The organism is Halorubrum xinjiangense (assembly GCF_900102375.1).
Taxonomy (GTDB): domain Archaea; phylum Halobacteriota; class Halobacteria; order Halobacteriales; family Haloferacaceae; genus Halorubrum; species Halorubrum xinjiangense.
The window spans coordinates 56,455-111,750 of the sequence record NZ_FNBO01000012.1 but is presented as its reverse complement, the minus strand read 5'-3'; the positions used below and the strand labels follow the sequence as shown (position 1 = coordinate 111,750).

Annotated in this window: 54 protein-coding genes and 1 tRNA gene (1 of these 55 only partly in view); 12 read left to right on the top strand and 43 right to left on the bottom strand. The window is 69.6% G+C overall.

Features of this window, described 5'->3' with window-relative positions; genetic code table 11:
• Positions 1–333: 333 nt before the first annotated feature.
• Together F3H13_RS13260 and F3H13_RS13255 are read left to right on the top strand one after the other, a co-directional pair.
• Entirely contained in the window at positions 334–1,209 is an 876-nt protein-coding gene (locus F3H13_RS13260; protein WP_149799493.1) for an HpcH/HpaI aldolase/citrate lyase family protein, read from the top strand.
• Between the two features lie 121 nt (positions 1,210–1,330).
• A complete protein-coding gene (locus F3H13_RS13255) occupies positions 1,331–2,584 on the top strand; it encodes a Glu/Leu/Phe/Val family dehydrogenase (RefSeq protein WP_149799492.1) in 1,254 nt (417 codons plus the stop codon).
• Between the two features lie 52 nt (positions 2,585–2,636).
• Here the strand turns inward: F3H13_RS13255 and F3H13_RS13250 are convergent, their stop codons facing one another.
• The 5 genes from F3H13_RS13250 to F3H13_RS13230 form a co-directional block, all read right to left on the bottom strand.
• Positions 2,637–3,350, bottom strand: a complete 714-nt coding sequence (locus tag F3H13_RS13250; RefSeq protein WP_149799491.1) for a diphthine--ammonia ligase — start codon at positions 3,348–3,350, stop codon at positions 2,637–2,639.
• 88 nt (positions 3,351–3,438) lie between these two features.
• Positions 3,439–4,008 (bottom strand): DUF7110 family protein, encoded by a 570-nt coding sequence (locus tag F3H13_RS13245; protein ID WP_149799490.1) that lies wholly within the window; start codon positions 4,006–4,008, stop codon positions 3,439–3,441.
• A gap of 178 nt (positions 4,009–4,186) precedes the next feature.
• Entirely contained in the window at positions 4,187–4,531 is a 345-nt protein-coding gene (locus F3H13_RS13240) for a glutaredoxin family protein (RefSeq protein WP_149799489.1), read from the bottom strand.
• Positions 4,532–5,062: 531 nt separating this feature from the next.
• Positions 5,063–5,698: a transcriptional regulator GfcR gene (gene gfcR / locus F3H13_RS13235; protein ID WP_149799488.1), complete on the bottom strand. Its 636-nt coding sequence runs from the start codon at positions 5,696–5,698 to the stop codon at positions 5,063–5,065.
• Positions 5,685–6,755 (bottom strand): glucose 1-dehydrogenase, encoded by a 1,071-nt coding sequence (locus tag F3H13_RS13230; RefSeq protein ID WP_149799487.1) that lies wholly within the window; start codon positions 6,753–6,755, stop codon positions 5,685–5,687. The genes gfcR and F3H13_RS13230 overlap by 14 nt, the downstream gene beginning before the upstream one ends.
• Before the next feature lie 105 nt (positions 6,756–6,860).
• Between F3H13_RS13230 and F3H13_RS13225 the strand changes: the two genes are divergently transcribed.
• Complete coding sequence (locus tag F3H13_RS13225; RefSeq protein WP_149799486.1) at positions 6,861–7,631, top strand: NRDE family protein; 771 nt, start codon at positions 6,861–6,863, stop codon at positions 7,629–7,631.
• 74 nt (positions 7,632–7,705) lie between these two features.
• Entirely contained in the window at positions 7,706–8,059 is a 354-nt protein-coding gene (locus tag F3H13_RS13220) for a helix-turn-helix transcriptional regulator (protein WP_149799485.1), read from the top strand.
• A 194-nt stretch (positions 8,060–8,253) separates the two neighbouring features.
• Here the strand turns inward: F3H13_RS13220 and F3H13_RS13215 are convergent, their stop codons facing one another.
• From F3H13_RS13215 to F3H13_RS13150, 14 genes are all read right to left on the bottom strand, one after another.
• On the bottom strand, positions 8,254–10,032 hold the full coding sequence (locus F3H13_RS13215) for a Na(+)/H(+) antiporter subunit D (RefSeq protein WP_149799484.1): 1,779 nt from the start codon (positions 10,030–10,032) through the stop codon (positions 8,254–8,256).
• The gene (locus F3H13_RS13210; protein ID WP_149799483.1) at positions 10,029–12,185 is read right to left on the bottom strand and encodes a cation:proton antiporter; all 2,157 of its coding nucleotides are present in this window, start codon (positions 12,183–12,185) and stop codon (positions 10,029–10,031) included. The genes F3H13_RS13215 and F3H13_RS13210 overlap by 4 nt, the downstream gene beginning before the upstream one ends.
• Positions 12,182–13,810 (bottom strand): proton-conducting transporter transmembrane domain-containing protein, encoded by a 1,629-nt coding sequence (locus F3H13_RS13205; protein ID WP_149799482.1) that lies wholly within the window; start codon positions 13,808–13,810, stop codon positions 12,182–12,184. The genes F3H13_RS13210 and F3H13_RS13205 overlap by 4 nt, the downstream gene beginning before the upstream one ends.
• Positions 13,803–14,345: a cation:proton antiporter subunit C gene (locus F3H13_RS13200; RefSeq protein WP_149799481.1), complete on the bottom strand. Its 543-nt coding sequence runs from the start codon at positions 14,343–14,345 to the stop codon at positions 13,803–13,805. Before F3H13_RS13200 ends, F3H13_RS13205 begins: the two co-directional genes overlap by 8 nt.
• Entirely contained in the window at positions 14,345–15,094 is a 750-nt protein-coding gene (locus tag F3H13_RS13195; RefSeq protein WP_149799480.1) for an MnhB domain-containing protein, read from the bottom strand. Before F3H13_RS13195 ends, F3H13_RS13200 begins: the two co-directional genes overlap by 1 nt.
• Positions 15,091–15,681 (bottom strand): DUF4040 domain-containing protein, encoded by a 591-nt coding sequence (locus F3H13_RS13190; RefSeq protein ID WP_149799479.1) that lies wholly within the window; start codon positions 15,679–15,681, stop codon positions 15,091–15,093. Before F3H13_RS13190 ends, F3H13_RS13195 begins: the two co-directional genes overlap by 4 nt.
• Positions 15,678–16,013, bottom strand: coding sequence for a monovalent cation/H(+) antiporter subunit G (gene mnhG, locus F3H13_RS13185; protein WP_007346258.1), 336 nt, complete (start codon positions 16,011–16,013; stop codon positions 15,678–15,680). Before mnhG ends, F3H13_RS13190 begins: the two co-directional genes overlap by 4 nt.
• A complete protein-coding gene (locus F3H13_RS13180) occupies positions 16,010–16,315 on the bottom strand; it encodes a cation:proton antiporter (protein ID WP_004598222.1) in 306 nt (101 codons plus the stop codon). The genes mnhG and F3H13_RS13180 overlap by 4 nt, the downstream gene beginning before the upstream one ends.
• Entirely contained in the window at positions 16,312–17,592 is a 1,281-nt protein-coding gene (locus F3H13_RS13175) for a monovalent cation/H+ antiporter subunit E (RefSeq protein ID WP_149799478.1), read from the bottom strand. Before F3H13_RS13175 ends, F3H13_RS13180 begins: the two co-directional genes overlap by 4 nt.
• Positions 17,593–17,789: 197 nt before the next feature.
• Positions 17,790–18,959 (bottom strand): bifunctional phosphopantothenoylcysteine decarboxylase/phosphopantothenate--cysteine ligase CoaBC, encoded by a 1,170-nt coding sequence (coaBC, locus tag F3H13_RS13170; RefSeq protein ID WP_149799477.1) that lies wholly within the window; start codon positions 18,957–18,959, stop codon positions 17,790–17,792.
• Between the two features lie 149 nt (positions 18,960–19,108).
• Positions 19,109–19,621, bottom strand: a complete 513-nt coding sequence (locus tag F3H13_RS13165) for a hypothetical protein (protein ID WP_223174424.1) — start codon at positions 19,619–19,621, stop codon at positions 19,109–19,111.
• A gap of 274 nt (positions 19,622–19,895) precedes the next feature.
• On the bottom strand, positions 19,896–21,053 hold the full coding sequence (locus F3H13_RS13160) for a DUF63 family protein (RefSeq protein ID WP_149799476.1): 1,158 nt from the start codon (positions 21,051–21,053) through the stop codon (positions 19,896–19,898).
• Positions 21,054–21,103: 50 nt separating this feature from the next.
• Positions 21,104–21,553 carry an Lrp/AsnC family transcriptional regulator gene (locus F3H13_RS13155; RefSeq protein ID WP_149799475.1) on the bottom strand — a complete coding sequence of 150 codons (450 nt, stop codon included), beginning with the start codon at positions 21,551–21,553 and terminating at the stop codon, positions 21,104–21,106.
• A gap of 68 nt (positions 21,554–21,621) precedes the next feature.
• On the bottom strand, positions 21,622–22,386 hold the full coding sequence (locus F3H13_RS13150; protein WP_149799474.1) for a 4-phosphopantoate--beta-alanine ligase: 765 nt from the start codon (positions 22,384–22,386) through the stop codon (positions 21,622–21,624).
• Between the two features lie 226 nt (positions 22,387–22,612).
• Between F3H13_RS13150 and F3H13_RS13145 the strand changes: the two genes are divergently transcribed.
• Complete coding sequence (locus F3H13_RS13145; RefSeq protein ID WP_149799495.1) at positions 22,613–22,849, top strand: hypothetical protein; 237 nt, start codon at positions 22,613–22,615, stop codon at positions 22,847–22,849.
• Between the two features lie 681 nt (positions 22,850–23,530).
• Here F3H13_RS13145 and F3H13_RS13140 read toward each other — a convergent pair.
• Positions 23,531–25,231, bottom strand: coding sequence for an acyl-CoA mutase large subunit family protein (locus tag F3H13_RS13140; RefSeq protein ID WP_149799473.1), 1,701 nt, complete (start codon positions 25,229–25,231; stop codon positions 23,531–23,533).
• 125 nt (positions 25,232–25,356) lie between these two features.
• On the opposite strand from F3H13_RS13140, the gene F3H13_RS13135 reads away from it, so the two are divergent.
• Positions 25,357–25,710, top strand: coding sequence for a hypothetical protein (locus tag F3H13_RS13135; protein ID WP_149799472.1), 354 nt, complete (start codon positions 25,357–25,359; stop codon positions 25,708–25,710).
• Positions 25,711–25,750: 40 nt separating this feature from the next.
• Here F3H13_RS13135 and F3H13_RS13130 read toward each other — a convergent pair whose 3' ends face one another.
• From F3H13_RS13130 to ribH, 17 genes are all read right to left on the bottom strand, one after another.
• Complete coding sequence (locus F3H13_RS13130; protein WP_149799471.1) at positions 25,751–27,445, bottom strand: potassium transporter TrkG; 1,695 nt, start codon at positions 27,443–27,445, stop codon at positions 25,751–25,753.
• A 1-nt stretch (position 27,446) separates the two neighbouring features.
• Entirely contained in the window at positions 27,447–28,130 is a 684-nt protein-coding gene (locus F3H13_RS13125; protein WP_149799470.1) for a potassium channel family protein, read from the bottom strand.
• Positions 28,131–28,198: 68 nt separating this feature from the next.
• Positions 28,199–30,481, bottom strand: coding sequence for an amino acid permease (locus tag F3H13_RS13120; protein ID WP_149799469.1), 2,283 nt, complete (start codon positions 30,479–30,481; stop codon positions 28,199–28,201).
• Positions 30,478–30,918: a universal stress protein gene (locus tag F3H13_RS13115; RefSeq protein WP_149799468.1), complete on the bottom strand. Its 441-nt coding sequence runs from the start codon at positions 30,916–30,918 to the stop codon at positions 30,478–30,480. The genes F3H13_RS13120 and F3H13_RS13115 overlap by 4 nt, the downstream gene beginning before the upstream one ends.
• A 120-nt stretch (positions 30,919–31,038) precedes the next feature.
• Complete coding sequence (locus tag F3H13_RS13110; protein ID WP_149799467.1) at positions 31,039–32,607, bottom strand: TrkH family potassium uptake protein; 1,569 nt, start codon at positions 32,605–32,607, stop codon at positions 31,039–31,041.
• A 106-nt stretch (positions 32,608–32,713) separates the two neighbouring features.
• Positions 32,714–34,216, bottom strand: a complete 1,503-nt coding sequence (locus tag F3H13_RS13105) for a TrkH family potassium uptake protein (protein ID WP_149799466.1) — start codon at positions 34,214–34,216, stop codon at positions 32,714–32,716.
• 7 nt (positions 34,217–34,223) lie between these two features.
• Positions 34,224–35,561 carry a Trk system potassium transporter TrkA gene (gene trkA, locus F3H13_RS13100; RefSeq protein ID WP_149799465.1) on the bottom strand — a complete coding sequence of 446 codons (1,338 nt, stop codon included), beginning with the start codon at positions 35,559–35,561 and terminating at the stop codon, positions 34,224–34,226.
• 88 nt (positions 35,562–35,649) lie between these two features.
• Positions 35,650–36,543 (bottom strand): mechanosensitive ion channel family protein, encoded by an 894-nt coding sequence (locus F3H13_RS13095; RefSeq protein WP_149799464.1) that lies wholly within the window; start codon positions 36,541–36,543, stop codon positions 35,650–35,652.
• Positions 36,543–36,788: a YhbY family RNA-binding protein gene (locus tag F3H13_RS13090; protein WP_149799463.1), complete on the bottom strand. Its 246-nt coding sequence runs from the start codon at positions 36,786–36,788 to the stop codon at positions 36,543–36,545. Before F3H13_RS13090 ends, F3H13_RS13095 begins: the two co-directional genes overlap by 1 nt.
• A 131-nt stretch (positions 36,789–36,919) precedes the next feature.
• A complete protein-coding gene (locus F3H13_RS13085; protein WP_149799462.1) occupies positions 36,920–37,381 on the bottom strand; it encodes an SHOCT domain-containing protein in 462 nt (153 codons plus the stop codon).
• An 84-nt stretch (positions 37,382–37,465) separates the two neighbouring features.
• Positions 37,466–37,972 (bottom strand): DUF5797 family protein, encoded by a 507-nt coding sequence (locus F3H13_RS13080; protein ID WP_149799461.1) that lies wholly within the window; start codon positions 37,970–37,972, stop codon positions 37,466–37,468.
• Positions 37,969–39,273, bottom strand: coding sequence for an Asp-tRNA(Asn)/Glu-tRNA(Gln) amidotransferase subunit GatA (gene gatA / locus F3H13_RS13075; RefSeq protein WP_149799460.1), 1,305 nt, complete (start codon positions 39,271–39,273; stop codon positions 37,969–37,971). The genes F3H13_RS13080 and gatA overlap by 4 nt, the downstream gene beginning before the upstream one ends.
• Positions 39,274–39,609 carry an Asp-tRNA(Asn)/Glu-tRNA(Gln) amidotransferase subunit GatC gene (gene gatC, locus F3H13_RS13070; protein WP_149799459.1) on the bottom strand — a complete coding sequence of 112 codons (336 nt, stop codon included), beginning with the start codon at positions 39,607–39,609 and terminating at the stop codon, positions 39,274–39,276. It lies immediately after the preceding gene.
• Between the two features lie 97 nt (positions 39,610–39,706).
• Positions 39,707–40,132, bottom strand: a complete 426-nt coding sequence (locus tag F3H13_RS13065; RefSeq protein WP_149799458.1) for a DUF5788 family protein — start codon at positions 40,130–40,132, stop codon at positions 39,707–39,709.
• Positions 40,133–40,228: 96 nt separating this feature from the next.
• Positions 40,229–40,741 (bottom strand): universal stress protein, encoded by a 513-nt coding sequence (locus tag F3H13_RS13060; protein WP_149799457.1) that lies wholly within the window; start codon positions 40,739–40,741, stop codon positions 40,229–40,231.
• Between the two features lie 110 nt (positions 40,742–40,851).
• A complete protein-coding gene (locus tag F3H13_RS13055) occupies positions 40,852–42,006 on the bottom strand; it encodes a pyridoxal phosphate-dependent aminotransferase (protein WP_149799456.1) in 1,155 nt (384 codons plus the stop codon).
• A 27-nt stretch (positions 42,007–42,033) separates the two neighbouring features.
• Entirely contained in the window at positions 42,034–42,438 is a 405-nt protein-coding gene (gene ribH / locus F3H13_RS13050) for a 6,7-dimethyl-8-ribityllumazine synthase (protein WP_149799455.1), read from the bottom strand.
• Positions 42,439–42,967: 529 nt separating this feature from the next.
• Here ribH and msrA point away from each other — a divergent pair.
• On the top strand, positions 42,968–43,507 hold the full coding sequence (msrA, locus tag F3H13_RS13045) for a peptide-methionine (S)-S-oxide reductase MsrA (RefSeq protein ID WP_149799454.1): 540 nt from the start codon (positions 42,968–42,970) through the stop codon (positions 43,505–43,507).
• 431 nt (positions 43,508–43,938) lie between these two features.
• On the top strand, positions 43,939–44,619 hold the full coding sequence (locus tag F3H13_RS13040; protein WP_149799453.1) for a metallophosphoesterase family protein: 681 nt from the start codon (positions 43,939–43,941) through the stop codon (positions 44,617–44,619).
• 1 nt (position 44,620) lies between these two features.
• Here F3H13_RS13040 and F3H13_RS13035 read toward each other — a convergent pair whose 3' ends face one another.
• Both F3H13_RS13035 and F3H13_RS13030 read right to left on the bottom strand, forming a co-directional pair.
• Positions 44,621–46,909, bottom strand: a complete 2,289-nt coding sequence (locus tag F3H13_RS13035; RefSeq protein WP_149799452.1) for a prolyl oligopeptidase family serine peptidase — start codon at positions 46,907–46,909, stop codon at positions 44,621–44,623.
• A 114-nt stretch (positions 46,910–47,023) separates the two neighbouring features.
• The gene (locus tag F3H13_RS13030) at positions 47,024–47,341 is read right to left on the bottom strand and encodes a hypothetical protein (RefSeq protein WP_149799451.1); all 318 of its coding nucleotides are present in this window, start codon (positions 47,339–47,341) and stop codon (positions 47,024–47,026) included.
• Between the two features lie 164 nt (positions 47,342–47,505).
• Here F3H13_RS13030 and F3H13_RS13025 point away from each other — a divergent pair, with 164 nt between their 5' ends.
• Entirely contained in the window at positions 47,506–48,582 is a 1,077-nt protein-coding gene (locus tag F3H13_RS13025) for an NAD(P)/FAD-dependent oxidoreductase (RefSeq protein WP_149799450.1), read from the top strand.
• A 112-nt stretch (positions 48,583–48,694) separates the two neighbouring features.
• On the top strand, positions 48,695–49,468 hold the full coding sequence (locus tag F3H13_RS13020) for an SDR family NAD(P)-dependent oxidoreductase (RefSeq protein ID WP_149799449.1): 774 nt from the start codon (positions 48,695–48,697) through the stop codon (positions 49,466–49,468).
• A 244-nt stretch (positions 49,469–49,712) separates the two neighbouring features.
• On the opposite strand, the gene F3H13_RS13015 is transcribed toward F3H13_RS13020, so the two are convergent.
• A tRNA-Gly gene (locus tag F3H13_RS13015) sits at positions 49,713–49,783 on the bottom strand.
• 226 nt (positions 49,784–50,009) lie between these two features.
• Here F3H13_RS13015 and F3H13_RS13010 point away from each other — a divergent pair.
• On the top strand, positions 50,010–50,534 hold the full coding sequence (locus F3H13_RS13010) for a DoxX family protein (protein ID WP_149799448.1): 525 nt from the start codon (positions 50,010–50,012) through the stop codon (positions 50,532–50,534).
• Between the two features lie 13 nt (positions 50,535–50,547).
• Entirely contained in the window at positions 50,548–50,832 is a 285-nt protein-coding gene (locus F3H13_RS13005) for a hypothetical protein (protein ID WP_149799447.1), read from the top strand.
• A 78-nt stretch (positions 50,833–50,910) separates the two neighbouring features.
• Here F3H13_RS13005 and F3H13_RS13000 read toward each other — a convergent pair whose 3' ends face one another.
• The 3 genes in view from F3H13_RS13000 to F3H13_RS12990 are tightly spaced (at most 50 nt apart) and all read right to left on the bottom strand, a layout consistent with a single transcriptional unit that may run on beyond the window.
• Positions 50,911–53,355, bottom strand: coding sequence for a methyl-accepting chemotaxis protein (locus F3H13_RS13000; protein ID WP_149799446.1), 2,445 nt, complete (start codon positions 53,353–53,355; stop codon positions 50,911–50,913).
• 50 nt (positions 53,356–53,405) lie between these two features.
• On the bottom strand, positions 53,406–54,065 hold the full coding sequence (locus F3H13_RS12995; RefSeq protein ID WP_149799445.1) for a class I SAM-dependent methyltransferase: 660 nt from the start codon (positions 54,063–54,065) through the stop codon (positions 53,406–53,408).
• A gap of 41 nt (positions 54,066–54,106) precedes the next feature.
• Positions 54,107–55,296 carry the 3' portion of a type II secretion system F family protein gene (locus tag F3H13_RS12990; RefSeq protein ID WP_149799444.1) on the bottom strand. The gene runs 1,009 nt beyond the window's last position, so the window shows 1,190 of its 2,199 coding nt (coding positions 1,010–2,199); the start codon falls outside the window, past its right edge — the gene reads right to left on this strand; it ends in the stop codon at positions 54,107–54,109.

The window sequence follows — 55,296 nt, the reverse complement described above, 5'->3', positions numbered from 1 at the left end:
AACAACTCCAAAGCCCCAGCCGTGAGGCGGGCGCACGCTCGCTGCGCGCTTCAGTCGCTCACTGCGTTCGCTCCTTCCAGTGCTTGCGTCGCCTGCGCCCGCCTCACGGCTGCCCCTTTGAGTCCCGCCCCGCACGGCACCGCACAGCACCTCACACCTCCCCAGCCTCGTCGGCGGTCCGGAGCGTAGCGGAGGACCGCCGACTCCCTCGCGCGTGCGGTTCGCGCCGCGTTGCGGCGCTCACCGGCACGCGCCACCGCACCACCTCGTTCATTTATAAGTCGTCCAGCTCGGACGCCCACGATTTATATCGGACGACGGGGAGGCCTCGACATGGCCAGACGAAGCCTGCTGTTCTCGCCCGGCGACAGCCCCGATCTCATGCGGAAGGCGCCCGGCGCCGGCGCCGACGTGATCTGTTTCGACCTCGAAGACGCCGTCGCGCCCGGCCGAAAGGACGAGGCGAGGGCGGCAGTCGGCGAGGTGCTCGCGGACCCCTCCTTCGACCCGGACGCGGAGGTCTGCGTCCGCCTGACGGCCGAGTCGCCCGCGGCCGACCTCGACGGCGTGTTGGGGGGAGACGGCGAGGACGGGACTGGCGACGAGACCGGCGCCGTCCGCCTCGACGCGGTGATGCTCCCGAAGGTCGAGGCCGCCGACCGGGTCGAGCGCGTCGCCGAGCTATGCGCCGAGCGGGGCCGCGACCTCGCGGTCTTCGCGCTCGTCGAAACTGCGGCAGGGGTGCTCTCGGCGCAGTCGATCGCAGCTGCGGACGCGACCGATGCGCTCGTGTTCGGCGCCGAGGACCTCGCCGCCGACGTGGGCGCGACCCGGACCGACGAGGGGACGGAGGTGCTGTACGCCCGCGAACACGTCGTCCTCGCCGCGAGCGCGGCCGGCGTCGACGCGATCGATACGGTGTACACGGACTTCTCCGACGAGGCGGGGCTCCGCGAGGACGCGGCGTTCGCGCGGCGGCTCGGCTACGACGGGAAGCTCGCGATCCACCCGGCGCAGGTGGAACCGATCACCGAGGCGTTCACGCCCGACCCGGCGGACGTCGAGTGGGCCGAGCGGGTACTCGACGCCCGCGACGAGGCGAAGCGAGAGGGACGAGCCGTCTTCCAGGTCGACGGCGAGATGATCGACGCGCCGCTGATCGCGCAGGCCGAGCGGATCCTCGACCGGGCGCCCGACGCGGACCGCTGAGCCGGCTGGCCGCTCCGGCCTCCGCTCGGGCCCCCCGTCCGCGCTGCCGGCGACGATGTCGACACGCACAATTTCCGTGCCGGTCGTCACAGTTAACCCCCGTCCACCAGCACGTCAAAATATGTCTTCCGAGGCGAACCCGTTCGAGAGTCTGCGAGAGCAGGTGGACGACGCCGCGGCGGTCGTCGACGCCGACCCGGGCGTCATCGAGCGCCTGAAGAACCCGGAACGGGTGTTAGAGACGAACCTCACGTTCGAACTCGACGACGGGTCCTTGGAGACGGTCCGCGCGTACCGCTCCCAGTTCAACGGCGACCGCGGCCCGTACAAAGGCGGGATCCGCTATCACCCGGGCGTCACCCGCGACGAGGTGAAGGCGCTGTCGGGCTGGATGGCGTACAAGTGCGCCGTCGTCGACGTCCCCTACGGTGGCGGGAAGGGCGGCATCGCGATCGATCCGGCCGACTACTCCGAGAGCGAACTAGAGCGGCTCACCCGCGCGTTCGCCACCGAGCTGCGACCCCTCATCGGCGAGGACCGCGACATCCCCGCGCCGGACGTCAACACCGGCCAACGGGAGATGAACTGGATCAAAGACACCTACGAGACCCTCGAAAACACCACCGCACCGGGCGTCATCACGGGGAAGGCGATCGACTCCGGCGGCAGCGAGGGGCGCGTCGAGGCGACCGGCCGCTCCGTGGCGCTGTCGGCCCGCGAGGCGTTCGACTGGCTCGACCGCGATATCGCGGGCGCGACGGTCGCCGTCCAGGGGTACGGGAACGCCGGCTCCGTCGCCGCCGCGCTGCTCGACGACCTCGGCGCGAGCGTGGTCGCGGTCTCCGACTCCTCGGGCGGAATCCACGACCCCGACGGGTTCGACCCGCGGGACGTGAAATCGCACAAGGCCGACACCGGCTCGGTAACCGGCTACCCCGACGCCGACGCGCTCACGAACGACGAGCTGCTCACGCTCGACGTCGACTGCCTCGTCCCGGCCGCGCTGGAGAACGCGGTCGACGTCGACCTCGCGGCGGAGGTCGACGCGAAACTGATCGTCGAGGCGGCCAACGGGCCGCTCACGCCCGACGCGGACGACGTGCTCGCCGAGCGCGACGTCCACGTCGTCCCCGACATCCTCGCGAACGCGGGCGGCGTCACCGTCTCCTACTTCGAGTGGGTCCAGAACCGACAGCGGTTCAGCTGGACCGAGGAGCGCGTCAACGAGGAGCTGGAACGCGTTATCACGGACGCGTTCGACACGCTCGTCGACACCTACGAGTCGAACGACGTCTACAACCTCCGGACCGCGGCGTACGTCGTCGGTATCGGTCGGATCGTCGACGCGTACGATCAGGCCGGGAGCTGGCCGTAGCGAGCGGCCGTTCGCCGTTTCGAAAAGGAGACCCTACTTTCGGAGGGTGACCTCACTCCAGCCGTGCGTCTCGGATCTCGACGTGGCCGCGGTCGCCCTCCCAGACGGCGTCGTAGGTCATCTTGATGCGGCGGTCCATGTGTGGGCCGTCGACGACGTACGTTTCGAACTCCCCGCCCTCGCCGAGCGGGTGGACGCCGTACTCTTCGCGGAGCGCGAGCAGTTCGTCGAGCGCGTCGGCGTCGTACCGCCGCCCCAGCCACGACTCGTCGAGCCCGTACGCTGCCACCTGAACGATTCGGATCTCGAAGCCGGCGTCGAACATCGCCTCGGCGAGTTCGACCGGATCCCGCTGCCACAGCGGCGCGAAGAGGTCGATCCCGAGGCGGTCGCACATCGCCTGAATCCGGTTCGTCTGGAACTCGCTCTCGACCGCGCCGGCCGTGACCCCCGCGAGGTCGACGCCGTCCGCGGCGGCGATCTCCCGGAGCGCCGCCTCCATCGGCTCCAGCTCGGCGTCGCCCTGCGCGCCCGCGTCGTCGACGTCGTCCGCGCCGAAGTCGTCGGGCGACACTTCGACGAGGTCGATGCCGACGCTCTCGGCCGCGAGCGAGGCGAGCTCTGTCGCCGGCGTGTGGTACATGTACGAGTCGCCGGCGGGGTGGACCGTCAGGAGCCGCGAGACGTCGAGTCCCTCCTCCAGCGCGCGGTACAGCGCCCATGAGGAGTCTTTCCCGCCCGAAAAGAGGCTCACCCAGTTGCTCATGACCGGGAGAGGGAGTCGCGCGGATAAATGGTCGGCGGTCGGGCCGCGGCGACCGGATGCGGCGGCTGCGCGGACAGGGGCGTGTCGCTCAGTCCGAGATGAACTCGTTGTCGCGCCAGTTGACGCCGCCCTCGCCCTCGCCGGCGCCCTGCGGGCTCTCGACGACCTCGATGCTTGCCGGGCGCGGCTCGCCCTCGACGATCCGCGTCGCCTCCAGTTCGCCGTCCTCCTCGGTGATCGCGGTCAGCGTCCCCTTCTCGGAGAGCGTCGCGATCTTGCGGAGGACGAGGAACATCGGGTACTGGAGCGCGGAGTTCTGGAGGACGGTCTCGCGGTCGCCCTTGAAGCAGGCGAACTCGACGAGCTCGGAGGGGATCTCCTCCTCCTCGTCGTCCATCCACTGGGGTCCGCCGGCGCGGGGCGGCTCCTCCTCCCAGACGCGGGTCTCCGTGACCGACGCCTTCAGCTGGGCCGTGGGCGTGTACTTGCTGATCGATTCGTCGTCGGACAGGGCCTTGATGATCAGTGTGTTGTTTCGACGCGTGATGTCGATGTCGTCGATCTCCTTCGGGAGATCGGGGTCTTCGTCGAAGTACGTCTCTACGTCTTCGAGGGGCAGTTCGAGCGTCGAATGAAGTCGGAACACGCGGCCTGTCATTGTTTGTGGAATGCGGTGGGGTGGAACCGGTGGTCACGGCGGCAGCGGCAGCGGCTGCTTCTAATCGATATACGCACCGTGGGTTTATATGGACTGCCCTTCGAGGTGTGAGGATCGGCGCGGCGACCGCGCCGAACGGGGATCGGACTCGCGTCGGCGTCCGAGGGGAGTCCCGGGCTCACTCGGCACCCAGTTCGGCGGCGAGCTCGCCGCGCTCGTCCAGTTCGGCGAGCACGTCGCTGCCGCCGACGAACTCGCCGTCGACGAACGTCTGCGGGATCGTCTCCCAGCCGCTGTGCGACTCCAGGGCCTCGCGGTACTGCGGAAGCGCGGGCAGCACGTCGACGGTTTCGAACTCCTCGACGTGCTGGGAGATGAGCTCGACGGCGCGCTTCGAGTAGCCGCACTGGGGCATCAGGCGGTTCCCTTTCATGAACAGCACCACGTCGTTGTCGGCGATGGTCGTCTCGACGCGCTCGTCGATCTCCGCTGCGTCGGCGTCCGTTTCGGGGCTGAACGTCATACGGTAGGGTACGCGTCGCCGAGCCAAATGGGTTCCGCACGGGACGAGCGGAGAACCGCTCCGAAACGGCAGTTTACTGTTTATAAATAATCAGTTGCGGACGGACTGCGAACACCGCCAAAGCCCCAGCCGGGAGGCGGGTGCACGCTCGCTGTGCGCCTCACTCGGTCGCTATCGCTCCCTCGTTCGGTGCTTACGTCGTCATCAGAACGCTTCGCGTTCTGATTGGCTCACGAGAGCGGAGCTCTCGTGAACGCCTGCGCCCGCCTCCCGACTGCCCCTTTGAGTCCCGCCCCGCACCGCACAGCACCTCACACCTCCCCAGCCTCGTCGCTGGCGGCCTCCGCTTCGCTCCGGCCGCCAGCGACTCCAGCGAGGGACCGAAGGTCCCTCTGGCAGTCGGGCGAAGCCCGACGACCTCGCGCGTGCTCCTCGCGGCCGCCTACGGCGGCCCCTCGGAGGCACGCGCCGCCGTAACGTGTCGCTCTGTGAGTCGTCTTTATAACTGAAGCGGAGAGAACGGTCGCGACCCTACTCGTCGCGGTCGACGCGGACCACGTCGACGAGCGAGTAGACGGGGACGCCGTCGATGTCGTCGTACCCCATCTTGTCGACGAGGACGACGCAGGCGACGGGCTCGCCGCCCTGCTCGCGGATCGCGTCGATCGACTCCCGCATCGTCGTCCCCGAGGTGATGATGTCGTCGACGACGTAGCAGTCGCGGTTCCGGATCGCGGCGAAGTTCCGCGAGAAGCCGCCGCCGTGCTCGTCGATGTCACCCTCCTCCCACTGGTGTTTTGCGGGCGCATACGTGCCGAGGTCGGTGTCGAGCCGGTCGGCGACCGCGGTCGCGAGCGGCGCGCCCGCCTTCTCGATGCCGACCGTCAGGTCGACCGCCTCGCCCTGCTTGGCGAGGAGGTCCGCCATCGCGCTTGCCGCGTAGCCGAGCCGGGTCGAGTCGCGCCCGAGCGCCGACCAGTCGACGTGGATGTCGGCCGACGCCGTCGCGTCCGCGGCCGCCTTGTCCCCCTCGGTCCCGCCGCCGCGCTCGACCAGCCAGCTCGCCGTCTCGCGGGAGACGTTCAGTTCGTCCGCGATCTCCCCCTTCGAGAGTCCCCGCTCCGCGAGCTCGGCAGCGCTGTCTATCAGGTCGTCAACGTTCTTCATACGCGGCGAATTCGACCGCCGTTTTAATAGTCGTGTCGTCATCCGCGAACGCGGCCTCGAAGTCGTCGAGCCCGTGGACCCCCGTCACGAGATCGCCTACAAACTCCTCGGAGAGCCCCGCGAGCGACTCGACGGCCGACTCGAAGTGGCCGTACCCGGAGTTGACGCTGCCGACGAGCGCCTTGTTGTGGAGGACGAACTCGCGGTGGAGCCGGCCGCCGTCGATCTCGAACTCCCAGTCGCCCGGGACGCCGAGGAGCGCGCCGACCCCGTTCGGGGCGAGGGCCTCGATCGTCTCGAAGGCGTGGGGCGCGTAGCCGGTCGCCTCGAAGACGAGGTCCATCGGCTCGTACGCGTCGGGGACCTCCGGGATCGAGGTGTCGTTCGAGTTCACGTACGTCGCGCCCAGCGATTCGATGATGTCGATCGTCGGGTCGGGGCGCTCGCGCCGGCCGAGACAGTAGATCCGGTCGAACGACTCGTCGAGCGTCGCGACCGTCAACAGGCCGAGCGAGCCGTTACCCAGCACGAGCGCCGACTCGGGCTCCCAGCCGAACGCCGACCGGCTGGCGTACGCGTGCTCGATCGCCTTCTCCGCGATCGAGACCGGCTCGACGAGGAACCCCCACTCGGCGAGCGCCGGCGGGATCTCGACTAAGAACTCCGCGGGGCTGGTGAAGTACTCCGCCATGAAGCCGTGGGCGCCGACGATGCCGCGCTCGTGGTACTCCCCCTCCGGCGCCATGTCGGGCTCGCCGCGCGCGAAGTACTCGTTGGCCCCGTTCGGCGGCCGTCGGACCGTCGGGACGACGACGTCGCCGACTTCGAACGGCGTGTCGTTCGGGTCCTCGACCACGCCGACCGCCTCGTGACCCAACACGAGGTGGTCCTCGCCCGCGGGCGTGCCCCCGTGACCCCCTGCGATGACCTCGTGGTCGGTCCCGTCCACGCCGACCCGCAGGGTCCGAACCAGCGCCTCGCCGGGCGCGGGCTCCGGTCGCGGCTTCTCTGTCACGACCGGTTCGTCGGCTCCCTCGTAGACGGCAATCGCGTTCATATCTGGACTCTAGCGGTCAGTCACCAAAAGATTTCTTTTATTGTGAGTAAACGCGGCCGGCGGATCCCCCGTGGAGTTTTCCGTCGCTCGAGCGTATTCGGGTGCGTGTGTACACTCACCCTCGCGTGGCGGGCGTTCGGCGACGCCCCCGTCGCGCTCGCGGCCACCCGCGATGAGGCGCTCGACCGCCCGAGCGAGCCCCCCGCTCTTCGAAACGGCGACGTCCGGTACGTGGCCCCGCGCGACGCCGAGGCCGGCGGGACGTGGATCGGCGTCTCCGAGGGCGGCCTCGTCGTCGCCGTCACGAACCGGTGGCTCGACGCCGACCGCGAGGGCGACCGCTCGCGCGGGCTGCTCGTCCGCGACTGCCTGACGGCCGAGTCCGCGGAGGCGGCGGTCAGGGCGGTCGAACGCGAACTCGACGAGCGCGCCTACGACGGCTTCAACCTCGTGTTCGCCGACGAGCGGGCGGCGTTCCTGCTGGCGTACGACGGCGGCCTCGTCGTGACCCGACTCGACCCGGGCGTCCACGTCGTCGGCAACGTCGGCGCCGTGGTCAACGGCGCGGAGCGGTTCGCGGTCCCCGAGCGCCGACGGGAGTTCGGCGAGGAGCGCGCGGACAGCGCCAAGCGGATCGCGGCCGCGCTCGTCCCGGAGCCGGGCGAGTCGGGCGAGTCGTGGCTCGACCGCGCGAGCGGCGTCCTCGCCGACCACGACTACGGCGCCTGTCTCCACGGTGACGAGTTCGGAACCCGGTCGTTCACCCGGATCCGGACCGGCGATGACCCCGCAGTCGCGTACGCCGACGGCCCGCCCTGCGAGACGCCCGCGGAACCGGTGTCGCTCCCCGAGGAGTTCGCGTTCACTCGGCGGTGAGACGACGCCTCCTGCGGCCGCGGAACGTGCGACCGGAAAGCCAGTTTTAAGCGATTCGGGGGGCGTGTGAGACTATGAGCGCGTCCGAAATCGAGTCCGACCTGTCGGCGGACGAGCGCGCCGGCCTCGAACTCATCCGCGAGACCGGCGGCATCCACCAGAGCGACTTCTGGAAGGAACTCGACGTCTCCTCGCGCAAGGGGAGCCGCATCGCCGAGGCGTTAGAGGAGTCGGGACTCATCCAGCGGGAGGACACCGTCTACGACGGCCACAACACCTACTACTTAGAGCCCGCGCCGCGCGACCTCGACTTCTCGCTTCTGATGGCCGACGACATGCTCTCGCCGTTCATCGGCGAGGAGGAGGTCGACGCGCAGGCCGACGCCTTCTCGCAGTGGATGATGAACCTCGCGTACGAGGAGTACTGACGGCGGACCGTTCGCCGACCGACGCCGACGCCTAGTTTCTCGCAGACCGACGGGGCCGACGCAATCGCGGACCGACTTTTCGATTCGAGCGCGGCCCCGAGAGCGTTCTGACACCTCACGCGCGGGAACGAACGAAGCGCCGCAGCGATGGTCCCGGGTGAGCCCGGGGCCGCAGCGGCGACGGCTCGACGCGGTCAGACCAGCAGGACGGCGAACAGCGCGACGCCGGCCGCGAGCGTTAAGAACAGCACGCTCCGACCGATCCCGGCGCGGATCTCGGTGTCGATCCCGACGCGAGTGAGCGCCTCGCGCGGGCGGGTCGCGGTCCGCATCGTCGCGCCCGCCAGCGCCATCGTCGCACGGTCGACGGCCGCCCACAGCTCCGTGACGCCCCACACCGAGCCGCGCCCAAGGTAGAAGGCGGCCGGGAACAGGACGGCGTCGATGTCGGGCATCCGGTGAGCGAGCCAGCCGAGCGGACGCTTCAGCGCGAAGAAGCCCGCGAAGCCGGCGACCAGCAGGGCCGCGCTCTCGGTCAGGTGGCTCTGGCTGTACGGCTTGAAGTACACCTCGTCGCTGAGGATGAGGTCCGTGAACGGCATCACCTCGATCAACTGGGTGTAGAAGACGCCGAAGAAGACGCACGCGCCGGCGGCCAACAGCATCCCAGCGGTCTGGAACGGCGTGGCGTCGTCCGGCGACAGCGTCGCCGAGCCGTGGAAGAACACGTAGTAGCCGAGCTTGATGAACGACATGAACGTCCCCACGCCGCCGAGGACGAGCAGCCACCAGAGCAGCCCGCTGTCTAAGAGCAGGACGTACTCGTGGACCTCGTGGGCGGAGTCGAGCACCATCCCCTTCGAGATGAAGCCATTGAACCCGGGCACCGCCGTAATCGAGGCGGCGCCGACGAGGTAGACGAGGAAGGTGACGGGCATCACGCGCCAGAGGCCGCCCATCTCGCGGATGTCCTCGACACCGGTCCGGTACACCACGACGCCGACGGCCATGAACAGGAGGCTCTTGTAGAGGACGTTGTTGAACAGGTGCGCGAAGCCGCCGACGACGGCGAACTCGCCGACCGCGGACGCCAGCCCGAACCCGGCGAGCATATAGCCGAGCTGGGCTTGGATGTGGTACGATAACAGTCGGCGCGGGTCGTACTGGAGCAGCGCGAAGAACGCGCCGTAGACGGCCATGAACCCGCCGAGGTACGCAAGCCACATGCCGCCCTCGGGGAACGCGCGGTACATCACGTACGCCGCGGTCTTCGTGGTGAACACCGAGAGGAACACCGACGCCGCGACGTGCGGGCGCGGGTAGGTGTCCGGCAGCCAACTGTGCAGGAAGATGAACCCGCAGTTGATCCCGATGCCGATTGCCGCCAGCACCGTCGCGGCCGGGTGGATCCCGGTCGTCGCCGAGAACAGGAACGTCCCGGCGTTGACGAAGTGGACGACGACGGCGGCGAGCAGGATCGTCCCGCCGGTGGCGTGGAACAGCGCGTAGCGGTAGCCGGCCCGCACCGCCTCGCCGCCGTGCTGCCAGACGAGCAGCGTCGAGGTGACGGCCATCAGCTCCCAGAAGAAGATCAGGGTGAGCCAGTCGCCGGCGTATATCGTCGCGACCGTCGAGGCGACGTACGTCAACGCGAACGCGGTCACCCACGTCGGCGCCTCGCTGCCGTAGGCGTACAGCACCGCGGCTGTCGCGAGGAAGCCGACGACGACGCCCATCAGTAGCGAGAACTGGTCGACGTTGAAGAACACGACGTCGAAGCCGAGGAACGTCGTCGCGAGGTGCGCGCCCGTCCCGCCGTCGCCCAGTAGCACCGCCTGGACGAAGGTGAACGCCGTCGCCAGTGCGGCGACCGCGTGTCCCGCCCGCCGCGGCAGCGCCAGCACCGCGAGCGCCGCGAACGCGATCAGGACGTACGGCGGAATCGACGCCAGCAGGCTCGTGGGCACCGTCACGGGCGCACCACCCCCTCGGGGAGCCGCGTGTCGACGATGAGCTCGATCAGCTCCAGGAAGCCCATCTCGTAGGGGATCACGCCGAGCAGCACCGCGAGCGTCATCGACGCGAGGATCGGCCCGAGCGTGAACCACGTCGATTCGCGCCCGCGGAGCGCGTCGAGCCCGGCAATGTGCTCCCAGCCGCCCGCCGGCGGGCCGCCGTGGTGGTGGTCATCGTGGGCGTCGCTGTGGTCATCGTAGGCGTCGCCGTGGCCGTCGTGGCCGTCGTCGTGACCCTCATCGACGTCGGCGATCGGTTCGCCATCGTCGCGGCTCTCAGCGGTATCGGCCGCACTCGCCTCGCGCTCGTCGCCGCGCCCGGGACCGAACGGCACGTCCGCGTCGGAGGGGCGCTGGTCGACCGCGTAATCGCCGGTGTCGACGCGCTCGGCCGGCTCCGAGAAGTCGCGCTCGCTCGTGTCGAAGTCGGGCCGGACGACGCCGTCCTCGTCCGTCGGCAGGTCGTCGAGGTCGGCGTCCGGGATGTCTGACTCATCGACGCCGTCGGCGGCGTCAGACGAGGGGTCATCTCCGTCGCCCGCGTCCGCGACGATGTCGTCGACTGCGTCGTCACCACGGTCGGTGTCGCTCTCGTCATCGTCACCTGCGCGGCCCCCATCGGTCGCCGCGTCGTCACCTGCGCGGCCCCCATCGGTCGCCGCGATTATCGACCGCGACTCGCCGCCGAGCGGGAAGTCGACGAGGGGCTTGGCGTCGTGGGCGTCCTCCGCCTCGAAGAAGGCGGTGTAGATCACCGGCCAGAAGTACGCGACGTTGAGCACGCCGGAGAGGAGGAGCGCGCCGGCGAGGTAGTACGCGACCGGGGTGAAGTTCATCCCCATCCGCACCCCGCCGATCAGCATGTAGTACTTGCTGACGAAGCCGGCGAGCAGCGGGATCCCGGCCATGCCGAGAGAGGCTATCGTGAACGCCCCCATCGTCAGGGGCATCCGCTTGCCGATCCCCGCCATCTGCGAGATGTAGTCCGTGTGGGTCGACACGTGGATGTTGCCCGCACAGAAGAACAGGGTGAGCTTCATGAACGCGTGCGCCGGGATATGGAGGAGCGCCCCCACGAGCCCGTACCAGCCGAACAGCCCGAGCCCGAGGATGATGTAGCTCAGCTGGCTGATCGTCGAGTAGGCGAGCCGGCGCTTCAGGTGGTCCTTCCGCAGGGCGATGAGGGATGCGGCGGTCAGCGTGATCGCCCCGATGGTCGAGAGGACGAGCCCGGCGGTGAAGCCGAACGGCAGCGAGAGGTCGAAGACGAGTTCCGGACCGAACACGTCGAGGACGACCCGCGAGACACCGAACGCGCCGGACTTGACGACCGCGACCGCGTGGAGCAGCCCGGAGACCGGCGTCGGCGCCACCATCGCTTCCGGGAGCCACTGGTGGAGCGGCATGATCCCGGCCTTCACCCCGAACCCGACCGCGAGCAGGAAGAAGGCGAGCATCGCGAGCCCGGGGTCGGCGTTCGCGAGTTCCGCGATGCCGCCCGCGGTGAAGTCGACGGAGCCGGCGAGCAGGTAGACGAGGACGGTGCCTGCCAACACGAGCACGCCGCCGCCGAACATCGTGTACGCGAGGTACTTGCGGCCGGCCGAGCGCGCCTCCGCCGTCTCGTCGTGCGCGACGAGCGGGTACGTCGCGATCGACAGCAGCTCGTAGAAGACGAAGATCGTCACGAGGTTGCCCGCGAACGCGATCCCCATCGTCGCGGCGAGCGACACCGCGAACGCCGCGAAGTACCGGGTCTGGTTCGGCTCGTCGAGCCCGCGCATGTACCCGATGCTGTAAAAGGAGGTGATTATCCACAGCCCGCTCGCGAGGAACGCGAACAGCATGCCGAGCGCGTCGGCGCGCAGGACGAACTCGATCGGCGCGCCGATCCCGGGGAGGAACGCCCCGAGCGACCACTCGAAGGTCCGACCGGCGAGGACCGCCGGCAGCATCGACGCGACGATGCCGAACTTCGTGAGCGACGCGACGAGCGTCCACCCCTCGCGGACGTTCGGCGAGCGGTACGACGCGACGATGAGAAACGCCGCGACGAACGAGACGAGAACTGCCAGCAGGGGTCGTGGGTCTGAGAGTACAACGTCAGTCATGCGAACACCTCCGCGAGGAACGGGTCGAACCACGCCGCGAGCGCGAACCCGCCGAAGCCGAGCGCGACCGTCGCCAGCGCTGCCAGCCCGAGCGCGAGCAGCGGCGCCGTTGGCACCCGATCGGGAACGAGCGACGACCGCGGCGCGCCCTCGACGGGCGCCGGGAGGCCGTCGGCGGTCTTCGCGGGGGGCGAGTCTCCGGCCTCGGCCGTCGCGGCGTCGCCGCCGTCGGTCGCCGCGTCCTCACCGCCGCTTCCGGGCACCTCACCGTGGTCGCCGGGGAGCCCGGCGCCGGCGAAGTAGAACCGCTCCAGCAGCCGCGCGACGTATGACAGCGTGAACAGCGTGCTGACAAATATCGCTGCGGCGACCGCGATCCCGACCGCGCCGCCGCCAACGAGGCCGGCGTCGACCGCGCCGACGCCGATGTACCACTTGCCGAGGAAGCCGACCGACGGCGGGATCCCGACGAGCCCGAGGCCGAGGACTGCGAGCGCGCCCGACGTGTACGGGGCCGCGCGCGCGGCGCTCGCGAGGTCCTCCATCCGGCGGCTGCCGTAGCCGAACGCTAACAGGCCGATCCCGAGGAAGAGGCCGAACTTCATGATCCCGTGGCCGATCAGGTGGACGATCCCGCCGAGCAGCGCCGTCTCGTTCGCGAGCGCGACGGCCGCACCGATCATCCCGAACTGCGCGACCGAGGAGTACGCGAACATCCGCTTGAGGTTCGACTGCATCGCGGCGAGGGCGGAGCCGGCGAGTATCGAGACCGTCGAGACGACGAGCAGCGCGGTCGCGATCCCCTCGTTGGCCGCGAGGAAGTCGACCGTGAACACGGTGTAGGTGACGCGGATCAGCGCGTACGCGCTCGTCGTCGATACCAGCGCGGCGACGACCGTCGTGACCGAGTCCGGCGCGCGCTGGTAGGCGTCCGGCTGCCAGGAGTGGACCGGGAAGATGGCGATCTTCAACGCGAGCCCGGTCGCGATGAACGCGTAGCTCGCGCGGACCAGCGGATCGCCGTAGCCGGCCTGCGCGACGATCTGTGCCTGGAGATCGAGCATGTTCAGCGTCCCCGTCGCGAGGAAGGCGTAGCCGACGCCGAGCAGGTACAGCGAGGCGCCGACGGTGCCAACGACGAGGTACTTCAGTGAGGCGTACGCGCTGGCTCCCGACCGGTCCGAGGCGATGAGCGCGTACGTCGTCAGACCGGTGATCTCGAGGAATACGAACAGGTTGAACATGTCCCCGGTGAGCGTCATCCCGACGAGCCCGCCGACCAGCAGGAGGTAGGCGCTGTAGAAGGGGTTCCCTCGCGGCCCGGCCACGCGCGCGAACGCGAGCGTCGCGACCGAGACCGCGGCGACGAGCAACAGCACCGCCACCGACAGCCGGTCGGCGACGAGTTCGATCCCCACCGGCGGGAGGAAGCCGCCGAGCGCGTGGTCGAACGGACCGTTGAACACAACCTCCGCGGCGATCGCGGCCGCGATACCGGCCACGGCCGTCGTGCCGACCGCGGCGATCGGCCAGCCGACGCGGTCGTACCGGAGGCCGAGCGCCAGCGGCAGCGTCGCCGCCACGATGGGGACGACGACCGCGAGCGGCAGGAGGACGTCAGTCATCGCTCTCACCTCCCGCGTCGGTCGCGCCCGACGCACCGTCGGCGGCTGGTGCCCCGTTGACGCCCGATGCCTCCGCCGAGCGCCGCGACGGGATCGACCCCTCGTCGCGGAGCAGCTCGCGGAGCGTGTCGGCTCGCAGCGTGCCGTACTCGTCGTAGATCCGGATGCACAGCGCGAGCGCGACCGCGGTGAGGCTCACGCCGACGACGATGGCGGTGAGCACGAGGACGTGCGGCAGCGGGCTCACGTAGAGCCCGCCCTCCGGACCGCCGGTCGGGACGATCGGAATCGATCCGCCGTCGACGTACGCCGAGGCGATGAACAGCAGGAAGATCGCCGTCTGGAACAGGTTGAGTCCGATGATCTTCTTCACGAGGTTCGGGTTCGCGATCATCATGTACAGGCCGATGCACAACAGCAGCGCGAACGCGACGTACGCGTGTCGCGTCGCGAGGACGTCGACGGCGCCGCCGGTCGAGGCGAGCGCCGATGCGACGACTCCGGCGGCGTCGACCGCGCCGACGAGCGCGGACACTACCGCTCACCCCCGTCAGTCGCGGCCGGCCCGGGCGCGTTCGGACCGGTCGTTCCGCCGTCGGTCGGGTCGACCGAGTCGCCCTCGGGAGAGCCGTCAGCCGCGTCGTCGCCGTCGGGTTCGTCGCCCTCCTCGGTGCCGGGATCGTCTCCGACCTCGTCGTCGAAGGCGTCCGCGTCGGCGAAGCCGCCGGCCTCGCTGAACCCCTTCGCGAGGACGAAGAAGAGCCCGATGAGGACGCCGGCGACGATGGTGCCGATCCCGAGGATCTCGACCCCCTCCATCCCGTACTTGACCGGGTCCGGGATCGGAAGCAGTTCGTACTGGAGGAACGCGCCGCCGAGCGCGACCGGAACCAGCCCGATCCCGGCGAACACGAGCGTGCCGCCGACGGCGAGCGCGACGACGACGGTGTTCGCGAGCCACTGCCGGGTGGCCTCGATGCCAAACGCGAACGCGATCATGAACACGACCGCGGCCACGATCGCGCCCCCCTGGAACCCGCCGCCGGGGGAGCCACCGCCGTGGAAGGTGACGAACAGTCCGTAGGTGAACGCGAACGGAGTGACGATCTTCACCGTCGGCATGATCACCTGACTCTCCGTGTAGGGGGTCCCCTGCCGGCGCTCCGAGTCGAGGCGACCGTCGCTGCGCGGCGGCCGGTCCCGGCCGAATCCACCGCCGGAAGCGAACTCGGAACCGGCGGTTTCTGTGTCGGCGTCGTCGACGCCGGCGTCTGTGCCGCTCATGCGAACACCTCCCTGTGGAGGACGATGAGGGCGGCGATCCCGGCCGCGAACACGACGACCGCCTCGCCGAAGGTGTCGAACCCGCGGAACGCCGCCAGCACGGCCATCACCGTGTTCTCAACGTGCGTCTCCGCGTACGTCTCCGCGATGTACCACTGCGTCACGTCCGGGTTCGACCAGATGGGCGCGTCCGCAGAGCCCACCGCCGGGATGTCGCCCATCGTGAGCATGAGGCCGGCGAACAGCAGGCCGGCCGCGCCCGCCGCGGGGAGGTTCACCGATTCGAAGGCGGCCTCGTGGTCGAGCCGGGTCGTCTTCGCGAGCGTGAGCAGCAGCAGGACCGTCGTCACGCCGGCGGAGATGGCCGCCTCTGTCATCGCGACGTCCGGCGCGCGGTAGAACGTGTACAGCGCCGCCATCCCGAGGCTGTACGCGCCGAAGATGATCACCGCCGCGAGCACGTCGCGCGCTAGGGCCGTGAACAGCGCGGTCAGCACCACGAAGGCGAACAGGCTCGCCTCGATGGCGGTGACCTGCGCGACCACCGGCGCGCCGAGGGGGCCGGCCGACGCGAGCGAGCCGGTCATCGGCGGTCGTCCCCCTCTATCCACGGCACGATTCCCTCCTCGAAGGCGGCCCGGGCGATGGCGTGGGCCGCGGTCGGGTTCGTCACGAAGATGAAAAACAGCAGGAGGACCGACTTGAAGCCGGCCCCCGCCAGTCCCACGGTGAGCGCGACCGCCGCGAGCCCGAACCCCGCGCCGAGCGTGTCGGCCTGCGAGGCGGTGTGCGCCCGCGAGTAGACGTCCGGCAGCCGGAGCACGCCGACCATCGAGACAAACGAGAAGAACAGCCCGAGCAGCGTGAGCGCCACCACCAGCCACACGCGGGCAGTCTCGGTCATGGCGGCGGCGGTCACAGCACACCACCCCGCTCGACGGTGAACTTCGAGATGGCGATGGCCATCAGGAAGTTGAGCAGCGCGTACACTAAGGCGATGTCGAGGAACGTCGGCTCCCCGAGCGCGGCGCCGAGGATGGCGAGGATGACGACGGTGTTCGTCCCGAGGACGTTCACCGCCAACACCCGGTCTTGCATCGTCGGCCCGACGACGGCGCGGTACAGCATCCCGACCGCGAGGACGGCGAAGCCGGCGGCCGCGACGAGCAGGAAGTCGCCGAGGGTGTAGCCGGCCGCGAGCGAGGCGTCCACGAGGCTCATCGGTCGGTCACCTCTGGGTCGTTCTCGCCCTCGTCGCTCGCGTCACCAGCGTCGACCGCGCTGTCGTCGTCGGCCGCGTCGCGCTCGCCGTCGATCGCTCCGCCGTCGGCGGCGGCGATCGGCAGCTCCTCGGTGGCGTCGGCGCCTTGGAGGATCGCGACGTCGTCGCGCTCGCGCGGGGTCGGCAGCCGCGCCGACCGCCGGCCGTAGTAGACGAAGCGCGTCCACCGTTCGAGGGAGCCGTCGAACAGCCCCTCGCGGGCCCACGGGACGAGCGAGTGGACGTAGAGGTCGCTGTCGCGGGCGCGGACGGTGAGCGTGCCGGGCGTCAGCGTGATCGAGTTCGCGAGCGTCATCAGCGGGAGGCCCCTCCCGACGATTACGCGCATCCGGTTCATCGTCGGCTCGATCGGGAGCCGGGGGTCGAGGATGACGCGGGCGACGACGAGGTTCGCCTTCACGATCTCGAACAGCAGCACGGGGACGTACACCAGCCCGCGGACGATCCGCATCGGCGTCCGCGGGAACGCGGGGTTCGAGTCGAGGCTCACCCGCGAGAGGGTGATCGACACGACCGCGGCCGACGCGACGCCGGTCACGACGTCGAACCAGTAGGTCGGGTCGCCCAACAGGAGGTAAAAGGCCAGCGACAGGCCGAACAGCGCCACGAACCGGCCAGTGGTCGCCTCGGTGCGGAACCGCTCGCGGCGCGTCGGTCGGTCGACCGGCGCGGTCTCGACCGACAGCGGCGTGTTCGAGAGCGCGAACTCCAGCGGCTGGAGCAGCGTCGTGTTCCCGACCGGGGTGTACTCGGGGTCCAAGACGACGCGGTCGGCGCCGTTCGCCTCGGCGTACTCCGCGAGGACGCGGACGTAGTCGTCGGCGCCGAACAGGTAGTCGTCGGCGCCGAGCACCGTCGTGACGACCTCAACGTCCGCGGCGCCGGGCGCCTCGGAGTCGTCGAGGTCGGCAGTCGCCCACGCCGTGACGCGCTCGAGCACGCGCTCGGCCGCGGCCGCCCGCTCGTCGCTCTCCGGGTCACCGTTCCGCCACGAGGCGATTTCGACAAGGTGGATCGCGGGGGCGCCGTCGGCCGCCGCGGTCTCCGCCACGTGCGCGACCGTCGACCGAAGCGTCGAGGTCGGCTCGACCGGAACGATGACCGCGCCGGGCGCCGCCGATTCGGTCGACGCGTCTCCCTCCGACGCCTCGTCGGGGTCGACCGTCGCGTCCGCGTCGGGACCGGCGCCGCCGCCGGGAGGATCGGTGTCAGCCACCCACCACACCTCCCACGGAGTCGTGCGTGACCGTCTCGTTGCACATGAGTGGTTCTACCCGTGTGGTTACTCTACCGCCCCAAAACAGTTTGTATCCGCGGTAACCCTGCCGGGGGCGGGCGATACCGACCGTGCGAAACCCCGGTCTCTCGGGGCTTCGCGGGCCGCGTCGAGCGTCGCCGCGAGGCGGTCGGTGCTCACGTCGACGCGCCGAGCGTCGCCGCGAGACGGTCGGCGATCCGGCCGGCGACCGCGTCCTTCGACCCCGCCGCCTCCTCGGGCTCGGTCCCGTCCTCGCCCACGAGGAGGACCCGCGTCTCGTCGTCGCCCATCACGCTCGCGTCGTTCGCGACGACGAAGGCGAGGCCGACGCGGTCGCGGATCCCCTCGGCCTCCGCGACCATCGCCGCGTCGTCGCCCGACGTCTCCGCCTTGAACCCGACGATCGGGAGGTCGGGGTACGCCTCGCGCACCGAGTCGATGAGCTTCGGCGTCGGCTCCAGTTCGACCGACAGCGGCGACCCGGACCGGATCTTCTCGTCGACCGCGTCGGCGGTGAAATCGGAGATGGCGGCCGCGGAGACCAGCGCGTCCGCGGTCGCCGCGGTCCGTCGGCAGGCCGCCATCATCTCGTCGGCCGTCTCGACGGCGACCACGTCGGCGTAGGGGACGTCTGAGCCGTCCTGGACGAGCGTCACCCGGGCGCCGCGGACGTAGAGCGCTCGCGCGACCGCCCGGCCGGTCTTCCCCGACGCGCGGTTCGTCAGAATCCGGATCGGGTCGATCCGCTCCTTCGTCGCGCCCGCGGTGACGACGACGTGCGACCCGGAGAGGGTCTGGGGCGTCGTCGCGCGCGCGACCTCGGTGACGATGTCGGCCTCGGCCGCGATCTTCGCTTTCCCCTCCTCGATCCGCGGGTCGGCGAAGCGGACGCCCCACGACTCCAGGCGGTCGAGCGCGTCGAGGACGCCCGGGTGGTCGTACATCGGCTCGTGCATCGCGGGCGCCATCACGACCGGCACGTCCGCGCCGAGCGCGGTCGTCGCGCAGGTGGTGACGGGCGTGTCGTCGACCGCCGAGGCTATCTTCCCGGCCGTGTTCGCCGTCGCGGGCGCCAAGAGCAGCACGTCGGCCCACCCCTCGCGGCCGCAGAGCTCGACGTGTTCGACGTCCCCGGTGATCTCGGTGACGACGGGCTCGTCGGTGGCGAAGTCGACCGCCCACGGGTGGACGATGTTCGTCGCCGCCGGGGACATGACGGCGCGGACGCTCGCCCCGTAGCGGCGCAGTTCGTGCGCGAGTTCGACGACCTTCACCGCCGCGATGCTCCCCGAAACCCCGAGCGCGACGTTGACCCCGTCCAGCATTACCCGAAGGGTTGGCCCGGGGCGATTTATAATATCGCGTTGCGGTCGAGACTGGAGGGCGATCGCTCGGGAGACCGGAGGCCGATCGCTCGGGAGACCGGATGCCGATCGCTCGGGAGACCGGAGGCCGAAAAGAGGGTGTCGCCGGCTCAGGAGTCGTTCTGCTGTCCGCTCTCCTGTGGTTCGGGGAAGTCTGCCGCGGATAACAGCGCGTTCACTGGGTCGGCCTCCAGCGTGTCCAGCACCGCCGCGGCCGGCCCGCTCAGGAGGGCCGCGCCCACCTGCTCGTTGGCGTTCTCCACGGCGAGCCCGTCCACGTCGGCCGCGTACGACTCGAGGTCGTCGATCGCGGCCGAGACGATCTCCGTCTGCGCGTCGATCAGCTCCGCCTGCGCCTCCTCCTGCGAGAGGTTCCCCTCCTCGACTCGCGTCCGAACGTCTTCCTGGGCGGCCTGGATCTCTTCTTGAACGTCGAGCGCGACCGTCGCGCTGGCGTCCTCGCCGGCGCCGCTCCCGCCGTCTTCCCCGTCGCTCTCTCCCGACCCGTCGTCCGTCTGTTCGGACGCGTCGCCGTCCGATCCGGCGAGGTCGCCGCAGCCGGCGAGTCCGAGCGTCGATCCCGTCGCCGCGGCCGCCAGCACGCGTCGTCTCGGTGTGTCCATTACGCTCGGGCTCGACGCTCGGCCCACTTGTCGGTTCCGTATGTGCCCGACCCGGGCGGCGGACCGCACCGCCTCATGCCTCCCCAGCCTCGGCGAGCGGGCCGCGCGGGCGGCGCCGCGCGGCCCGCCCGCCTCCCTCGCGTTCGCGTCGCGCTCTCGCGAGAGCGCGACGCGGCGCGCCGCCCGGTTTTTAAATCGTCGTTCGGAGTCGTCGCGTCGGGCCGTCGCCGGTGCGGAAGCTCGGTTGCGCAGATCTCAAAGGTCGCGTGGTCGCTCAGACTCCGAACGTCGCGCGGAGCATGTCTCGCGTCCCCGGCCCGAGTCCGACCGCGAGGACGGTGATGAGGAGCAGCAGCGTGTACCGCGGCGACTCGTCGAACATCTCGCCGTTGAACACCCAGACGACGAACGTCGCGGCCGCGAGCTTCACGAGGAGGAACGGCCACGCGTCGCCGGTGACGGAGACGATCGACTCGGGCAGCAGCCGCGCGGTCCAGTCGACGATCAGCGCGTTGACGACGTGCTTCGGGACGAGGTTCGCGGTGCCGGTCAGCGCGGGCATCCAGTTGAGCCCGATCACGTTCGCGACGCCGTCGACCGCGTGGCCCCAGATGATCACGATGCCGGCCGCGCCGGTCCCCTGTCGGATCGTCGGAATCTCCCGGGTCGCAAGCGCCCACGTGCCAGCCGTCGCGGCCGTCGCGATAACGAGGGTCGGGACGAGCACCTGCGGGTAGAAGGTCACGTAGTCGGTCGAGACGGCGAGATACGAGAGGTAGCCGACCGCGAGCGCGAGCCCCGCCGCACCAGAGGCGAACAGCGGGCGCGCGTAGTCGTCGACGGCGCCGCGCCGTTCGAGCCCGTACGCCGCGACGACGCACGCGAGCGTGAACAGGAACACCGTGAAGTAGATGAACGGGCTGATCAGCAGCGCGCTCGCCGGGAACGGGATCAGCGGTTCGACGCCCGCAGCGGTGGCGGCCACGCCCGCGTCCTCGACCGTCCGCATCGCCCCGCCGAGCAGCATGAACGGGAACAGCGCGTAAAAGAAGCGGAGCTCCGTCGCGATGTCGAGCCGGCGGAGGAGGAAGACGACGCCGATCAGCATCGCTAGGAGGATCACCACGTAGCTCACCGTCGAGAAGGTGGTGTACCCGGGCGTCGCGACGACCTCACCGGCGCTTACGGCCGACTGGCACGCCGCGCTGCTGCCGAGCAGCTCCGTGGTGCCGCCGACCTCCCGGACTGCGCACTGCGCGCCCTCGCCGTCCGCGACGACCGGCCCCCAGAAGTAGCGCCAGAGGAAGCGGTCGTAAACGACGCGGGGAAAGACGATCGATCCGATCGCCAGCATCGCCGCGACGCCGCCGACGACCGCCGCCCACGCGCGCTCCGGCGACGGGTCGAACCCGTCGACCACACCTGTGCTCATGCTCACCGTTCGGGGAGGTCCCGAGTTGAGCGTTCCGGTCCCGGGACGGGTCAGAGCGGCGGCCCGGGCCGCTCGTAGTCGGTGCCTAAGATGACCATCGTCTGCGAGCGCGAGAACCCCTCGGTCTCCGCGATCCGCTCGAACATCAGCTCGCGGAGCCGGTCGGTGTCGGCCGCGACGACCCGGAGGATGACGTCCCACTCGCCGGTGGTGAGGTGGATCTCGCGGACGCCGTCGATGCCGCGGAGGCGTTCGAGCGCGTCCTCCTCGCGGCCTTGCTCGACGCGCAGGCCGACGAACGCGCCGACGCCGTAGCCGACCGCCTTGGGGTCGATGTCGGCGTGATACCCCCGGATGACGCCGGCCTCTTCGAGGCGACTGACCCGGTCGTGGACGGTCGCGCTGGACATGTCGATCCGACGCGCGACCTCCGAGAACGGGGTCCGCGCGTCCTCCTGTAAGATCCGCAGGATCGCCCGGTCCGTCTCGTCGAGTTCCATACCTCCCGGTACGGGCGGCGCACGCTTTTGCCTTCCGGCGGGAGCGACCGCCGGAGGTCCGCGACCCGCTACGCGCCGTCCCCGTCCGCGAACGACCCCTCGCGGATCGCCGCCTCGGCCGCGTCGAGCGCGGCGTCGGCGTCGAACTCGTCGACGGTCCGCTCCAGTTCCGCCGGCCTCGCGTCCGCGAGGTCCTTCGCGTGGGCGGTCACGTTCGGCACCGCGCGCAGGAGGTTGTCGATGATCGGCACGTCGGCAGTCCGCGGCGACCGGCTCCCGGGGTTGAGGTCGATCACGATCTCCGTCTTCCCCATCGCGTCGAGCGCGGCGGCGCGGTCACCGTCCTCTAAGGGCACGACGACGACGTCGGCCGCCTCGATCCCGTCGGCGTCGACGACCCCCCGCGCGTGGTCGAGGCCGGGGATCTCGCCGTCGCCGGCGAGCCCCTTCACCTCGTTGGCGCCGTGGTCGCGGAGGTGGTCGGCGATCCGGCGGACGCGCTCGTCGGTGTGGTTGAAGAGGTTCACTTCGAGGTCGGCGTCGACCGCATCGGCGAGGTCGACCGTCTCCGCGGGCGCGAGCGCGGCGACGTTGCCGTTGACCGAGATCACGGGGCGGTCGGCGAGCAGGAGCGTCGCGGCCGCGGCGCGCGCGGCGGCGTCGGCGCTCGGGAGCGTGCGTTCGCCGAGGAGGTAGTCGAACGCCTCGCCGCGCCCCTGCGCGATCAGTCCCTGTTTCGAGGTGATCCCCTGCTCGACGCCCGCCTCGATCCGGTGACGCGTCACGAGCGACGCGTACCGCGGGTGATCTTCGGGGACCTCCGTCTCCGTCATACCCGAGCGAGGCGGCGCCCCGATTAAAATGAACCGTTCGTGACCTGGTAAGGGCCGGCTTGTGTCGGGTAGGTGTCTGATTGCGTCCGGGTAGGCGCCGGCTTGCGTCGGGGTCTGCTCGCGGTCGGCTCCCGACTCCGCCTCGCCGTCGAGAAACACTAACGCCGCCGTACGTGGCCGTAGGGATTGCATAACTATGCTTCCGGAACTCGAAGCATCAACCGTGATGAACCGGTCCGGCAAGTACACGATCGTCGAAGCGTGTAACGACCACGGGGCGATCACGCTCCGCGAGTTCCCACGCAACGGGACGCTGTACGTCGTTGAGTACGACGACCCGGACGTGAAGGCCGAGCTGTCGTCGCTCGACGCCGGATCGGTCGTCGAACTCGACCTCCGACGGGCGGGCCGCCGGGGCAACGCGTGGCGCGCGGAGTCAGCTCGTGCGGTCGAGACGGCGTGAAACAGGGGGATCCGTCGCGTTTCTGCGTTCCTCCGTTTTCGATCTCTACTCCGTCGAAATCAGCGACCTCTGACGCATTCGGCCAGTTGCGACCAGTATCGGCACAACGATGATCGATAGCGGGAGTGAATTGAACAGGGTAGCAGTGCTATCGCATTTGAACATAACAGCCGATGCGGTGGCGCGTGCCTGCGAGCGGCCGACAGGCCGCGAGCCAGCACGCGCGAGGGACGCGGCGAACGCGAGCGGCGAAGCCGCGAGCCGTGAGCCGCGAGGTTGGGGAGGTGTGAGGCTGCGGTGCCGTGCGGTCGGGGTGGGGCTCAAAGGGGCAGTCGCGAGGGCGACGCTTGGCGACGCAAGCACCGCAGGGACGAACGGAGTGAGCGACTGAGGAGCACAGCGAGCCACGCGAGCCGTCGCGGCTGGGGCTTTGGAAGCGTTCACTGTCGATCCGTCGGCAGCCATTTATAAGTGAGCGGCTGGGGCTTTGGAAGTCCTCACCGCGGCGTGGCCGGTCATTTATAAGCAGCCGCCAGCAACAGCCCAGTTCGCCTTATAACCGTTCGATCAGCCGAATCGATCAACGCATTCCCGTCATCGATCGACGAACGGTGCGCATCAACCGGCCGTCTCAGACTGACCGACGCCTGAAAAGGAGCGGTTCAACGGAGCTTCGCTCAGTTACGCCACGCCGATCCGCTCGCGGTACGTGCCGTGTTCCGCCTCGAACACGTCCATGATCTCCCCCATCGTCGCGTACGCCTTCACGGCCGCGACTATCTCCGGCATGGCGTTCTCGCCGGCCTCGACGGCGTCGCGGAGGTCGTCGAGCGCGTCGCCGACCGCGTCGTCGTCGCGCTCGGCTTTCACCGACTCCAGCCGGTCGAGCTGTCGCTCGCGGGTGGTCTCGTCGACCTTCAGCAGGTCCGGCCGCGTGTCCTCGTCGATCTCGTAGGCGTTGACGCCGACGACGGTCTCGTCGCCCTCGTCGACGCGCTCTTGGTACTCGTAGGCCGACTCCTGAATCTCGCGGTGGAAGTACCCCTGCTCGATGCCGCGGAGGACGCCGTCGCGCACGGAGCCGTCGCCCATCTCTTTGATCTCCTCGATGTACGCCATGGCGTCCGCCTCCGTCTCGTCGGTGAGTCTCTCGACGGCGAAGGAACCGCCGAGGGGGTCGACGATGTCGGCCGCGCCGGACTCCTCGGCGATGATCTGCTGGGTCCGAAGCGCGACGCGGACCGCCTGCTCGGAGGGGAGCGCGAGCGCCTCGTCGAAGGAGTTGGTGTGGAGGCTCTGGGTGCCGCCCAGCACGCCGGCGAGCGCCTGGATCGTGACGCGCGCGACGTTGTTCAGCGGCTGCTGGGCCGTCAGCGACTGGCCCGCAGTCTGGGTGTGGAACTTCAACCGCTTCGACGCCTCGGCCTCGGCGCCGTACCACTCGTCCATCACGTTCGCGTAGATCCGGCGCGCGGCGCGGAACTTTGCCACCTCCTCGAACAGTGAGTTGTGCGAGTTGAAAAAGAAGGAGAGCTGCGGGGCGAACTTGTCGATGTCGAGCCCGCGGTCGAGACACGCCTCGACGTAGGCGAACCCGTCCGCGAGCGTGAAGGCGAGCTCCTGTACCGCCGTCGACCCCGCCTCGCGGATGTGGTAACCTGACACCGAGATGGGCTTGAACTTGGGCGTCTCCGCCACCGCGAACTCGATCGTGTCCGTCACCAGATCGAGGGAGGGCTCCGGCGGGATCACCCACTCCTTCTGCGCGATGAACTCCTTGAGCATGTCGTTTTGGAGGGTTCCCCGGAGCTCCTCGCGAGGGATTCCCCGCTGGTCCGCAAGCGCGACGTACATCGCGTAGATCACCGGCGCGCTCGGGTTGATCGTGAAGGAGGTCGACACCTCCGCGAGGTCGATGCCGTCGAACATCACCTCCATGTCGCGGAGCGTGTCGACCGCGACGCCCTCCTTCCCCACCTCGCCGAGCGACATCTTGTCGTCGGAGTCGATCCCCATCAGCGAGGGCATGTCGAACGCCGTCGAGAGCCCGGTCTGCCCCTCGTCGATCAGGTAGTGAAACCGCTCGTTGGTCTCCTCGGCGGTGCCGAACCCCGCGAACTGCCGCATCGTCCACGTGCGACCGCGGTACATCGTCGGGTAGACGCCGCGGGTGTACGGCTCCTCGCCGGGGAACCCCAGGTCCTCCTCGTAGTCGAGGTCGGCGACGTCCTCGGGGGTATACAACCGATCCACCTCGCGGTTCGACACGGTCGCAAACCGGTCTTTTCGCTCCCCGTGGCGGTCGAGGGTCGGGTCGAGCGTCTCCGCCTCCCACGACTCCTTCGCCTCGCGGATCTCGGAGAGCTCCTCGTCGTCGTACATACCGCCCGTTATCCGCCGGTCCCGTATAAATATTCATTATATTTTAAAAGGTGTGAGTCGACCGTTCCCGTCGACTTCGAACCCACCGCGGATCGGTTATATGGGGTCGGTATCAACTCCCGGCTATGACCGATTCCACAGAACGGCCGACGCCTCCGGAAGGGCTCCCGCCGGCGGTGGTCGACGCGCTGACCGACTGCTCGCCCGGAGAGCTCCGCAAGGCGATCGTCCACGCGCAGGAGCTGCTCCACTACCACGGCGAGGCGGAGCTCCCGGTCAGCGCGGAGGACCGCGAGGACATCATCCGCGTTACCGAACACGAGGGGTACACCGAGGTCGTGAAGCAGTTCCGCTGCGCGGAGGGCTGCGAGGACTGCCCGCACGGTCCGTACCTCTACCACGTCACGGAGGAGCCGCAGCCGGACGGGAGCCGCAAGGTCCACTGGTCGTTCATGGGGACGGTACAGAAGACGGAGTGAGCGGGCCGACCGACCGCGACCGACGCCGCGACGCCGCCAATTAGGGGTTCAGGCCCCAGATCCCGGCCCGCAGGAACACCAACACCGGGATGATCTCCAGCCGCCCGATCCACATGTTGAAGAGGAACATCGCCTCCGCCAGCGGCGGCATCGACGGCCCGGTGATCCCCGAGGAGAGGCCGACGTTCCCCTGGGCGCTAGCGACCTCGAACAGCGCGTCGGCGTAGGTGAACTCCGGCCCGGCGAGGTTGACGAGGACGAGGCTGCCGACCGCGAGCGCGAGGAGCCACAGCAGGGTGACGATGGCGGCCTCGCCGAACTCCCGTTCCATCGTCTCGCGGTCCAGCGTGCGGTCGCCGAGACGGGCGGTGACGACCGCGTTCTTCGGCAGGAACACGCGGGAGAACTGCCAGACGATGCCGCGAGCGACCGTGTACGCCCGGACGATCTTAATTCCGCCGACGGTGGAGCCGGCCGCCCCGCCGAGCACCATCGCGACGACGACCAGCACCTTCGCGCCGGCGACCCAGTTCCCGATCGGGGCCGACTGGAAGCCGGTGGCGGTCATCGCGCTGATCCACTGGAACGTCGAGTCGCGGACCGCGTCGAGGCCCGCGCCGTCGAGCAGCGGGACCGAGAAGGAGAGGAACGACTCCGTCGCGAACGCCCCGGCGGTCAGCGGGACCGACGCGAGGTTCTGCGCCGAGAGCACGGCGACACCGGCGGCGAGCAGGACGAATAGCCACCGCGTCTGGAGGTCCCCCGCCAGCTTGCGGAGGTTCCGGTCGCGCAACACGACGTAGTGGACGGGGAAGGCGATCGCGCCGAGGACCATGATCGGCAGCAGCGCGGCCTCGACGAGCGGGGAGCCGTACGTCGCGATCGAGTTGTCCGTGACGGAGAACCCGCCGGTCGTCAATCCGGTCATGGCGTGGTTAAGCGCCTGCCAGGCGGTATCGCCGAGCGAGAGCGACTCGGCGTACGCGCTCTCGCTCCCCCGGATCGCGGTGAACAGCATCGCGACGGACAACAGCGTGTAGCCGACGACGAGCTTCCAGACGGTCCGGACCGTCGAGACGACGCTCGGGTGGATCTTCTCCTCGCGGGCCTCGCTCCGGTAGAGGGCGTAGCTCCCGCTGCCCGGCCGCGAGAGGATGGAGACGGTGAGGACGATGACGCCGACGCCGCCGACCCACTGGATGAACGAGCGCCACCACTGTATCGCCCGCGGCAGCGACGGCTCGTGGACCGCCATCGTCAGGCCGCTCCCGGTCCAGCCGCTCATGCTCTCGAAGACGGCGTGGAGCGGGTCCCGGAAGTAGGCCAGACTGGAGAGGGTCGTCGACCCGCCGACCGCGACCGGCTCCCACGAGGCGGTGTCGGCCGCGGCCGGGACGAAGGCGTCCATGACTGCCGGCGGCGTCAGCCACGCGGTGAGAAACAGCGGGAGGGCGCCGAAGAGGGCGACCGAGAGCCACCCGCCGGCGGCGATCACCATCCCGTGTTTCGCCTTCGGCTCTGGGGCGTCGGCGAACCGGCGATTTGCGGCCCCGCCGATCAGGGCCGTCACGCCGCCGGCGGTCAGGAACGCCAGCGCGGCGCGGAGCTCGCCGAAGCCGAGCGCAACGGCAACGGAGAGGGTCATCAGTCCGGCCTCCATCAGGAGGAGCGAGCCGACGTCGCGCGCGATGATCCCCAGGTCGGCCGGGAGCCGCCCGTCGGAGCGGTCGGTCATCTCACTCGCCGTCCCCGGAGCTGCCGAACACGTCCGTCACCTCGGGGGTCACGCCCTGTCCGGAGTACACCGTGAGCAGGTCGTCGGCCTCGATCCGGGTGTTTCCGCGCGGCGTTATGGGCGTCCCCTCGCCGTCGCGCTCGATCGCGACGATCAGCGTCTGCCCGCCGATGAGGTCCGCCTCGTCCGCCTCTCGTAACGTCCTGCCGGCGATCGGCGCGTCCGGGCCGACGGTGATCTCGAACACCTCGGCCTCCTCGCCGATGTGCATGAAGTCGACGACCGACGGCCGACTCACGGCCCGGTAGAGGTACTCGGCGATCAGGCTCTGGGGGTTCTGCATCGTGTTGACGCCGATCTGCTCGAACACGTTCATGTGCTCCGGGTTGTGGACGACGGAGACGATGTTCGGGACCGACAGCTCCTGAGCCAGCAGACAGACCATGACGTTCGTCGCGTCCTGATCGGTCGTCGAGATGAGCGCGTCGGCGCGCTCGGCGCCCGCGTCCTGGAGCGTCTCCTTGGAGGTCGCGTCGTCGTTGATCACGAGACAGTCGTACTGCCTCGAGGCTCGCTCCGCCCGCTCCGCATCGCGCTCGATGACGACGACCTCGTTGCCCCCGGCGGTCGCGAGGTCGACGAGCGGGGTGCCGATGTCGCCGGCGCCCACGACGATCAGATACATGTGACAGCCCTTCAGAATCGACGGCCGAAAGCCTACCGCTTAGCGCGCCCGCCGGGTGCGGAGCCCCCTCAGCGCCCGCCGAACAGCCGCTGCCACAGCGACCGCGCGGACGGGCGCTCCGAGAGCAGCACCGGCGTGTCGAGGTTCTCGATGGTCTCGAACGCGAGCGACCCACGGACGATCCGCGAGAGGAGGCCGCGCTCGGTCGCGCCGACGATCACGAGGTCGTACCCCTCGCCGACGCGGCCGATCGTCTCCTCGACGCCGCCAGTCTCGATCCGCAGGTCGGCGTCGCCGAGGCCGTGTCCGTCGGCCCAGCCCGCGAGGAACTCGCGGCCCGACGCCTCGTCGCCCTCGTCGACGACGTATAAAAGCGAGACGTCGACGCCGGCCGTCTCCCGGAGCGCCAGGGCGACCTCGGCCGAGAGGTCCGAGGAGGGACCGCCCGCGGTCGGCACGAGCACGTCCGAGAGGTCGAGCCGCTGGCCGTCCAACACGAGGAAGTCGCAGGGGAGGTCGTGGGTGAGTTCGTCGAGCGACCCTTCGACGCGCCCGCCGGCGAACCGTGTCCCGCCGTAGCCCATCACGACGGTGTCCGCGTCGTTCGTCCGCGCGGCGTCGAACACCTCCTCGATCCCGCGGTGCGAGAGGATCGTCTTCGTCTCGATGGGGACGTCGAACGCCTCAGCGTCGGATGCGGCGGCGGAGAGCAGCTCCTCGGACGACTGGTCGAGTCCGGTGCGGTTCTCGGCGGCCTTTTCGAGCGAAGTCTGGTCGGGAACCGTGACGATGTGCGTCGCGAGCACGCGGCCGCCCTCGTGTTGCGCGATGGCGCCGGCGAGCGTGATCAGCGCGCTCTCGGTCCGCGGGTTCGACACGGCGACCATGATCGTCGGCTCGTCGTTTCCGGCCCCGGTCGGCGCGACCGCGTCCGCGGCGTCGACGACCTGATCCGGGAGATCGCTCTCGCGGCTCCGGATGAACTCCGAGAGGACGCCCTGCTGGTCGGTCTTGTCGCGGGCGTAGAGGAAGTACCACGCCACGGCCGCGACGACGAACGCGCCCGAAAGTGCGATTTCGATCCCATCCATGAACGCGACGAGCCCGAGCGATAAGAGCGCGCCGAGGATCGGCGTGATCGGGTAGAACGGGACGGTGAAGTCCGGGTCGTACTCCGGCGTGTCGGCCTCGCGGAAGACGATGAGTCCGACGTTCATCAGCGCGTACACGATGAGGTGGAGCACGCTGGCCGCCTTCGAGAGGATCTCGATGTCCTGGCCCAACAGCGCGATGAACACCACAATGAGCCCGCCCGTGACGAGGATCGACCGGTACGGGGTCGCGTAGTTGGGGTGGATCTCGTTGAGCCAGTTGGTGACGATCTTGTCGCGCCCCATCGCGAAGTTGATCCGGGCGGACGCGAGGATCGAGGCGTTCGCCGACGAGGCGGTCGCCAGCAGCGCGCCGACGGTCATCACCGCGGCCGCGCCGGCCGCGACGCCGGTGACCGGACCGATCGACTCGGGGAAGGCCACGCGGGCCGCCTGCGCGACCGGCGCGTCCTGGCTGAGCTCCGGCCACGGGACGACGCCGAGCATCGTCGTCACGAGGACCGCGTAGATCACGGTGACGATCCCGACGCTCCCGATGATCGCGATCGGGAGGTTTCGCCCGGGATTTTTCAGCTCCTCGGCGACCGTCGCGATCTTCGCGTAGCCGAGGAAGGAGACGAACACGAGCGCGGTCCCCGGGAGGATCGCGCCGTAGCCGCCCGGCGCGAGGCCGCCCTCGTTGCCCGCGAGCGTCGCGTAGTCGAACGAGAAGAAGCCAGCGACCGAGAACACCGCGAGGATCGAAAGCAGGAGGGTGACGATCACCGTCTGGACCCCCCCGGTCTCCTTCGCGCCGACGTAGTTCACGCCGATGAAGACCGCGCCGGCGACGAGCGCGCCTACCTGAATCGCGTTGAGGCCCGGAACCGTCGGGAGACCGACGAACACCGCGAGGTACTGGCCGAACCCGATACAGTAGAACGCGGAGGCGAACGCGAGCCCCATCCAGTCGCCCATCCCCGCGATCGACCCGAACATCGGGCCGAGCGACTTGTTGATGTAGTAGTAGCCACCGCCGGCCTTCGGCATCGCGGTGCCGAGCTCCGAGACGGAGAGCGCGTTCACCATCGCGATCACGCCGCCGACCACGAACGACACGACGACGATCGGACCGGCGCCCCCGTCGGCGTTGACCGCGACGCCCGGGAGGACGAAGATCCCCGCGCCGATCATGGTGCCGATTCCGATCGTCATCGCCGACACCAGTCCCAAGTCTTTGGCCAGCTCCTCGTCGCTCATTCCCCGTCGTCACCCTGCGGGAGCGCAATCACTGGGAGCGGCGCGGTCGTCGCCAGCCTCAGCGAGATGTCACCCGAGAGGAATTGCATCAGCCGGTTCCCGCCGCGAGAGCGGTAGGCGACCGCGCTCGCGTCGACCTCGTCGGCCGCGTCGAAGATCGCGCCGACGACGTCGCGGGCGTACGCCGTGTGCTCGTCCGCGTCCGGGAACACTGTTCGGACCGCCGCGTACGACTGCGCGGCCAGTTCCTCGGACTGTTCGACGGGCGTCTTGTCCGGGACGCCCTCGCCCTTCTCGACGACGTGGAGCGCGGTCACGCGCTCCGGGTCGTACGGTTCGAGCGCCCGTGCGGTCGCCAGCGCGTCCTCCTCGTGTGCGACCGGGAGGAGGACGTGGCCGAGCAGACTCTGCCCGTCGGAGTCGTCGGGAGTCGTCATACCAACACCACTATTCTCGTCAGTTAAGAAGATACGCTCTCTCAAACCGAGCCGTTAGCGACGCGTAGAGGAACTCTCGGCCGTCAAGACCGCGATTTCGAACGCCGACAGTGGGAGCGATCACCGACTGTCGACCGCCGAGATGAACACCGCGAGCACCGGGACAATCTCCAGCCGCCCGATCCACATCAGGAAGATCATCAGCAGCTTCGAGGTGTCCGGGAAAAAGAGGTAGCTCCCAAACGGCCCAAGCCGGCCGAAGCCCGGTCCGATGTTCCCGATGGTCGCGAGCGATGCGCTGATCGACTCCAGCACCGACAGCTGGATTCCGACCCGGGTGGTGTCGAGCGCGATGAACACGGCCGAAAGCGCGAACAACACGACGTACAGCAGGGTAAACGCCATGATGCCGCGGATCGCGTCCTCGTCGACGACGCTCCCGCTAAGCCGGACCGGCTGGACGACATCGGGGTGGGCCGACGTGAACAGCTCACGGCGGATCGCCTTCGCGACGATGATCCACCGGACGATCTTGACCCCGCCGCCGGTCGAGCCGGCGGAGCCGCCGATGAACATCGCGAACAGGAGGAATATCTGCGCGTGCGTGTCCCACTGCGCGAAGTCGGCGGTCGCGTACCCGGTGGAGTTCAAAAGCGAGCCGATCTGGAACGCCGCCTGCCGAAGCGAGTTCCCGGCGACCCCCTGTGTCGTCCCGCCGAGTTCGATCGGCGGGGCCGCACCGCGGAAGAGCAGCACCGCGAGCACGGCGGTGACGACCGCGAGCGCTCCGGCGTACACGCGGAACTCCGCGTTCTCCAGCATGACTTCGGCCTCGCCGCGTAACACGTGCCAGAACAGCGCGAAGTTGACGCCGGCGACGACCATGAACGGGATGACCACCCACTGGACCGCGGCGGAGAACGCCCCGATACTGTCGGCCTGCGGTGAGAAGCCGCCCGTCGGAAGGGTAGTGAACCCGTGTGCGACGGCGTTGTAGAGGTCCATGTTCGGCGCCATTCCGAGAAGGTGGAGCGCGTACAGGAGGGCGGCGAGCAGGACGGTGAAGCCGAAGTAGATGAGCCAGAGCGCGCGCGCCGTCTCCGCGATCCTCGGCGTGAGCTTCTGGAGCTCCGGCCCGGGCGCCTCCGACTCCATCAGCTGGGCGCCGTTGACGGCGACCTCCGGGAGGATGGCGATCATCAGGACGATGATCCCCATCCCGCCGAGCCACTGCGTGAGCTGTCGCCACATCAGCAGCGCGTGGGAGTGTTGATCCGTGCTGATCGCACCGAGGACGGTCGCCCCTGTCGTGGTGAACCCACTCATTGATTCGAACAGGGCGTTGACGATAGATCCCGTGAAGGCGGCGAACGAGCCGGTCTGAAGCCCGACCGTCGAGCTCGTCCCGTAGCCGGCGAGCAGGTACGGAACCGTGCCGATGGCCGCGGCGGCGAGCCACGCGAGCGAGACGAAGAGCAGCGCCTCGCGGGGGCCCAGGTCCGGCTCGGGATCGACCCGCTCGACCGCCAGTCCGAGCGCCGCGACGACCGCCAGCGAGACGAGGAACACCCAGATGTCCTCGCCGTACACGACCGCGACGATCAGCGGAACCAACATCGTGAGCGCGAGATACTTGATCCCGACCCCGAGAAGCCCGACGCTCGCCTTCCAGTTGACGCCCCACGACATAATTACTCGATCGATATGGGAGTCGCCCGTTCGCTGTATTAAACTGTCGAAGGGGGGCCGGATCCGGGAGCGCCGGGACGGCCCCGTCGCGGCCGCTCACGGACCGTTACGACGTCCAGAACGCCTTCGTGAACAGCACGAGGACGGGGATGATCTCGATCCGGCCGATCCACATTAAGACGATCATCACGGCCCGCGTGCTCAGCGGGAACGTCGCGAACGTCCCGTACGGACCTGCCTCGCCGAACCCCGGCCCGATGTTGAGAAACGTCGTCGCCGCGGCGCCGAGCGCCTCGAACTCGGTCACCCGGACGTCGCCGCGCTCGGCGTCGACGACGATGACCACGGCGAGCAGGAAGAAGATCACGATGCTGAGGAGGAGGTACGCGTAGATGTCGCGGATCGCGCCCTCGTCGACCGACTTCCCCGAGATCCGGACCGGTCGCACCGCCTCCGGGTGGATCGACGTGAAGAGGTTCCGCTTGAACGACTTCAGCGCGACCAGCCACCGGAGCGACTTGATCGAGCAGGTGGTGGAGCCGACCATTCCCCCGATGAACATCCCCATGAACAGCATGTGCTTCGCCGCGGGCGCCCACTGGACGTAGTCGGTGCTGGCGTACCCCGTCGTCGTCACGATAGAAGCGACGTTGAAGACGGCGTGCCGGAGGGTCGCCTCGGGACCGTAGGCGACGCTCGGATCGAGGAACAGCCCGAGCGCGACGACCGACGCCAGCGTCCCCATCGCGCCGAGGTAGAAGTGGAACTCCTCGTTCCGGAGGAGGCGCATCGGCTCGCCGTTGATGGCGAAGTAGATGAGGATAAAACTCGTCGAGCCGATGACCATGAACGGCACCACCGCCCACTGAATGAGCGGGTGGAACGCGCCCACCGAGCGCGGCTCCGGCGAGAACCCCGCGGTCGCGACCGACGTGAACGCGTGGGCGACCGCGTTATACAGGTCCATCTTCGGGTCGACGGCGAGGCCGAGCAGGAAGTAGACGACGACCGCGAGCCCCGTGAGCCCGAAGTAGATCCCCCAGATGAGCTGCGCCGTCCGAGAGATCTTCGGCGTGAGCTTGTTGACGTCTTGCGTCTGCGACTCCGACTCCATCAGCTGCGCCCCGCCGACGCCGATCTCGGAGAGCACCGCGGTCGCGAGGATCAGGATACCGAGTCCGCCGAGCCACTGGATCACCTGTCGCCACATCAGGACGGAGCGGGAGTGGACGGAGAAGTCGCGCAGCACGGTCGCGCCGGTCGTCGTCAGCCCGCTCATCGCCTCGAACATGGCGTTGATCGGGTGCGCGACGGTCCCCACGCCCGCGACGACGAACGGGATCGCGCCGACGGCGGCGACGAGGAACCAGATCATCGCCACCGCGAGGAACGCCTCTCGCGGGCCGAGGTCTTCCGCCGGGTCCTGCACCGACCGGAACGCCGCGCCGAGCGCGATCGAGACCGCGATCGCCGCGAGGAACGGGACCGGCGACTCGCCGTAGTAGAGCGCGACGAGGAGCGGGAACGCCAGCGGGACCGGGAGGGCGGCGAGGACGTCGCCGGTGAGACCGACGCTCGCCCGCCAGCCGACGCGGATCCCGCTGGTCATCGACGCCTCACGCCATCGAGGTGATCTCGCTCACGGAGTCGGACTCCACGAGGAGGATCACGTGATCGCCCGGCCGGAGGACCGTGTCTCCGCGCGGTGTCACGAGCTGGTGTTCGCGCGTGATCGCACCGATAACGAACCGCACGTCGCTGTCGGCGACGATCTCCGAGATGGGGCGGCCGACGAGCCCGCACCCCTCGGTGAGCTCGAGTTCGAGGACCTCCGCCTGGTCGTTCTCCAGCACCGCGATGTTCTCCGCGACGCTCTCGTAGGTGAACCGCGTGATCTCCTCGGCGGTCACGGTGCGGGGGTTGATCGCGATGTCGATGCCGATCTCCTCGAAGACGGTGACGTAGTCGGGGCTGTCGACGACGGCGATCACGCGGTCGACGCCGAGGCGCTTCACGAGGACCGAGACGAGGAGGTTCTGTTCGTCCGACCCGAGCGCGGTGACGACGATGTCGGCGTCGTCGACGTTCTCTCGCGTGAGGAACTCCGCGTCGGTCGCGTCGTGTTCCATCACGACGGATTTGGGAAGCTGCTCGGCGAGCCACCGCGCGCGGTCGCGGTCCTTCTCGATCACCCTGGGCTGGAGTTCGCGCTCCTCGAGCAGTCGGGCGGTCTGGTAGCCGATCTCGCTACCGCCGACGATGACGATGTCGTCCGCGTCGTCCGGCGTCGTCTCCGGCGCCACGTCGGTCGCGAACGACTGGACGCTCTCGGGGCTCCCGATCACCACGGCGCGGTCCCCGACGGCGATGTCGGTGTCCCCGCGGGGGATGATCATCTCGCCGTCGCGGAACATGCCGACGAAGGTGAGCGACTCGAACCGGTCCGCCTCCGAGACGGTCTGTCCGGCGACGGGGCTGTCTTCCGCGATCTCGAACTCCGCCATCTGGACGAGCCCGCCGGCGAAGGGGTCGACGTCGACCGCCGCCGGGAGCCCGATGACGCGGACGATGTTCTCCGCGGTCAGGAGATCCGTACACACCATGAAGTCGACGCCGAACGCCCCCTCGCTGCCCTGCCACGTGCGGAGGAAGTCCGTGCTCTTCACGCGGGCGATGGTGAACCCGCCGCCGAGCGTCTTCGCGGTGCCGCAGGCGACGAGGTTCGTCTGATCGTTGTCGGTGCAGGCGATGACCATGTCCGCACGGCCGACGTCCGCGGCCGTCTGGATCTCCGAGGACGTGCCGTCGCCCGCGATGGTGAGGACGTCGAGTTCGTACTTGAGCTGTTCCGCCCGGTCCGGATCGACGTCGACGACGACGACCTCGTGGTCCGACGCGAGACTCGCGGCGATGCTCGTCCCGACCTCGCCGGCCCCGATGACGACCACGTACATGGACGCATCGACCACGCGGACCCACTAGTGGGTTACTATCGCTCCCGCCGGGCGCGGTCGCCCGGGTTCGGCCGTCATCGCCGAAGACTCAGTCGCCCCCGCCAAACGACGAGGGGTCAGTCCACTCGTTCCGGCCCGAGACGGTCCGCTGCGGGAACGGGATCGAGATGCCCTCGTCGTCGAACCGCGCCTTGACGGCCTTCACGTAGTCGGCGCGCGCCTTCACGAAGTCCGCCCGCGACGGGTCGTCGATCCAGATACGCGACTGGAGGCCGACGTAGGAGTCGGCCAGTTCGGTCAGCCGGACCGACGGCGCGGGCTCTTCGAGGATCGCCTCGCTCTTTTCGGCCTCCTCGACGATGATGTCGGTCGCCGTCTCGACGTCGTCCTCGTAGTCGATCCCGAAGACGAACTTCAGACGGAGCGTCTTCTTGGCGACCGGGTTTTTCACGACGTCGCTCGTCAGCGTGTGGTTCGGCACCGTGAGCAGCTCGTTGTCGAACGTCCGGACGCGGGTGACGCGGAAAGAGATGTCCTCGACGACCCCCGAGTTGTCGTTCCACTCGATCCAGTCGCCGATGCGGAACGGCTTGTCCGTGTAGATGAAGACGCCGGCGACGAAGTTCTTGATCACGTCTTGCAGCGCGAAGCCGATCGCGAGCGTCGCCGCGGCCGCGATCGTCGCCAGCGAGCGCAGGAACCCCTGGTAACCCGCCGCGCCGAACGCGACCGTGACGCCGGCGAACAGCACGAGGAACGCCACGATCTTCTGGAGCGGACGCCGGGCGTGCTCGTCGAGCCCCTGCCGGTCGAAGACGCGTCGGAGGACCGACGTGACGAGCGACTTATAAACGACGTACGTCGCGACGACGACCGCGAGGAAGATCGCCGCGTCGACGGCGAGGTCGGTCACCGGGCCGAGGTACGGCTCCAGCGCCCTCGCGACCGCGAGCGGTCCGATCGTTCCCGCGGCGGCGCTCATCAGTGGAGCACCGCCGTGTTGCCGCGCGTCTCGATCAGGTCGGCGCCGACGGCCTCGGCGAGCTCATCGGCGAGCTCATCGGTCGACGTCCCGCCGCGGGCCGCCCGGAGGAACTTCACTTTCACCAGCTTCCGGTCGTCGAGCTGGTCGGCCAGCTCGTCGACGACCGAATCGATACCGTGTTTCCCCACCCAGACGGTGACGTCGAGGTCGTGCGCCTCCTTCCGGAGTTCCTGGTCGCTCATACGCGGTCGAGTCGGCCGCGCGCATTGAAGCTTGAGGTTCGGCCGCGTCGCCCCCGCGGCGCGAGTGAGATCCCCGCGACAGTGGTTCAGACCCGCGTCGCGCTCCCGCTCTACCGCCCTCCCGTGTCGCGTCAGCGCTCCCGCTCCACGTCTCGATTTCGCTCCACGTCGCGCTCCAGCTTCCCCCGGTTCCGTTCCGCCCACTCGGCGGCGTCCTCGGGCGTCTCGGTCTCCAGCAGGCGGTCGAGCTTCCGCTCGAACTGCTCGTCGGTGAGGTCGCCGTTCGCGTATCGAGTCCGCAGCCGCGCCAAGGCGTCCGTCGTGTCGTCGGCCGCGTCGTCGCGCTCAGCCGCCTTGCCGCGCTCGACGCGGACCGAGCCCGACTCCGACTCGACGTGGACGGACTCCGCTTCCTCCTCGTCGAACAACATCGAGACGATCGGGACGATCACGATATACCCGAAGAGCATGAACCCGAGCCACCAGTCGAACCCGGCGAGGAGGGCGGCGAGCCACGTGCCCGTCACCGTCGTGGCGGCGATGCCGCTGGCGTTGCGGCGGAACCGCTCGCGGAGGGTCTCGTCGTCGGCCATCGGTAGCAGGGTGTCAGTCGTGGTACAAAATCGTGTCGGCGGTTACGCGCACGACCGGGCTGGGGTCGGCCGCGTCGCGGCCGCCTACGCCTCGACCTCGACCGTGATCTCGTCGCGGTCGACCGCCAGTCGGAACGTCGGCACGGTCCGGTAGACGACCTCGACGACGTTCTTGCGTTCGAGGCTGCGGAGCGCCCGCCGCACCGCGTCCACCTCGGGGTCGGCGTCGAACGCCTCGCGGACCGCGTTGAGCACGCTGACGACGGACTGCGAGCGCTCCTCGGGGCCGGCGAGCACGTCGACGACCCGCGATTCCAGCTCGGAGACGCGGATCGTCTCCGGGACGGCGCCGCGCGCGACCGCGTCGGGCTCGACGCCGGGCTCGACGTCGACGAGGTCGTTCGCCTCGGCCGTTGCGCGGATCAGGCTGTCGTCGTCGCGGTAGTAGTACTCCTTCAGGTGGTTTTCGAGGTAGCCGTGGACCTCGCTGCCGCTCTCCATCTCCCAGGCGTCCTGGAGCTCGCCGTTCTTCGTCGGCTGGAGGCGGACCACGTCCGCGAGCCGCCCGCGTTCCTCGTCAGTGAGGCTCATCGCTCTTCGACCGCGCTCGCGGCGCGGACGATCGTCTCCTCGCCGAACTTCGGCCCGACGAGCTGGAGCCCAACGGGGAGCCCGTCGGCCTCGCCGGCGGGTACCGATATCGCGGGGAGATTCGCGAGGTTCACCGGCGTCGTGTTCGCGTCCGCGAGGTACATCCGCAGCGGGTTGTCGAGGCTCTCGCCGAGCTCGAAGGGGAGGACCGGCATCGTCGGCGAGGCGATCACGTCCACGCTCTCGAAGGCGTCCTCGAAGTCCTGCCGGACCCACGCGCGGGCGTCCTGCGCCTTCTCGTAGTACTTGTCGTGGTAGCCGGCCGAGAGCGCGTACGTGCCGAGCAGGATCCGGCGTTTGACCTCCGCGCCGAACCCCTCCTCGCGCGTCTCCGCGAACGACTCGTTCCAGTTGCCGTCGGCGTCGCTTCGGTGGCCGTACCGCACGCCGTCGAAGCGCGCGAGGTTCGAGGAGGCCTCCGCCATCGCGATCACGTAGTACGCCTGGACCGCGTGCTCGACGGAGGGCAGGGAAATCTCGGTCGTCTCGGCGCCCTGCGCCTCGAGGTCGGCGATCGCGGCCTCGACCGTCTCGACGACGCGCTCGTCGGCGCCGTCGAACAGCTCGGCGGGAACGCCGACCGTCAGCCCCGCCACGTCGCCGTCGGCGGCCGCGGCGTAGCTCGCGTCGGGGTCCGCGCCCTCGACGTCCGCGAGGTCGCGGGTCGTCCCGTCGTTGGGGTCGGCGCCGGCGATGACGTCGAGCGCGGCGGCCGCCTCCTCGACGGTGCCCGCGATCGGCCCGATCTGTTCGAGCGAGTTCGCGTACGCGATCAGTCCGTAGCGGGAGACGAGCCCGTAGGTTGGCTTGATCCCGACGACGCCGCAGAACGCGGCCGGACACCGAACCGAGCCGCCCGTGTCGGAGCCGAGCGCGACGTCGGCCTCGCCCGCCGCGACCGCGGCCGCGGAGCCCCCGGAGGAGCCGCCCGGGACGCGGTCGGTGTCGGCCGGATTCCGCGTGGGACCGAACGCGGAGGTCTCGGTCGTCGTCCCCATCCCGAACTCGTCCATGTTCGTCTTGCCGACGACCGTCGCGCCCGCGTCGGTCAGGCGGTCGACCACGGTCGCGGAGTACGGGGGGACGTAGTCGGCGAGCATCTCCGAGCCGCAGGTGGTCCGGATCCCCTCGGTGGAGATGTTGTCCTTCACCGCGACGGTCGCGTCCGCGAGGGGACCGTCGGCGTCCGCGTCGCCCTCAATCGTCTCCTCCGTCACGAAGGCGTTGATGTCGGCCGCCATCTACGACACCTTCGGCCCGACGAAGAAGCCGTCCTCCGTCTCCTCGGCGTTCGCGAGCGCCGCCTCCTGTGAGAGCCCCGCCTCGACCTCGTCGGGGCGCATCACGTTGACCAGTTCCTCCTCGCGCTCGGTCTCGGGGACCTCGTCGAGCGCCTCGAAGTACTCTAAGATGTCGCCGAACTGCGCCGCGAACTCGTCGACCTCGTCGTCGGCGAGCCGTACCCGGGCCAGATCCGCGACGTGCCGGACCTCCTCGGCGTCGACGGCGGTCGCGGCGTCGTCGCCCTCATCGGGCGCCTCCCCCGCGTCATCCGTCGACTCGGACGTATCGCTCATACGCTCAGGTGTTTCGCTCCGGGAGTAAGGGTTTCGGAACGGCCAGCGTCGGTCTCCGATCCGCGGCCCCGTCAGGCGTCGGTCGTCGGACCGCCCCTCACTGCACCGCGTCGACGAAGGCGAGCCAGCGCTCGTGACCGTCGAGCGTCGCGGAGCGGTGTTCGTCGGCGAAGTCAGGGTGACGGATGGTGTCCAAGGCGTTCAGCGCCCGGTCAATCCCGACGATTTCATCCGCGAGCGCCTCGGCTGTCTCGCGGTCGAGCGGATCGTTGGTCGCGTCGCCGCTCTCGCCTTTCAGGCGGTCTATCCGCCGTTCGCGCTCTGCGCGGAGCGTCGTTTTCACCGACGAAACCTTCCGATCGACCTCCGGCGGGACCGTCTCGATGGCGCGCGTTTCGACGATGAACTCGGAGAGGTCGACCTCGGTCCCGTCGATGGCGACCATGTCCGGGACCGACGCGCCGATCGTCGCCGTGCGACTGGTGACCCGATCGAGCAACTCCTCGCGGAGGGTCTCGTCCATACTCACCGATCGATTGGGACCCGAAAATGTGCTTTGGTCGATGTCACCGCGTCACGAGCCCGAGAGGGGGACGTCGTTCGCGGTCGGCCCGCACCGTCACTCGCTCTCGTCGGCCCGCACCGTCACCACCGGCGCGTCCGAGAGCCGCACCACTTTCTCCGTGACGCTGCCGAGCAGGTAGCGCTCGACACCGGTCCGACCGTGGGTCCCCATCACCAGAAGGCCGACGTCGTGGTCGTCGGCGTACCGCAGTATCACCTCGTGCGGTGTCCCCATCTCGACGGCGGTCGTCAGGTCGATCCCGTCGGCCGAGCCGGCCGAAGCCTCGATGAGCTCTGTCGCGTTGGCGGTAAGCTCCTCCTCGATCTCGTCGGAGTCGGGGGCATCCTCGTGTCTGCCGATGTACCCCTCGTTGGGGGACCGCCCGCTCATCGCCTGACTCTCCTCGTCGAGGAACGCGCCGCTCACCCCGAGCCCGCCCCCGCGGGTGTCGATCACGTGCAGGACGTGTACGGTCGCGTCGAACGCAGACGCGAGCGCCCCCACGTGTGCCGCCGCCGCCTCCGAGCCGGCGCTTCCGTCCGTCGGATACAGTATCTGGTCGTACATCGTACCACCAAGTTGAAATTTCGAAGGGGAGTGATAAAAGCACACCGCAGATTGCCGGTATCCGCCGATCCGGTCACCGATCGGGTTATCGCTCGGAGCGGGTCCCCCGTTTATAAGAGGTCGTTTGAGACGAGTCGGTCGACCGCCTCGCGCAGGCGCTCCTCGCTCGCGGCGTAGGAGATACGCGCGTAGCCGGGGGCGTTGAACGCGCTGCCGGGGACGCAGGCGACCGCGGCCTCCTCGATGGCCGCCTCGCACCACGCCTGGTCGTCGTCGTCGACCGGGATCATCATGTAGAAGGCGCCGTCGCCGACGTCGACGTCGACGCCGTGCTCGTCGAACAGGTCGACGAGGAGGTCGCGGCGGTCGGCGAAGGCGTCGCGCATCTCCTCGACCGCGTCCTCAGTGTTCTCTAACGCCTCGATCCCCGCGCGCTGGACGAAGTTCGTCGCGCAGGAGACGGAGTGGGAGTGGAGCTTCCCCGCCTCGCCGACGAACTCGTCGGTCGCGTGGAGGTAGCCGAGCCGCCAGCCGGTCATCGAGTACGCCTTCGAGAAGCCGTTGATCGTTATCGTGCGGTCGGCCATCCCGTCGAGGCTCGCGAGCGAGACGTGGTCGGTGTCGTAGACGATACGCTCGTATATCTCGTCGGAGATGACGGCGACGTCGTGCTCGACGGCGAGGTCGCGAACGCCCTCCAGCGCGGCCTCCGAAAAGACGGCGCCCGTCGGGTTCGACGGGGTGTTCACCACGAGTAGCTCGGTGTTATCCGAAACCGTCTCCGCGAGCTCGTCGAGCGCGGGCTCCAGCTGGAAGCCGTGCGGCGCGAGGTCGACCCGCGAGAGGTCGGCGCCGGCGAGCTTCGCCATCGCCTCGTAGGAGACCCACGCCGGGTCCAGCAGGACGACCTCGTCACCCCCGTCGATCAGCGTCTGGAACGTCTCGTAGAGGGCCTGCTTGCCGCCGGGGGTGACGATCACCTCGTCGGCGTCGGCGTCGACGCCGTTCCCGCGGAGCTTCTCCGCGATCGCTTCCTTGAGTTCCGGGACCCCGTTCGAGGAGGTGTACCCCGTGTGACCGGCGTCGAGGGCCGCCTTGCCGGCCTCGACGACGTTCTCCGGGGTGTCGAAGTCGGGCTCGCCGACCGAGAGGTCGACGATGTCCGCCCCCTCCGCCTCCTTCTCCGCCGCGAGGTTCGATATCGCCAGCGTCGCGCTGGGCTCTACGCGTCCGATCCGCTCTGAGAAGTCGTATGCGTCGCTCATGTGTCGTGTGTGGTCGGCTCGTGTCTGTCAGTCGAGTTCTTCGGCGAGGTCGACCGCGGCCGCCGCCGCGTCCGCGCCCTTGTCGATCCGCTCGCGCGCCTCCGCGCCGGACATCCCCGGGCCGCTCACGCCGAAGGCGACCGGGGTGTCCCGGTCGAGGCTCACGTCGGTGAGCTTCTCGGCGGTCGCGTTCGCGATGACGCGGTCGTGGTCGGTGTCGCCGGTGACGATGGCGCCGACGACCGCGACGGCGTCGACGTCCTCGCGCCGCGCGAGTCGGTCGGCGGCCAGCGGGCTGTCGTACGCGCCCGGCACGTTCAGTTCGTCGACGACGACGGCGTCGCGGTCGGCGGCCGCCTCCCGGGCGGCCTCGGCCATCGGCTCCGTGACGGAGTCGTTGAACCGCGCCACCACCAGTCCCAGCGAGACCATACCGGGACTGACGCGGGAGGCGGCAAAGGTCTACCGTTCGAGCGCAGGGTTGCCGGGCGAACGCGTTCGGGAACCGGCATCGGACGGGCTGCTGTTTATAAATAGATCCGCGGTGGCGCGTGCCTGCGAGGCCGCCCCGCGGCCGAGCAGCACCGCGCGAGGGACGCCGCGAGCGACCGGAGGGAGCGAGCGGCGAGGCTGGGGAGGAGTGAGGCGCGGTCCCTGGCGGTACGGGGTGGGGTGGGACTCAAAGGGGCAGTCGGCGAGGCGGGCGCAGGCGACGTAAGCACCGTAGCGAAGGAACGGAGTGACTGAGCGAGGAGCGCAGCGAGCGTGCGCCCGCCTCGCCGACTGGGGCTTTGCAGGCGTTCGCCGTCGATCCGCCAACAGCTATTTATAAGCGAGCGGCTGGGGCTTTGGAGGTCTCCGCCGTCGATCCAGCACCGATCATTTATAAATAGCCGATCCAGTCCACGCTCACGTCTCGCGCCACGCGTGATTAATATGTCTGCGCCGCCAACAGACATCCATGACGAACACCGAGACCGCGACGGTCGGCGGCGGCTGCTTCTGGTGCGTCGAGGCGGCGTTCAAGGAACTCGACGGCGTCGAGAGCGTCACTTCCGGCTACGCCGGCGGCCACGCCGACGACCCCACCTACCGCGAGGTGTGTAGCGGCAACACCGGCCACGCGGAGGTCGTTCAGGTCGAGTACGACCCCGACGCCCTCTCGTATGAGGACATCCTCGAAGTGTTCTTCACGGTCCACGACCCGACCCAGCTGAACCGGCAGGGGCCGGACGTTGGCAGCCAGTACCGGTCGATCGTGCTCTCCCACGACGACGAGCAGCGCGACGTCGTCGAGCGGTACGTCGAGGCGCTCGACGAGGAGGGCGGCTACGACGACGAGGTCGTCACCGAGATCGAGCCGCTGGAGACGTTCTACCGCGCCGAGGAGAAACACCAAGACTACTTCGAGAAGAACCCGGCCGACGCCTACTGTACGATGCACGCGCAGCCGAAGGTGGAGAAGGTCCGCGAGCGCTTCCGCGAGAAAGTGAAAGCGTAAGCGTCGGTACGGAATACCGTCGAAGCTTCGGTCGATTATTTATAAACATCTGATTGCGGATCGGCGGTGAACACCGCCGAAGCCCCAGTCGCGAGGGCGGCGCACGCTCGCTGCGCTCCTCACTCGGTCGCTACCGCTCCCTCGTTGCGGTGCTTACGTCGCCTGCGCCCGCCTCGCGACTGCCCCTTCGAGTCCCACCCCACACCGCACGGCACCGCAGCCTCAGGCCTCCCCAGCCTCGTCGCTCACGCCCTTCGGGCGTTCGCGACTCCCTCGCGCGCTCCTCGCGGCCGCCTTCGGCGGCCACTCGGAGGCACGCGCCACCGCAGATCCATATTTAAACCCACTCTCGAAACCCCACGACCCAGTCACCCGTCCTACGAACCATCTCGCCGCAACCTATTCCCTCCCGCCGATCGAATCACACATCGATGAAGATCGGCCTCATCTCGGACGTCCACGCGAACTTCCCCGCGCTGGAGACCGTACTCGACGACATGCCCGCCGTCGACCGGATCTACTGCGCGGGCGACGTGGTCGGCTACAACCCGTGGCCCGCCGAGTGCGTCGAGCGCGTGCGCGACATCGCGGCCGCGACGGTCCGCGGGAACCACGACCGGACCGTCGAGACCCCGGAGCGCTACCGCGCCAACCGGATGGCCGAGGCCGGGCTCGAACACGCGAAGGCGTCCCTCTCGGACAACCAGCGCGAGTGGATCGGCGACCTCCCGCGCGCGGAGACGTTCGCGGGCGACCGATACCTCCTCGTTCACTCCCATCCCGCCGCCGAGCGCGAGGACGCCTACGTCTACCCGGAGGAGTTCCCCAACCTCGACCGCCACATGGGCGAGTACGACGGCATCGTCCTCGGCCACACCCACGTTCAGGGGTGTCGCGCGGTGGCCGGCGGGTTCGTCTGTAACCCGGGCAGCGTCGGCCAGCCGCGCGACGGCGACCCGCGGGCGGGCTACGCGGTCCTCGACACGACGGCCGACGGGACCGACGCGGTCGAAACCCGTCGCGTGGAGTACGACGTCGACCGCGTCGCGGAAGCGGTCCGCGAGGCCGACCTCCCCGAACTGACCGCCGAGCGCCTCTACGAGGGCGAGTAGCTCAGGCGCCGTCGCGGTCGCCGCCGGCCTCGCCGTCGACGTCGCGGTCGCCGCCGGAGTCGCCCTCCCCGCCACCGACCTCGATCCCAAGCTGCTGGTACAGGAACGCCCACGAGTCCGTCTGCTCGTCGACGATCATCGATGTCGGCTTGCCGACGCCGTGGCCGGTCTCGCCTTTGGTCCGCAGCAGGAACGGGCCGCCGTCGGCCTCGTTCTGGAGCCGCGCGGTCATCTTCCGGGCGTGCGAGGGGTGGACGCGCGTGTCGCTCGCGGCCGTGGTGAAGTAGACGGGCGGGTGCGTCGCCTCGGGGTCGACGTTGTGGTACGGCGAGTAGTCGCGGAGGTACTCGAACGCCTCCGGGTCCTCCGGGTGTCCGTACTCTGTCGTCCACGACTCGCCGAGCAGGAAGCGGTGGAACCGGAGCATGTCGAGCAGCGGGACCGCGCACTGCGCGGCTGCCCACAGGTCCGGGCGCTGGGTGACGACCGCGCCGACCGAGAGCCCGCCGTTCGACCCGCCGGCGACGGCCAGGTGGTCGGTGTCGGTGAGTCCCGACCCGCAGAGCGCCTCGCCGGCCGCAATGAAGTCGTCGAAGGTGTGCTGCTTGTCGGCCAGCATGCCGGCCTCGTGCCACGGCTCGCCGTACTCGTAGCCGCCGCGGGCGCACACCGCCGCGAACGCGCCGCCGTCCGCGAGGAACGGCAGCCGGAACCGCCCGAACGAGGGCGTGATGCTGTTCCGGAACCCGCCGTAGCCGTAGAGGAGGGTCGGACGCGGGCCGTCGACCGCGACGTCCTCGCGATAGCAGACGAACACCGGCACCTCGGCGCCGTCCGTCGAGTCGACGAACCGCTGTTCGACGACGAGGTCGTCGGGGACGGGCAGGTCGACCGAGTCGAGTTCCGTCGACGCGAACTCGGTCGCCTCACCAGCCGCTTCGCCGTCGCCGCCGCGCCCGTCGCCCCCGACTCCCGATTCGGCGTCGAGGTCGAGCCCGCGGACCGCCGGCGGCCGATCGAAGCCGGTGAGCCCGAAGAACGCCTCGGGCGCGTCGCGGTTCCCGGAGAGCCACGTGACGGAGCAGTACGACGGCAGCGACACGTCGCGCAGGTGCGTCCCGTCGCGGTCGTGGACCGAGAGCCGGGAGTGCGCGTCCCGCTGGCGGTGGACGAGGAGCCGCCCGGGGGTCGGCACGACAGACTGGATGATCCCCTCGCCCCCGGGGAGCAGCTCCCGGCACTCCTCGAACGAGAGGTCGCCCTCGCGGAAGCGGTCGACCGAGCAGGCGAGCAGCCGCCGCCGCGGCGCGCCGTGGTCGGTCGAGACGAACGCCGTCCCGCCGTGGAACCGGACCGACGTCTCGGCGTCGGCCTCCGTCAGGACCGGCCGGAGGTCGCCGTCGACGCGGACGTACCACTCGGTGCCGCCCACCATCTCGGAGAAGGCGACGGCGAGCAGGCCCGAGTCGGGGTCGACGGTCACCCGGGGCCAGACGTGCTGGTCGTCGTGTTCGAGGAGGACCTCCTCCTCGTCGGGGCCGTCCGCGAGCCGGAACCGGCGGATCTCCTTGTCCATCTGCGCGCCGTCGGCCGCGCCGCCGGTGGCGACGTAGACGAACCCCTCGCCGTCCGCGTCCCACGCGAGGCTCCCGGCGTTGACGCGGCCGCGCTCGGGGAGGACCGCGACCTCCTCGACGCCCGAGCCGTAGCCCGCTGCCGCGTCAGAGTCCGATTCATCCCCGTCCGATTCCAATTCGGCCCCGCCCGATTCCGGTCGCTCCGCGCTCGGTTCGGGCACGGAGAGCACCCGCACGTCGTAGTTCTCGTCGCCGCCCTCGGTGACGCCGACCGCGACGCGCTCGCCGTCGTGGGACGGGACGTACCACGCCATCGACCGCGGCGGGCGGTCGTCGTCGCGGTTCGCCGCCCACGCGTTCGGGTCGACGAGGACGCGGTCCGCGCCGTCCGGCGCGCCGCGCACGACGAGCCGGGCGTGGTCGGCGCCCGGCTCGCGGACCGTCGCGAAGTACCACCCCTCGCGGACGGCTATCGGGCCGTAATCGGCCACCTCGACGAGGTCCTCGAAGCGCGGCCGGAGCCGGTCGCGGAGCCCGTCGTCGAGGGCGTCGTCGACGTGGGCGTTCTGCGCGTCGACCCACTCGCCGACCGCCGCGTCGTCGCCTTCGAGCCATCGGTACGGATCGTCGACGTCGACCCCGTGGAGCGTTTCCGTGACGACATCGCGTCTGGTCTCCGGCGGGGACGAGGCCGGAGCGGACTGGCGTGACATATATATTGGCCTCTCACCGATGCGGCAAAACGACTGGGATCGCGGCGGCAGAGGCCGCCGCACCGCTCGCCCCGCGGACGACGCGGGCGTTCGACCGCGGCCCGGCTGCGACTCTCACGGCCACACGCCCGCGACGAACAGGAGGTTGCGAGCGGCAACCACGAGCGAGAGGACGCCGACGCCCGCGCACATCAGGGTCGCGACGAACCGCCGCGTGCCGCCGGCGACCGCGACCGGAACTCCGATGACCCCCATCCCGACGACCTTCGTGAGGAGCATGCCGCCGAGGAGGCCGAACCGCGAAATGAACAGCCGGCCGACCGGCGACCCCTCGACGTACTCGCTCCCGGTGAGCGCGACGTACGTCGTTCCGACATCGGCGGCGGCCCCGACGATTAGGAGGCCGACGGCGAGCGCGAGACGGGAAGGCACTGACCGAGCGAACGCGGTACGGACGCATAAATCTCCGGGCACGCGGTCGGATAGCGGCGACATCCGTAACTCGGACTCATTCGGTCACACACGACGGCCGTGGCTGGTCGCCGCGCGCGCACAGCACGGCGCCATTTAAACCACCGCAACGCATACATCTGGTAATGAGTTCGTCCGACGACGAGTACGAGATCGCGGTGGTCGGCGGCGGGCCGGCCGGGCTGACGACCGCGCTGTACGGGGCCCGACTGGGCCACGAGACGGTGCTTATCGACCGCGGCGGCGGCCGCGCGGCGATGATGGCCGACACCCACAACGTGATCGGCGTCACCGAGGAGGTGTCCGGGAACGAGCTTCTCGCGACCGGCCGCGAGCAGGTGCAGTCGTACGGCGGAACCTTCGAGCGCGGGTTCGTCACCGACGTCGTGCGCACCGACGACGACCGGTTCCGCCTCTCCACGAACGACGCCGAGATCCTCGCGGACCGCGTCGTCCTCGCCACCGGGTTCTCCGACGAGCGTCCCGATCCGCCCCTGCCGCGGAACGCAAAAGGGCTTCACTGGTGTCTCCACTGCGACGCCTACATGTTCGTCGACGAGCCGGTGTACGTGATGGGCCACGGGGAGGCCGCCGCGCACGTCGCGATGATCATGCTGAACATGACCGACGACGTGGACCTCCTGACCCGCGGCGCGGAGCCGACGTGGAGCGACGAGACGGCCGCGCAGCTGGACGCGCATCCGATCGACGTGATCCACGAGGACGTCGCCGGCGTCGAGAACGACCCCGACTCCGGCTGGCTGGAGGCGATGGAGTTCGAGGACGGCACCCGCCGCGAGTACCGCGGGGGCTTCCCGATGTACGGCTCCGACTACAACACCGCCCTCGCCGAGGGGCTCGGCTGCGACCTGACCGACGGCGGCGAGATCGACGTCGACGACCACGGCCGCACCAGCGAGGATGGCGTGTTCGCGGTCGGCGACATCACGCCCGGCCACAACCAGGTCCCGGTCGCGATGGGTCAGGGCGCGAAGGCGGGCATCGCGATCCACAAGGAGATCCGCGAGTTCCCGCGCTCGACCGAGGATATCGCGCGCGACGGCCCCGTCGGTGACGACGAGGTGCCGGCCATTCCGCCACACCTCATGGCGACCGCCATCTCCCACGAGGGCCACGCGGGCGGCCCGCGCGAGTCCGCCGAGGTCGATAACACCGAGGCGCCGGCCGCGGACGACGACTGAGGCGGCCCGATCCCGGCGGTCGCCGCGGGCCGGACGCTCTCGAAGCGGTCTCGCGATCGGCGTACGGAACCGCGACACCGACCTTTTTGATCCGGCCTCTCCGATCAGTCGTATGGGAGCCATCAGCGCGGACTTCGCCGGCGAGACGGTCGTGGTCACGGGCGGATCGAGCGGGATCGGTCGCGCGGTCGCGACCGGCTTCGGCGACGCAGGGGCGACCGTGATCAACGCCGACGTTCGCGCGGCGCCGAAAGACGTCGACGCTAAGGCGCCCACGCACGAGGCCATCGAGGAGCGCGGGGGAACCGCCGCGTTCGTCGAGACCGACGTCTCAGAGCCGAGCCAGATCGAGTCGGTGATCGCGGCGGCCCGCGAGTTCGGCGGGGTCGACGTGATGGTGAACAACGCTGGCGTCCACCGCAGCCTCGAGTTCCTCGAGGTCGACCCCGAGGACTTCGACTTCGTCCACGGCGTCAACCTCAGAGGCGCGTTCTTCGGCACCCAACTCGCCGCGAAAGACATGATCGACCGCGGCGTGGAGGGAGCGATCCTGAACACCTCGTCGACGACGGCCGAGCGCGCCGAGTGGGACCACTCCCACTACGCGGCGACGAAGGGCGGCATCCAGATGCTCACCCGAAGCGCGGCGCTCGAACTCGACGACTACGGGATCAGGGTGAACGCGGTCGCGCCGGGACCGATCGCCACCGAGATCCGGGAGGGGTGGGCCGACGAAGCGAGAGACTCCGTCGAGGGATCCGATGGGCTCCCGTCCCGAGCCGGCACGCCCGCGGACCTACGTGACGCCTACCTCTATCTCGCCTCCGAGGGCGCGAGCTACGTGACCGGCGAGACGGTGTGGGTCGACGGCGGTGCGAGCCTCTAACAGTATTCGTCGAGCGAAGCGGACGTTGACTGACAAATCAGTCAGAAAATGCGCCGGCCGGGACTCCCGTGAGCGAGCGCAGCGAGCGAGCGGGAGTACGGGCGGCGCACGACCGCAGGGAGTGCGCCGGCCGGGATTTGAACCAGAGGAAGACGGTCCTGCTCGCTCGCTTCGCTCGCTGTGCGGGCTGCGACTTCCAGGGTTCAAATCCCTCTCGGCGATTTCTCTCACTTCGTTCGAGAAATGCGCCGGCCGGGATTTGAACCCGGGCCATGAGCTTGGAAGGCTCAGGTCCTACCACTAGACCACCGGCGCTCGCGTCCGTCGATGACGCACCTACACGTAGGCACAACGTGTTTCATAAGCGTTCCGTGTTCGCGTGGAACCCGCCGGCGAAACGTCGACAGGTTAGAGCTATACAATTAAAGAGCCCCGATACTGCGGACCCCTCCCAGCGCGCTAGAACGCTTTTCAGCCGCTTAGAAACCTGTTCGGTACATATGTGTCTACCCACCCAACGTACACCCGTGAGGTGACACCGATGTCATACCAATCTAGCAATCCGCTGGTCGGCGAGACCGAGTTCGCGCTGGACGGCCCCTGGGCGACGTACTGGATCGCGTTCCTGCGCGTCGTCACCGGCTGGTGGTTCTTCCACGCCGGGATCACGAAGATCATCGAGGACGGGCTCGCGTACAGCTACGGCCCGATGTACATGTCGGAGATGAGCGGGACCGCCCTCGGCGGCATCCCGGTCTGGATGGGGAACAACCTCGCGTGGCTCATCGAGCCGGGGGTCCCCCTGTTCGAGACGCTCATCGGGCTCGCGCTGATCGCCGGAGCCCTGACCCGGTTGGCCGCGTTCGGCGGGGTCATCTTCATGGTCCTGTTCTGGATCGGCAACGCCGGGTTCGGCAACGGCGTCGTCAACGGCGACCTGATGGGCCTGCTCCTGTTCCTGACGGTGATCGTGCTCGCGGCCGGGCGGTACTACGGCCTCGACGCGCTCATCGAGGAGACGGCATTCGTCAAGCAACACCCCAAGCTGCGGTACCTGCTCGGTTAAGAGGTGACCACAAATGACAGACATCATCGACACGGCGGCGCGGGCGCTGAGCGCGGGACTGATGCTGTTCGGCATCGTCGTCCTCGGGATCGTCGAGATCCTGGCCGGCGAGCCGTACAGCCCGGTCCCGATAACGAACGAGGCGGGCGACGTGGTCGCGACGCCGCTGATCTCCCCGGAGATTCGCACGGCGTTCGTCCTGGCGGGCATCGCGGTGCTCGGCCTCTACGCGGCGTACCGGCTCGTGACACCGATGCCGGAGGACAGCGACGTCCGCCACGAGACGATGGCGGACTGAACCGCCCGGGAACAACCGACCGCGACGCGACCGGCGGGAAGCGTCGTCGCGGACGACGACCACTTTCTGTTCGAGCGCTTACTCGTCGAGCGACGGCTCCGACTCTTTCGCGCCGTCACCGTCGGCGGTGCCGCCGTCCGTACTGGCGGGGACGGCGTCCGACGGTTCCGCGTCTGCGCCGAACGAAAACGCCGTCTCGTCCGCCTCAACCGAGCCGCCGGCGTCAGGCTCGTCGACCGCGGAATTACCGTCCCGATCGCCGACCTCGCCGACGTTGCCTCTGACCTCGTCGACGTTGACCTCGAAGTCCTCGGTCATCGCCCGCAGGTCGCGGGCGCGCTCGTGGAGATCGTGCGCCTGCTCGGAGACCGCGCCGAGCGTGGCGGCCTGCTCCTCGGCGGCGGAGGCGACGGTGGTCGCCTCGGCGGTGGTCTGCTGGCTCACGCCCGCGAGGTCGTCGACCGCGCCGGTGACCTCGCTGACCGACGCCGCCTGCGCGTCCATGGCGCCGGAGATCTCCTGGACACCGTCGTCGGCCTCGCTCACGCGGGCGGCGACCTCGGCGAGCGCGTCCTCGGCGTCCTCGACGACCTCGACGCCGTCGTCAACGCCGTCGCGGATCGCCGCCATCTCGTCGACGCTCTCGTCGGTGCGCTCGCGGAGGCCCGAGATCAGCGCCTCCACCTCGGCGGCGGACTCCTGCGTCTCCTCGGCGAGCGACTTCACCTCCTCGGCGACGACCGCGAAGCCGGACCCGGCCTCGCCCGCGCGGGCTGCCTCGATCGAGGCGTTCAACGCGAGCAGGTTCGTCTGGTCGGCGATCTCCGAGATCGTCTCGACGATCGCGTCGACCTCCGCCATCTCGGCTTCCAGCCGCTCGATCGTCTCCGCGGCGGACTCGGAGCGCGCCTCGATCCCGTGAAGCTCCTCGACGGCGTCGGCCGCGGCCTCGCGGCCCTCCTCGGTGAGCGCGTCGGCCTGGCGGGAGGTGGTCGCGACCTCGTCCGCGGAGGCGGCGACCTCCTCGACGGTCGCGGACATGTCCTCCATCTCGCCGGCGACCTCGGCCAGCTGGCGGCTCTGCCGCTCCGCGCCGGCGGATATCTCGTCGACCGCGTCGCTCGTCTCCCGGCCCGCGGCCGCGGCCTCGTCGGTGCCGTCGGTGACCGCGTCGCTCCGCTCGGCCACCTCGACCGCGAATGCGTCGACCTCGGCGATCGCGGCCTCTAACTCGTCCATCGCGTCGTTGAACTCCGCGGCGATCGACCGGAGCGCCTCGGGGTCGTCAGGGTCGGCGCGGAGCCGCGCGGTGAGGTCGCCGTCGGCGCAGGCCGCCATCGTGTCGCCGAAGTCGCCCGCCCGCGACTCCAGGCGCTCGGCGAACGCCTCGCTCTCCGCCTGCGCCGCCTCGGCGCGCTCCCGCTGTTCCTCCGCCGACCGGATCTGCTCGCGCAGCGAGTCGCGCATCGTCGCGAACGCGCCGGAGAGGTCGCCGAACTCGTCGCGCCGCTCCGTGTCGAAGTCGACGTCGAGGTCGCCGTCGGCCAGCGCCGACGCCCGCCCCCGGAGGCGGTTCAGCTCGACGACGGTGCCGCGGCCGAGCGTCGCGCCGAGCAGCCCGAGTCCGACGATCGCGACCCCGACGATGAGGAGCAGGTTCCGCCCGATCATCCCGGAGAGCGCGTACGCCTCCGAGAGCGGGACGTGGACCGCGACGGCCCACTCCTCGGTCTCCATCGGCGCGTAGGCGACGAGGTACTCGCCGCCGTCGGCGAAGCTGAACGTGGCCGACGGGATGAACCCGACCGACCGCGTCTCGCCGAACAGCGCCGACCGGACGTCGCTGTCGTAGCGGATCCCGGCGACGTAGTCGGCGTTGCTCGCCGCGATCCGGCCGTCGGAGTCGACGATGGTCGTGAACGTCCCCTCGGTCGGCTGGCGGAAGTCGTCGGTGACGGGACCGAGCGAGATCTCCATCACGAGGTAGTCGCGCATCGGGGTGGCCGTCACGTACGCCACCCGGCGCTCGCCGTCGACCATGTAGGTGGGGCTCGTGAACACGCTCTCGGCGAACAGCAGGTCGTTTCCGAACCAGGGCTCGGCTGTCACCGTCTCGCCGCCGTCGTCCTCGTCGGTGCTCGCGATGACAGTCCCCTCCTCCCGGTCGACGAAGTGGAAAGCGACGACGGCCTCGGAGGTGCGCGAGAGGTGGGAGGCAAGGTAGCCGTCGACCCGGTCCGGATCCCGCGAGAACGCGTCGTTGTCGGCGATGTCCGTGAGCAGCGCGCGGCGGTCACTCGCCCAGCCGTCGAGCTCCGTGGCGCTCAGCTCCGCGACGGCCGTGTAGTCCTCCTGCGCGCTCGACTCCAGCTGGTCGGTCGTCTCCGCGTACGTGACCGCCCCCACGGCGCCGATCGCGACGACGACGACGACGAGGGCGACGAGGAACTTCGCGAGGTAGCTCCGGGCGAGCACGCCGGGCGTGACCCGGCGCAGGACCCGTTCGAGGAAGGTGTCAGCCATTACACTCACGGGCTCGGCTGGGGTCCTTTAATTCACCCCCTTCGATATCGCTAGTGATAATTGCCGGTCGGGGGCGTGACTTCCGCGTAACAGTTCCCGCTCGAAACCGCCGCGTGTCGCGTTTCGAGGTCGCTCGCCGCGAGGTCCGCCTCGAACTCCGAAGGCGAGTAGATGTGATAGTAGCGGGGCACCGTCTCGCCGCCCGGCAGCGTCCAGTCGACGGTCGTGTCGAACCCCTCGTCGCGGTCGAACCGGTCGTGCGCCGTGCTCCACGCGCTGACGAGCGCGACCCCATCGGGCGCGAGGACGCGCGCCAACTCGTTCAGGCTCTCGACGCGGGCGTCCCGAGGCGAGAGGTGGTGGAGCGTGGCGACGTAGACCGCGAGGTCGACCACGTCGTCGCGGACCGGCAGCGCCGCCGCGTCACCGTGGACGAACGCGGTCGCGTCCGCGAAGCCCCGGTCGCGAGCGCGCGCGACCGCCTCGTCGAGCAGGCCGCGACTGAGGTCGACCCCGACCGCGACGTCGGCGCGCGTCGCGAGCGCCTCCGTGTGCCGGCCGTTCCCGCAGCCGACGTCGAGCGCGACGGTTCCCGACCGGTCCTCCAGGAACGACTCGACCTCGGGCCACGCGTACTCCCGCGTCTTCGAGAAGTGGCTCGCGATGCGGTCGTAGGTCGACTGCGGATCGCCGGTCGGCTGCGGGTCCATACCGGGGTCTCGGTCGCGACGGACATATGGCGACCGGACCGTCACACCGCGCCGATCGCGACGAACGCGACGAGCGTGAGCGCGAGCAGCACCACGACGTGTTTCACGCCGTCGCGCACCGAGCCCTCCCCGAGCTGTCCGGCGACGAGCCCGGAGCAGACGGCCTGAATCGCCGCGGCGTGGAAGAACAGCTGCTCGTAGGCGTCGACGTCGATGTCGCCGATTCCGTCTCCGATCCCGCCCGGCCCGCCGGGAACGCCGGTCCCGCTCCCGGTCTCCGGAAGGCTCCCGCCCGTTCCCGGGACGCCGGCGGCCTCGATGGCGGGGATGAACGACACCGACAGCGCCGCGATGATCCCGAGGAAGACGAGAAAGGAGATGTAGATGACGATGAGGTACGTTAACATTACCTGTCTGCGTTCGCGCCGGAGCGACCAGGTCGCGCGCGACTCGTCGGCCGCGATCCGGAGGACGGGCCCGACGTCGCCGCTCGCCCGGATCGCGTTGGTGACGAGCGCGACGGCCCGCGAGGTCATCGGCGACCGGACCCGGCGCTCCAGCCGACGCAGCGCGGTGGAGACGTCCGCGCCCCAGTCGATGTCGCGGCGGGTCCGGCGGAGGTCCTCCGTCAACGCCTCCAGGTTCGAGTCGGCGACGCGGCGGACGCTGCCGACCACGGCTGTCCCCGCCTCGTTGACGCTGGCGAGCCGGTCGAGGAAGTCGGGCACCGCCGACTCGATGCGCCGGACCCGGCGCTTGCCGAACTCGTAGGCGACCGCGTACGCCGCGAGGACGAACGCGGTCGCGAGGACGATCGGCCCGTCGATCTGCCCGGCCATCTCCACAGGAGTCCCGAGCGTGATCGGGAACGCGAAGAGGAGCAACCCGGCGATCGCGACCGGGACCGCGACGAGAAGCACCGTCCGCGGCGAGGCCAACACCGTCTCGACCGGCGACGCGACCAACCGCCGCACCCCGCGGAGCCGGTCGTAGATTTGGAGCCGCTCGCGGCTCTCCGCCCAGCGGTCCGCGCCGGCCCCGTCCGCGGCACTCCCGTCCGCGTCCCGGCCGGTCGCCGCCCCGCCGTCGAACCGCGGCGAGTCGCCCCGGTCTCCGGACTCGTCCGTCGCGTGGCGCACGCCGGAGACGGAGGGTGTGTTCGGGTCCGCGAGCGACGACTCCGCGACTGTCTCGGTGCCGCCGACGCCCTGCGTCACGCTGTCGACGTAGA

What these genes read in the sequence shown, in the direction of transcription:
- F3H13_RS13260 (WP_149799493.1), top strand. Translation starts at nt 334, where the DNA reads ATGGCCAGACGAAGCCTGCTGTTCTCGCCCGGCGACAGCCCCGATCTC.
- F3H13_RS13255 (WP_149799492.1), top strand. Translation starts at nt 1,331, where the DNA reads ATGTCTTCCGAGGCGAACCCGTTCGAGAGTCTGCGAGAGCAGGTGGAC.
- F3H13_RS13250 (WP_149799491.1), bottom strand. Translation starts at nt 3,350, where the DNA reads ATGAGCAACTGGGTGAGCCTCTTTTCGGGCGGGAAAGACTCCTCATGG.
- F3H13_RS13245 (WP_149799490.1), bottom strand. Translation starts at nt 4,008, where the DNA reads ATGACAGGCCGCGTGTTCCGACTTCATTCGACGCTCGAACTGCCCCTC.
- F3H13_RS13240 (WP_149799489.1), bottom strand. Translation starts at nt 4,531, where the DNA reads ATGACGTTCAGCCCCGAAACGGACGCCGACGCAGCGGAGATCGACGAG.
- gfcR (WP_149799488.1), bottom strand. Translation starts at nt 5,698, where the DNA reads ATGAAGAACGTTGACGACCTGATAGACAGCGCTGCCGAGCTCGCGGAG.
- F3H13_RS13230 (WP_149799487.1), bottom strand. Translation starts at nt 6,755, where the DNA reads ATGAACGCGATTGCCGTCTACGAGGGAGCCGACGAACCGGTCGTGACA.
- F3H13_RS13220 (WP_149799485.1), top strand. Translation starts at nt 7,706, where the DNA reads ATGAGCGCGTCCGAAATCGAGTCCGACCTGTCGGCGGACGAGCGCGCC.
- F3H13_RS13210 (WP_149799483.1), bottom strand. Translation starts at nt 12,185, where the DNA reads ATGACTGACGTTGTACTCTCAGACCCACGACCCCTGCTGGCAGTTCTC.
- F3H13_RS13205 (WP_149799482.1), bottom strand. Translation starts at nt 13,810, where the DNA reads ATGACTGACGTCCTCCTGCCGCTCGCGGTCGTCGTCCCCATCGTGGCG.
- F3H13_RS13195 (WP_149799480.1), bottom strand. Translation starts at nt 15,094, where the DNA reads ATGAGCGGCACAGACGCCGGCGTCGACGACGCCGACACAGAAACCGCC.
- F3H13_RS13190 (WP_149799479.1), bottom strand. Translation starts at nt 15,681, where the DNA reads ATGACCGGCTCGCTCGCGTCGGCCGGCCCCCTCGGCGCGCCGGTGGTC.
- F3H13_RS13180 (WP_004598222.1), bottom strand. Translation starts at nt 16,315, where the DNA reads ATGAGCCTCGTGGACGCCTCGCTCGCGGCCGGCTACACCCTCGGCGAC.
- coaBC (WP_149799477.1), bottom strand. Translation starts at nt 18,959, where the DNA reads ATGCTGGACGGGGTCAACGTCGCGCTCGGGGTTTCGGGGAGCATCGCG.
- F3H13_RS13165 (WP_223174424.1), bottom strand. Translation starts at nt 19,621, where the DNA reads ATGGACACACCGAGACGACGCGTGCTGGCGGCCGCGGCGACGGGATCG.
- F3H13_RS13160 (WP_149799476.1), bottom strand. Translation starts at nt 21,053, where the DNA reads ATGAGCACAGGTGTGGTCGACGGGTTCGACCCGTCGCCGGAGCGCGCG.
- F3H13_RS13155 (WP_149799475.1), bottom strand. Translation starts at nt 21,553, where the DNA reads ATGGAACTCGACGAGACGGACCGGGCGATCCTGCGGATCTTACAGGAG.
- F3H13_RS13150 (WP_149799474.1), bottom strand. Translation starts at nt 22,386, where the DNA reads ATGACGGAGACGGAGGTCCCCGAAGATCACCCGCGGTACGCGTCGCTC.
- F3H13_RS13145 (WP_149799495.1), top strand. Translation starts at nt 22,613, where the DNA reads ATGAACCGGTCCGGCAAGTACACGATCGTCGAAGCGTGTAACGACCAC.
- F3H13_RS13140 (WP_149799473.1), bottom strand. Translation starts at nt 25,231, where the DNA reads ATGTACGACGACGAGGAGCTCTCCGAGATCCGCGAGGCGAAGGAGTCG.
- F3H13_RS13135 (WP_149799472.1), top strand. Translation starts at nt 25,357, where the DNA reads ATGACCGATTCCACAGAACGGCCGACGCCTCCGGAAGGGCTCCCGCCG.
- F3H13_RS13130 (WP_149799471.1), bottom strand. Translation starts at nt 27,445, where the DNA reads ATGACCGACCGCTCCGACGGGCGGCTCCCGGCCGACCTGGGGATCATC.
- F3H13_RS13125 (WP_149799470.1), bottom strand. Translation starts at nt 28,130, where the DNA reads ATGTATCTGATCGTCGTGGGCGCCGGCGACATCGGCACCCCGCTCGTC.
- F3H13_RS13120 (WP_149799469.1), bottom strand. Translation starts at nt 30,481, where the DNA reads ATGAGCGACGAGGAGCTGGCCAAAGACTTGGGACTGGTGTCGGCGATG.
- F3H13_RS13115 (WP_149799468.1), bottom strand. Translation starts at nt 30,918, where the DNA reads ATGACGACTCCCGACGACTCCGACGGGCAGAGTCTGCTCGGCCACGTC.
- F3H13_RS13110 (WP_149799467.1), bottom strand. Translation starts at nt 32,607, where the DNA reads ATGTCGTGGGGCGTCAACTGGAAGGCGAGCGTCGGGCTTCTCGGGGTC.
- F3H13_RS13105 (WP_149799466.1), bottom strand. Translation starts at nt 34,216, where the DNA reads ATGACCAGCGGGATCCGCGTCGGCTGGCGGGCGAGCGTCGGTCTCACC.
- trkA (WP_149799465.1), bottom strand. Translation starts at nt 35,561, where the DNA reads ATGTACGTGGTCGTCATCGGGGCCGGCGAGGTCGGGACGAGCATCGCC.
- F3H13_RS13095 (WP_149799464.1), bottom strand. Translation starts at nt 36,543, where the DNA reads ATGAGCGCCGCCGCGGGAACGATCGGACCGCTCGCGGTCGCGAGGGCG.
- F3H13_RS13090 (WP_149799463.1), bottom strand. Translation starts at nt 36,788, where the DNA reads ATGAGCGACCAGGAACTCCGGAAGGAGGCGCACGACCTCGACGTCACC.
- F3H13_RS13085 (WP_149799462.1), bottom strand. Translation starts at nt 37,381, where the DNA reads ATGGCCGACGACGAGACCCTCCGCGAGCGGTTCCGCCGCAACGCCAGC.
- F3H13_RS13080 (WP_149799461.1), bottom strand. Translation starts at nt 37,972, where the DNA reads ATGAGCCTCACTGACGAGGAACGCGGGCGGCTCGCGGACGTGGTCCGC.
- gatA (WP_149799460.1), bottom strand. Translation starts at nt 39,273, where the DNA reads ATGGCGGCCGACATCAACGCCTTCGTGACGGAGGAGACGATTGAGGGC.
- gatC (WP_149799459.1), bottom strand. Translation starts at nt 39,609, where the DNA reads ATGAGCGATACGTCCGAGTCGACGGATGACGCGGGGGAGGCGCCCGAT.
- F3H13_RS13065 (WP_149799458.1), bottom strand. Translation starts at nt 40,132, where the DNA reads ATGGACGAGACCCTCCGCGAGGAGTTGCTCGATCGGGTCACCAGTCGC.
- F3H13_RS13060 (WP_149799457.1), bottom strand. Translation starts at nt 40,741, where the DNA reads ATGTACGACCAGATACTGTATCCGACGGACGGAAGCGCCGGCTCGGAG.
- F3H13_RS13055 (WP_149799456.1), bottom strand. Translation starts at nt 42,006, where the DNA reads ATGAGCGACGCATACGACTTCTCAGAGCGGATCGGACGCGTAGAGCCC.
- ribH (WP_149799455.1), bottom strand. Translation starts at nt 42,438, where the DNA reads ATGGTCTCGCTGGGACTGGTGGTGGCGCGGTTCAACGACTCCGTCACG.
- msrA (WP_149799454.1), top strand. Translation starts at nt 42,968, where the DNA reads ATGACGAACACCGAGACCGCGACGGTCGGCGGCGGCTGCTTCTGGTGC.
- F3H13_RS13040 (WP_149799453.1), top strand. Translation starts at nt 43,939, where the DNA reads ATGAAGATCGGCCTCATCTCGGACGTCCACGCGAACTTCCCCGCGCTG.
- F3H13_RS13035 (WP_149799452.1), bottom strand. Translation starts at nt 46,909, where the DNA reads ATGTCACGCCAGTCCGCTCCGGCCTCGTCCCCGCCGGAGACCAGACGC.
- F3H13_RS13025 (WP_149799450.1), top strand. Translation starts at nt 47,506, where the DNA reads ATGAGTTCGTCCGACGACGAGTACGAGATCGCGGTGGTCGGCGGCGGG.
- F3H13_RS13020 (WP_149799449.1), top strand. Translation starts at nt 48,695, where the DNA reads ATGGGAGCCATCAGCGCGGACTTCGCCGGCGAGACGGTCGTGGTCACG.
- F3H13_RS13010 (WP_149799448.1), top strand. Translation starts at nt 50,010, where the DNA reads ATGTCATACCAATCTAGCAATCCGCTGGTCGGCGAGACCGAGTTCGCG.
- F3H13_RS13005 (WP_149799447.1), top strand. Translation starts at nt 50,548, where the DNA reads ATGACAGACATCATCGACACGGCGGCGCGGGCGCTGAGCGCGGGACTG.
- F3H13_RS13000 (WP_149799446.1), bottom strand. Translation starts at nt 53,355, where the DNA reads ATGGCTGACACCTTCCTCGAACGGGTCCTGCGCCGGGTCACGCCCGGC.
- F3H13_RS12995 (WP_149799445.1), bottom strand. Translation starts at nt 54,065, where the DNA reads ATGGACCCGCAGCCGACCGGCGATCCGCAGTCGACCTACGACCGCATC.